Annotated in this window: 52 protein-coding genes (2 of these 52 only partly in view); 22 read left to right on the top strand and 30 right to left on the bottom strand. The window is 68.3% G+C overall.

Annotated elements, in window-relative coordinates:
• Positions 1-593 carry the 3' portion of a sigma 54-interacting transcriptional regulator gene (locus tag FBY21_RS21370; RefSeq protein WP_044407162.1) on the top strand. The gene continues 322 nt to the left of window position 1, outside the view, so the window shows 593 of its 915 coding nt (coding positions 323-915); its start codon lies beyond the left edge, outside the window; the stop codon is at positions 591-593.
• Positions 594-649: 56 nt separating this feature from the next.
• Here the strand turns inward: FBY21_RS21370 and FBY21_RS21375 are convergent, their stop codons facing one another.
• The 6 genes from FBY21_RS21375 to FBY21_RS21400 all read right to left on the bottom strand — a co-directional run bounded on the left by FBY21_RS21375 (position 650) and on the right by FBY21_RS21400 (position 6,116).
• Positions 650-1,015, bottom strand: a complete 366-nt coding sequence (locus FBY21_RS21375) for a nuclear transport factor 2 family protein (RefSeq protein ID WP_142013510.1) — start codon at positions 1,013-1,015, stop codon at positions 650-652.
• Positions 1,016-1,235: 220 nt separating this feature from the next.
• On the bottom strand, positions 1,236-2,426 hold the full coding sequence (locus FBY21_RS21380) for an MFS transporter (protein WP_142013512.1): 1,191 nt from the start codon (positions 2,424-2,426) through the stop codon (positions 1,236-1,238).
• A gap of 369 nt (positions 2,427-2,795) precedes the next feature.
• Positions 2,796-3,542, bottom strand: coding sequence for an L-cystine ABC transporter ATP-binding protein TcyN (gene tcyN / locus FBY21_RS21385; protein ID WP_044413919.1), 747 nt, complete (start codon positions 3,540-3,542; stop codon positions 2,796-2,798).
• Entirely contained in the window at positions 3,542-4,213 is a 672-nt protein-coding gene (gene tcyL, locus FBY21_RS21390) for a cystine ABC transporter permease (protein ID WP_074972348.1), read from the bottom strand. Before tcyL ends, tcyN begins: the two co-directional genes overlap by 1 nt.
• The gene (gene tcyJ, locus FBY21_RS21395; protein ID WP_142013515.1) at positions 4,210-5,001 is read right to left on the bottom strand and encodes a cystine ABC transporter substrate-binding protein; all 792 of its coding nucleotides are present in this window, start codon (positions 4,999-5,001) and stop codon (positions 4,210-4,212) included. The genes tcyL and tcyJ overlap by 4 nt, the downstream gene beginning before the upstream one ends.
• A 101-nt stretch (positions 5,002-5,102) precedes the next feature.
• A complete protein-coding gene (locus FBY21_RS21400) occupies positions 5,103-6,116 on the bottom strand; it encodes a D-cysteine desulfhydrase (RefSeq protein ID WP_142013518.1) in 1,014 nt (337 codons plus the stop codon).
• Positions 6,117-6,398: 282 nt separating this feature from the next.
• Here FBY21_RS21400 and FBY21_RS21405 point away from each other — a divergent pair, with 282 nt between their 5' ends.
• Positions 6,399-7,181 (top strand): MetQ/NlpA family ABC transporter substrate-binding protein, encoded by a 783-nt coding sequence (locus FBY21_RS21405; protein WP_044413907.1) that lies wholly within the window; start codon positions 6,399-6,401, stop codon positions 7,179-7,181.
• A gap of 208 nt (positions 7,182-7,389) precedes the next feature.
• Positions 7,390-8,580: a trans-sulfuration enzyme family protein gene (locus tag FBY21_RS21410; RefSeq protein ID WP_107331608.1), complete on the top strand. Its 1,191-nt coding sequence runs from the start codon at positions 7,390-7,392 to the stop codon at positions 8,578-8,580.
• Positions 8,581-8,604: 24 nt separating this feature from the next.
• Here the strand turns inward: FBY21_RS21410 and FBY21_RS21415 are convergent, their stop codons facing one another.
• From FBY21_RS21415 to tauA, 5 genes are all read right to left on the bottom strand, one after another.
• A complete protein-coding gene (locus FBY21_RS21415) occupies positions 8,605-9,000 on the bottom strand; it encodes a hypothetical protein (RefSeq protein ID WP_044413902.1) in 396 nt (131 codons plus the stop codon).
• A gap of 228 nt (positions 9,001-9,228) precedes the next feature.
• The gene (gene tauD / locus FBY21_RS21420) at positions 9,229-10,062 is read right to left on the bottom strand and encodes a taurine dioxygenase (protein WP_142013521.1); all 834 of its coding nucleotides are present in this window, start codon (positions 10,060-10,062) and stop codon (positions 9,229-9,231) included.
• Positions 10,063-10,074: 12 nt separating this feature from the next.
• The gene (gene tauC, locus FBY21_RS21425) at positions 10,075-10,905 is read right to left on the bottom strand and encodes a taurine ABC transporter permease TauC (protein WP_074972339.1); all 831 of its coding nucleotides are present in this window, start codon (positions 10,903-10,905) and stop codon (positions 10,075-10,077) included.
• On the bottom strand, positions 10,902-11,684 hold the full coding sequence (gene tauB, locus FBY21_RS21430) for a taurine ABC transporter ATP-binding subunit (protein ID WP_044413892.1): 783 nt from the start codon (positions 11,682-11,684) through the stop codon (positions 10,902-10,904). The genes tauC and tauB overlap by 4 nt, the downstream gene beginning before the upstream one ends.
• 129 nt (positions 11,685-11,813) lie before the next feature.
• A complete protein-coding gene (gene tauA, locus FBY21_RS21435; protein WP_142013523.1) occupies positions 11,814-12,794 on the bottom strand; it encodes a taurine ABC transporter substrate-binding protein in 981 nt (326 codons plus the stop codon).
• Between the two features lie 550 nt (positions 12,795-13,344).
• Between tauA and FBY21_RS21440 the strand changes: the two genes are divergently transcribed.
• The 8 genes from FBY21_RS21440 (at position 13,345) to FBY21_RS21475 (ending at position 20,404) form a co-directional block, all read left to right on the top strand.
• The gene (locus tag FBY21_RS21440) at positions 13,345-14,682 is read left to right on the top strand and encodes an OprD family porin (protein WP_142013526.1); all 1,338 of its coding nucleotides are present in this window, start codon (positions 13,345-13,347) and stop codon (positions 14,680-14,682) included.
• A gap of 301 nt (positions 14,683-14,983) precedes the next feature.
• Positions 14,984-15,622, top strand: a complete 639-nt coding sequence (locus FBY21_RS21445; RefSeq protein ID WP_044413884.1) for a peroxiredoxin — start codon at positions 14,984-14,986, stop codon at positions 15,620-15,622.
• A gap of 16 nt (positions 15,623-15,638) precedes the next feature.
• Positions 15,639-16,214, top strand: coding sequence for an NADPH-dependent FMN reductase (gene ssuE, locus FBY21_RS21450; protein WP_142013528.1), 576 nt, complete (start codon positions 15,639-15,641; stop codon positions 16,212-16,214).
• A gap of 103 nt (positions 16,215-16,317) precedes the next feature.
• Positions 16,318-17,283 (top strand): sulfonate ABC transporter substrate-binding protein, encoded by a 966-nt coding sequence (locus tag FBY21_RS21455; protein ID WP_044413879.1) that lies wholly within the window; start codon positions 16,318-16,320, stop codon positions 17,281-17,283.
• Between the two features lie 109 nt (positions 17,284-17,392).
• Positions 17,393-18,550 (top strand): FMNH2-dependent alkanesulfonate monooxygenase, encoded by a 1,158-nt coding sequence (ssuD, locus tag FBY21_RS21460; protein WP_142013531.1) that lies wholly within the window; start codon positions 17,393-17,395, stop codon positions 18,548-18,550.
• A gap of 10 nt (positions 18,551-18,560) precedes the next feature.
• Positions 18,561-19,346: an aliphatic sulfonate ABC transporter permease SsuC gene (gene ssuC / locus FBY21_RS21465; protein ID WP_142013533.1), complete on the top strand. Its 786-nt coding sequence runs from the start codon at positions 18,561-18,563 to the stop codon at positions 19,344-19,346.
• A complete protein-coding gene (ssuB, locus tag FBY21_RS21470; RefSeq protein ID WP_142013535.1) occupies positions 19,343-20,152 on the top strand; it encodes an aliphatic sulfonates ABC transporter ATP-binding protein in 810 nt (269 codons plus the stop codon). Before ssuC ends, ssuB begins: the two co-directional genes overlap by 4 nt.
• 36 nt (positions 20,153-20,188) lie before the next feature.
• Positions 20,189-20,404, top strand: a complete 216-nt coding sequence (locus tag FBY21_RS21475) for a molybdopterin-binding protein (protein WP_003455791.1) — start codon at positions 20,189-20,191, stop codon at positions 20,402-20,404.
• Between the two features lie 323 nt (positions 20,405-20,727).
• Here FBY21_RS21475 and aguA read toward each other — a convergent pair whose 3' ends face one another.
• From aguA to FBY21_RS21510, 7 genes are all read right to left on the bottom strand, one after another.
• Positions 20,728-21,834, bottom strand: coding sequence for an agmatine deiminase (gene aguA, locus FBY21_RS21480; RefSeq protein ID WP_142013538.1), 1,107 nt, complete (start codon positions 21,832-21,834; stop codon positions 20,728-20,730).
• Between the two features lie 61 nt (positions 21,835-21,895).
• Complete coding sequence (gene aguB / locus FBY21_RS21485; RefSeq protein WP_074972318.1) at positions 21,896-22,777, bottom strand: N-carbamoylputrescine amidase; 882 nt, start codon at positions 22,775-22,777, stop codon at positions 21,896-21,898.
• A gap of 187 nt (positions 22,778-22,964) precedes the next feature.
• A complete protein-coding gene (locus FBY21_RS21490; protein WP_142013541.1) occupies positions 22,965-23,609 on the bottom strand; it encodes a TetR/AcrR family transcriptional regulator in 645 nt (214 codons plus the stop codon).
• Between the two features lie 61 nt (positions 23,610-23,670).
• A complete protein-coding gene (locus tag FBY21_RS21495; RefSeq protein WP_044405257.1) occupies positions 23,671-24,126 on the bottom strand; it encodes an NfeD family protein in 456 nt (151 codons plus the stop codon).
• Between the two features lie 2 nt (positions 24,127-24,128).
• Positions 24,129-25,049 carry an SPFH domain-containing protein gene (locus tag FBY21_RS21500; RefSeq protein ID WP_044405260.1) on the bottom strand — a complete coding sequence of 307 codons (921 nt, stop codon included), beginning with the start codon at positions 25,047-25,049 and terminating at the stop codon, positions 24,129-24,131.
• A 123-nt stretch (positions 25,050-25,172) separates the two neighbouring features.
• Positions 25,173-26,957: a GspE/PulE family protein gene (locus FBY21_RS21505; protein ID WP_142013543.1), complete on the bottom strand. Its 1,785-nt coding sequence runs from the start codon at positions 26,955-26,957 to the stop codon at positions 25,173-25,175.
• A gap of 132 nt (positions 26,958-27,089) precedes the next feature.
• Positions 27,090-27,422, bottom strand: coding sequence for a hypothetical protein (locus FBY21_RS21510; RefSeq protein ID WP_142013545.1), 333 nt, complete (start codon positions 27,420-27,422; stop codon positions 27,090-27,092).
• 126 nt (positions 27,423-27,548) lie between these two features.
• On the opposite strand from FBY21_RS21510, the gene FBY21_RS21515 reads away from it, so the two are divergent.
• A complete protein-coding gene (locus FBY21_RS21515) occupies positions 27,549-28,019 on the top strand; it encodes an Lrp/AsnC family transcriptional regulator (RefSeq protein ID WP_044405265.1) in 471 nt (156 codons plus the stop codon).
• A 376-nt stretch (positions 28,020-28,395) separates the two neighbouring features.
• On the opposite strand, the gene argC is transcribed toward FBY21_RS21515, so the two are convergent.
• The 3 genes from argC to FBY21_RS21530 form a co-directional block, all read right to left on the bottom strand.
• Positions 28,396-29,343, bottom strand: a complete 948-nt coding sequence (argC, locus tag FBY21_RS21520; RefSeq protein ID WP_142013548.1) for an N-acetyl-gamma-glutamyl-phosphate reductase — start codon at positions 29,341-29,343, stop codon at positions 28,396-28,398.
• Between the two features lie 75 nt (positions 29,344-29,418).
• Positions 29,419-30,084 (bottom strand): DUF502 domain-containing protein, encoded by a 666-nt coding sequence (locus tag FBY21_RS21525; RefSeq protein WP_142013550.1) that lies wholly within the window; start codon positions 30,082-30,084, stop codon positions 29,419-29,421.
• 43 nt (positions 30,085-30,127) lie between these two features.
• Positions 30,128-31,495: an inorganic triphosphatase gene (locus FBY21_RS21530; protein ID WP_142013553.1), complete on the bottom strand. Its 1,368-nt coding sequence runs from the start codon at positions 31,493-31,495 to the stop codon at positions 30,128-30,130.
• 133 nt (positions 31,496-31,628) lie between these two features.
• Here FBY21_RS21530 and argE point away from each other — a divergent pair, with 133 nt between their 5' ends.
• Both argE and argA read left to right on the top strand, forming a co-directional pair.
• Positions 31,629-32,792 carry an acetylornithine deacetylase gene (gene argE, locus FBY21_RS21535; RefSeq protein WP_142013556.1) on the top strand — a complete coding sequence of 388 codons (1,164 nt, stop codon included), beginning with the start codon at positions 31,629-31,631 and terminating at the stop codon, positions 32,790-32,792.
• 252 nt (positions 32,793-33,044) lie between these two features.
• Entirely contained in the window at positions 33,045-34,343 is a 1,299-nt protein-coding gene (argA, locus tag FBY21_RS21545; protein ID WP_142013558.1) for an amino-acid N-acetyltransferase, read from the top strand.
• A 48-nt stretch (positions 34,344-34,391) separates the two neighbouring features.
• On the opposite strand, the gene FBY21_RS21550 is transcribed toward argA, so the two are convergent.
• The 4 genes from FBY21_RS21550 to hslO form a co-directional block, all read right to left on the bottom strand.
• On the bottom strand, positions 34,392-34,994 hold the full coding sequence (locus FBY21_RS21550) for a nitroreductase family protein (protein WP_044405281.1): 603 nt from the start codon (positions 34,992-34,994) through the stop codon (positions 34,392-34,394).
• A 102-nt stretch (positions 34,995-35,096) separates the two neighbouring features.
• The gene (locus FBY21_RS21555) at positions 35,097-37,034 is read right to left on the bottom strand and encodes an ATP-dependent DNA helicase RecQ (RefSeq protein WP_142013561.1); all 1,938 of its coding nucleotides are present in this window, start codon (positions 37,032-37,034) and stop codon (positions 35,097-35,099) included.
• Between the two features lie 271 nt (positions 37,035-37,305).
• Positions 37,306-38,850 carry a phosphoenolpyruvate carboxykinase gene (locus FBY21_RS21560; RefSeq protein WP_074972300.1) on the bottom strand — a complete coding sequence of 515 codons (1,545 nt, stop codon included), beginning with the start codon at positions 38,848-38,850 and terminating at the stop codon, positions 37,306-37,308.
• Positions 38,851-39,208: 358 nt separating this feature from the next.
• Positions 39,209-40,102 (bottom strand): Hsp33 family molecular chaperone HslO, encoded by an 894-nt coding sequence (hslO, locus tag FBY21_RS21570; RefSeq protein ID WP_044405288.1) that lies wholly within the window; start codon positions 40,100-40,102, stop codon positions 39,209-39,211.
• Positions 40,103-40,204: 102 nt separating this feature from the next.
• On the opposite strand from hslO, the gene FBY21_RS21575 reads away from it, so the two are divergent.
• Positions 40,205-40,996 carry a phosphatase PAP2 family protein gene (locus FBY21_RS21575; RefSeq protein ID WP_142013564.1) on the top strand — a complete coding sequence of 264 codons (792 nt, stop codon included), beginning with the start codon at positions 40,205-40,207 and terminating at the stop codon, positions 40,994-40,996.
• Position 40,997: 1 nt separating this feature from the next.
• Here the strand turns inward: FBY21_RS21575 and FBY21_RS21580 are convergent, their stop codons facing one another.
• Positions 40,998-41,393: an RNA-binding S4 domain-containing protein gene (locus FBY21_RS21580; protein ID WP_044405297.1), complete on the bottom strand. Its 396-nt coding sequence runs from the start codon at positions 41,391-41,393 to the stop codon at positions 40,998-41,000.
• 179 nt (positions 41,394-41,572) lie between these two features.
• On the opposite strand from FBY21_RS21580, the gene FBY21_RS21585 reads away from it, so the two are divergent.
• Together FBY21_RS21585 and rimK are read left to right on the top strand one after the other, a co-directional pair.
• Positions 41,573-41,983: an ATP-dependent zinc protease gene (locus tag FBY21_RS21585; RefSeq protein WP_232060879.1), complete on the top strand. Its 411-nt coding sequence runs from the start codon at positions 41,573-41,575 to the stop codon at positions 41,981-41,983.
• A complete protein-coding gene (gene rimK / locus FBY21_RS21590; RefSeq protein WP_044405301.1) occupies positions 41,980-42,885 on the top strand; it encodes a 30S ribosomal protein S6--L-glutamate ligase in 906 nt (301 codons plus the stop codon). The genes FBY21_RS21585 and rimK overlap by 4 nt, the downstream gene beginning before the upstream one ends.
• An 18-nt stretch (positions 42,886-42,903) precedes the next feature.
• Here rimK and FBY21_RS21595 read toward each other — a convergent pair whose 3' ends face one another.
• The 3 genes from FBY21_RS21595 to ompR form a co-directional block, all read right to left on the bottom strand.
• Complete coding sequence (locus FBY21_RS21595) at positions 42,904-46,680, bottom strand: EAL domain-containing protein (protein ID WP_142013566.1); 3,777 nt, start codon at positions 46,678-46,680, stop codon at positions 42,904-42,906.
• 164 nt (positions 46,681-46,844) lie between these two features.
• Entirely contained in the window at positions 46,845-48,158 is a 1,314-nt protein-coding gene (locus FBY21_RS21600) for an ATP-binding protein (RefSeq protein WP_044405305.1), read from the bottom strand.
• Positions 48,159-48,214: 56 nt separating this feature from the next.
• Positions 48,215-48,946 carry a two-component system response regulator OmpR gene (gene ompR / locus FBY21_RS21605; RefSeq protein ID WP_044405307.1) on the bottom strand — a complete coding sequence of 244 codons (732 nt, stop codon included), beginning with the start codon at positions 48,944-48,946 and terminating at the stop codon, positions 48,215-48,217.
• Between the two features lie 190 nt (positions 48,947-49,136).
• Here ompR and FBY21_RS21610 point away from each other — a divergent pair, with 190 nt between their 5' ends.
• The 4 genes from FBY21_RS21610 to rmf all read left to right on the top strand — a co-directional run bounded on the left by FBY21_RS21610 (position 49,137) and on the right by rmf (position 53,893).
• Positions 49,137-51,455: a Tex family protein gene (locus tag FBY21_RS21610; protein ID WP_107331703.1), complete on the top strand. Its 2,319-nt coding sequence runs from the start codon at positions 49,137-49,139 to the stop codon at positions 51,453-51,455.
• A gap of 4 nt (positions 51,456-51,459) precedes the next feature.
• Complete coding sequence (locus tag FBY21_RS21615; RefSeq protein ID WP_044405311.1) at positions 51,460-51,843, top strand: PaaI family thioesterase; 384 nt, start codon at positions 51,460-51,462, stop codon at positions 51,841-51,843.
• 123 nt (positions 51,844-51,966) lie between these two features.
• A complete protein-coding gene (gene gshA, locus FBY21_RS21620) occupies positions 51,967-53,553 on the top strand; it encodes a glutamate--cysteine ligase (RefSeq protein WP_142013569.1) in 1,587 nt (528 codons plus the stop codon).
• A gap of 124 nt (positions 53,554-53,677) precedes the next feature.
• Complete coding sequence (gene rmf / locus FBY21_RS21625) at positions 53,678-53,893, top strand: ribosome modulation factor (protein ID WP_044405314.1); 216 nt, start codon at positions 53,678-53,680, stop codon at positions 53,891-53,893.
• A 1-nt stretch (position 53,894) separates the two neighbouring features.
• Here the strand turns inward: rmf and FBY21_RS21630 are convergent, their stop codons facing one another.
• A complete protein-coding gene (locus tag FBY21_RS21630) occupies positions 53,895-54,293 on the bottom strand; it encodes a carboxymuconolactone decarboxylase family protein (protein WP_142013571.1) in 399 nt (132 codons plus the stop codon).
• Between the two features lie 78 nt (positions 54,294-54,371).
• Here FBY21_RS21630 and FBY21_RS21635 point away from each other — a divergent pair, with 78 nt between their 5' ends.
• On the top strand, positions 54,372-54,991 hold the 5' portion of the coding sequence (locus FBY21_RS21635) for a cyclase family protein (protein WP_142013574.1). Its footprint extends 187 nt past the window's final position; 620 of the gene's 807 nt are visible here — the first part of the coding sequence; it begins with the start codon at positions 54,372-54,374; its stop codon lies off the right edge, out of view.

Consider the following 54,991-nt stretch of genomic DNA (forward strand, 5'->3'; position numbering starts at 1 on the left):
CCAGCAGCCGCGCCGGCTGGTTCGGTTCGGCCAATGGCGGGACGCTCTACCTGGACGAGATCGGCGACCTGCCGCTGCCGCTCCAGGCGCGCCTGCTGGCGGCCCTGGAAAGCCGCGAGGTGACCCGCGTCGGCGCCCAGCAACCGACCCCGGTGGACGTGCGCCTGGTGGCCGCCACCAGCATCGACCTGGCCCAGGCAGTGCGTGCCGGCAAGTTCGACGAGCGGCTCTACCAGTACCTCAACGAAGGGCGCGTGGAACTGCCGCCGCTGCGCGAGCGCCCGGACGACATCCTGCCGCTGGCCGAGTACTTCCTCGGCATCTACGCCCAGCGCCTCGACCTGCCGCTGCCGCTGATCGGCGCCCAGGCCCAGGCGGCGCTGGAGGGCTACCCCTGGCCGGGCAACACCCGCGAGCTGGAGAACAGCATCCACTTCGCCCTGCTGGTGAGCGACGGCGAGGAGATCCTGCCGCACCACCTCAACCTGCCGCCCGCACCGAGTTATGCACAGCTCGCCCAGCAGCTGCGCCAGCTGGCGGCCAACGATGTGGACAACCTGCGCCAGCTGTTCGCCGAGGTGCTGGCGGGGTAGGGCGTCGAGGGGGCAAGGGGTGGGGCGACGCGATGTGACCCACCCGGAGGCAGGCCTTAGCCGTGCAGGTGGAACAGCTTGTGCACGATGCGCCAGCGGCCGTCGATCTTCAGCAGCGAGAGGTAATCGGTGAAGTCCAGGCCGGCGTAGACGTCGGTGACCTTGGCCAGGGCGGTGTCGCCTGTGAGGTCCAGGGACTCCAGCCGCCACACCGGCGCTTCGCCCTCGGCTACCACCGGCCCCTTGGCCTGCAGGCCGGCGATGAAGGCTTCCGGCGAGAGCCACTGCAGGTCCGGGCCGAAGTGCCCGACGATGCGGCTGTCGGGGTGGAAGGCGCTGCGCAACAGCGTCGCGTCCGCCCGCACCATGCCTTCCACGTAATCCCGTACCACCGCCTCGATGGCCTGGCGTTCCGCTTCCATGTCTGTGCTCCTGTCGCATGGGAAAGGCCAGAGCCTAGCCCGCCCGGGCCGATCCCGCAGCTCCCGGGGTTCCGTACCGCGAACCCTCCCGACCGCCATCACACGGGTGGGGCTCATACCGCCCATCACTCCGATGCACGGCGCGCGGCTCGGGGCTGGACGGTGGATCGGCGAAGCGCGATCCCTCCTACGGGTGCAGCGTCACCCCACGGGGCCTGGATCAATGGATCTGCCCGGTCGCCTGGAGGCGCTCGCGGGTGGCGCGCAGGCGCGGCAGGGGCAGGCACACCAGCAGGGTGGCGACCAGCACGGCCACGCCCATCAGCGGCAGGTTGGCCAGGCCCATCCCGGTGCTCAGCCACAGGCCGCCGACGAAGGCACCGCTGGCGTTGCCCAGGTTGAAGGCCGCGTGGCTGAGGGTGGCGGCGAGGCTGGCGGATTCGCCGGCCTGTTCCACCAGCAGCAACTGCAGCGGCGAGGAGATGGCGAAGCTCGCCACGCCCCAGAGGAACAAGCAGGCCAGCGCCAGCACCGGCACCTGGGCGAAGACGAACAGCCCCACCAGGCACAGGGCGCTCACCGCGAAGGCCCCGGGCAGGGCGAAGCGGAAGCCCTTGTCCGCCAGGCGCCCGCCCAGCAGGTTGCCGAGGGTCAGGCCGATGCCGAACAGCAGCAGGGCGAAATTGGCGTGCTCCGGGCTGAAGCCGGAGACATCGCGCAGCAACGGGCTGATGTAGGTGAACACGCCGAACAGCGCCACCGACGACAGGCTGCAAACCCCCAGCGCATGCAGCACCGGGCGCCGGAAGATGCCGTCCCAGGCACCGGCGGCATTGGGCTGCGGCCTGGCGGTGGCCGGCAGCCAGAGGAACTGCGCCAGCAGCGTCAGCAGGCCCAGGCCCGCCACCACCATGAAGGTCACCCGCCAGCTGGTGGCCTGGCCCAGCCAGGCGCCGGCCGGCACCCCGAGCACGTTGGCGATGGTCAGCCCGCTGAGCACCAGCGCCATGGCAGAGGCACGGCGATGGGGCGGCGCCAGCTCGGCGGCCAGCAGGGTGGCGCAGCCGAAGAAGCCGGCATGGCTGAAGGCGGTGAACATGCGCGCCGCCAGCAGCCATTCGTAGCTGGGGGCCAGGGCGCAGGCGAGGTTGCCCAGGGCGTAGGCGCCCATCAGCCACAGCAGCGCCTGGCGCCGTGGCAGGCGCCCCAGCAGCGGGCCCAGCAGCGGCGCGCCGATGACCACGCCCATGGCGTAGGCGCTGACCAGCAGGCCGGCGTCGGAGAGGCTCACGGAGAGGTCTTGGGCCACCTCGGGCAGCAGGCCCATGATGATGAATTCACTGCTGCCGACGACGAAGCCGCCAAGGGCCAGGGCGAGCAGGGGGAGGGAGAGGAGGGTCGAGGGATTCATGGCAAGAGGCAGGGCTTGTTGCGAGGGGGCGCGGATTCTACGCGCTTTCCCGCGTCATGACCCGGCAGTCTGGCGGATTCGGGCCCTGTCACCGACCAAGCGCCTGGTGGTCCGTTGTGGCTGTAGGGGGGACCGTACTTTATCGGTCCACCATCGGCGTCACCCTCCACTCCGCTGGTGGATGGGAAGAGCGCCATCCACCCTGCGGGGGGCGTTGGAACGAGCGGTTTGAGGGGGCGAATGGGCTACGGCTGTAGGGGCGAATTCATTCGCCCAAGGACCGCGCAGCGGTCCCATGGATTCCGCAGGGCGGGCCTGCGGCCCGCTTGGCGACTGAAGTCGCCCCTACAGGATCAAGAGCGATAGGCGTTAGCCCACCAGGAACTTGGCGAGGAATTGCCGGGTGCGTTCTTCCTTCGGGGCGCTGAACAGGGTCTTGGCGTCGCCCTGTTCGACGATCACGCCCTTGTCGATGAAGATCGCGCGGTTGGCCACGTCGCGGGCGAAGCTCATCTCGTGGGTGACGATGACCATGGTGCGTTTCTCCTCGGCCAGCCCGCGGATGGTGGTCAGCACCTCGCCCACCAGCTCGGGGTCGAGGGCGGAGGTGGGTTCGTCGAAGAGGATCACGTCCGGTTCCATCGCCAGGGCGCGGGCGATGGCCACCCGCTGTTGCTGGCCGCCGGAAAGGCGCTTGGGGTAGGCGTCTTCCTTGCCCGCCAGGCCGACCTTGGCCAGCAGCGCGCGGGCGCGTGCGATGGCGCGCTCGCGGGGTTCCTTCTTCACCACCACCGGGCCTTCGATGACGTTCTCCAGCGCGGTGCGGTGGGGGAAGAGGTTGAAGTTCTGGAACACGAAGCCGACGTGCTGGCGCAGCTGGCGGATCAGCCATTGCTGCTGCTTCAGGGGCTGGTTGGCGTCGATCTCGATCCGCCCCAGCTGGAGGGTGCCGCCGTCGGGCTCTTCCAGCAGGTTGAGGCAGCGCAGCAGGGTGGTCTTGCCCGAGCCGCTGGGGCCGATGATGGCGACCACTTCGCCCGGTTCGATGGTCAGGTCGATGCCCTTGAGCACCGCCTGGCCCTTGAAGGACTTGGTCAGGTTACGGACGGTGATCATCAGCTGTCCTGTTCGTGGCGGTTGACCCGGGCTTCGAGGCGCGCCTGGACGTGGGCCAGCAGGGTGGCCAGCACCCAGTACATCAGCGCGGCGGCCAGGTACATGGTGAAGATCTCGAAGGTGCGCGCGGTGATCAGCTGCGCCTGGCGGAACAGCTCCGGCACCTGGATGGTGGCGGCCAGGGCGGTGTCCTTGACCAGCGAGATGAAGCTGTTGCCCAGCGGCGGCAGGGCGGTGCGCGCGGCCTGGGGAAGGATGGCGCGCGTCAGCGCCTGGCTGCGGCTCATGCCGATGCTGGCGGCGGCTTCCCATTGCCCCTTGTCGATGGAGGCGATGGCGGCGCGGAGGATTTCCGAGGTGTAGGCGGCCATGTTCAGCGAGAAGCCGATCAGCGCCGCCAGCAGCGGGCTCAGCTCCAGGCCGAGCTGGGGCAGGCCGTAGTAGATGATGAACAGCTGCACCAGCAGCGGGGTGCCGCGGAAGAACGACACGTAGACCCGCGCCAGGCCGCGCACCGGGGCGATGGCGTAGAGGCGCGCCAGGGCCAGGGCGAAGCCCAGCAGCAGGCCGAAGAACATGCCGCCGAGGCTGAGGACCACGGTGTAGAGCGCGCCCTTCAACAGGAAGGGCGCGGAATCCAGCACCAGTTGCAGGCTGCCGTCTTCGATCATTGGGTCACGTCAGCCTTGAACCACTTCTCGGACAGGGCCTTGAGGGTGCCGTCGGCCTTGAGCTTGGCCAGGGCCTTGTCCAGCGCGGCGAGCAGCTCGGGGTTGCCCTTGCGCAGGGCGATGCCGGCCTCCTGGCGGGAGAAGGGCTCGCCGGCCACGGCCAGGCGGCCGCCGGTCTTGTCGACCATTTCGAAGGCGGCCAGGCGGTCCACCAGGATCACGTCGATGCGGCCGACGTTGAGGTCCTGGAACTTGGTGGGGTCGTCGTCGTAGGTGCGGATGTCGGCCTGCGGGACGTTCTCCTTCAGCCACTGCTCGTAGTTGGTGCCCAGGCCCACGCCGACCTTCTTGCCGGCCAGGTCGGCGGCGGTCTTGATCTCGCCTTCCTTGCCCTTGCGCACCAGGGCCTGGATGCCGGAGACGGTGTAGGGGGTGGTGAAGTCGTACTTCTTCTTGCGCTCTTCGGAGATGGTCACCTGGTTGATGGCTACGTCCAGGCGACGGGATTCCAGGGCGGCGAGGATGCCGTCCCACTTGGTCGGCTGGAACTCGGCCTTCACGCCCAGCTCCTTGGCCAGGGCTTGTGCCAGCTCGACTTCGAAGCCGGTGAGCTTGCCGCTCTCGTCCTGGTAGTTGAAGGGCGGGTAGGTGCCTTCCAGGCCGATCTTCAGGGCGCCTTTCTGCTGGATGTCCTTCAGGTCGGCGGCGGCGATGCCGGCCAGGCCGAGACCGAGGGCCAGTGCCAGGCTGGCGAAGAGGGCGGGACGACGGAGAGTTGCTGCGTGCATAAGGGGCCTCGCGGGGGCAGTTGGCGAATGGAGGGTCGCCACTCTAAGGGAGTTCCATATATTCGTTTAAATACATAAAAAACCACAAAATGCATTTCTGGTTATAAGTCGTGGTTCGCATCACCCGCTGGATGATAGGCGAACAGCGCCGGTGAGCCGCCGGTGTGCAGGAACAGCAGCGGACCGTCGCCGTCGAAGGCCTGGCGGGCGATGCCGTCCAGCAGACCGGCGAAGGCCTTGCCGGTGTAGACCGGGTCCAGCAGCAGCCCTTCACAGGCGGCGGCACGGCGTACGGCGGCGAGGGTGCCGGCATTGGCTTCGCCGTATCGCGGGGCGAAGTACTGGTCCCACAGCTCCACCTTCAGGCCGTTGGGCACCGGCACGCCCAGCAGCTCGGCGGTGCGCTGCAGCAGGCCTTCCACCTTGGGGCGCTGGGTGGCGTCGGGGCGCGACACGGTGACGCCCACCACGCGGGTGCCGGGCAGGGCGTGTTCCAGGGCCAGGGCGAGCCCGGCGTGGGTGCCGGCGCTGCCGGAGGCGAGCACCACGGCGGCGAAGCGCTCGCCGCTGGCCTGGATCTGCTCGGCCAGCTCCAGGCCGGCGCGCACGTAGCCCAGGGCGCCGAGGGCGTTGGAGCCGCCGATGGGCACCACGTAGGGGGTGCGGCCTTCGGCGCGCAGGCGCTCGGCGGCCTCGGCCAGCAGCTGGTCGGCGGTGTCGAGGTTGGGCACCTGCTGCACCTCGGTGCCGAACAGGTCCAGCAGCAGGCGGTTGCCGTTCTCCAGGTAGTTGCGGTCGGTGGTGCCGATGGGGTTTTCCAGCAGGGCCACGCAACCCAGGCCCAGGCGCGCAGCCAGGGCGGCGGTCTGGCGCACATGGTTGGACTGGATGGCGCCGGCGGTGACCAGCACGTCCGCGCCCTGGGCCAGGGCGTCCTGGGCGAGGTATTCGAGCTTGCGCACCTTGTTGCCGCCGAGGGCGAAGGGGGTCAGGTCGTCGCGCTTGACGTACAGGCCGCGCCCCAGTTCCCGGGACAGGCGCTCCAGCTTTTCCAGCGGGGTCGGTGCGGTGACCAGTTCCAGGCGGGGAAAGTGGGCGAGGGCAGTGGCGAGCATGGCGGGCATCCGGGGGTGTCTGGTACAGGCCGCCACTCTAGTGAGGCGGGCCGGGTCAGGCAATTCACGAGGGCGACATTCGATGTGGGCACGGGGACCGTGTCGGGTACGGGCTGGGGTGTCTTTTAATTCCATAAAAGAATATATGAATAAAAAATTAGTATTTGTTCGTTATAAAAAATCACCGTAACGTCCGCTCCAACCCGGCACCATCCAGGCCGGGACCCGAACCCCCGCTCATGGCTGACGATCCAGCCGGAGCCCCTGAGATCAAGGAACATCATGAAGAAGTCCCTGCTGTTGACCGCTCTGGCTGCCGCCCTTTCCGTCACCCTGGCCCACGCCGGCGAGAAGCTCGTGGTCGCCGCCACCCCGGTGCCCCACGCCGAGATCCTCGAACTGATCAAGCCGCAGCTGGCGAAGGAAGGGGTCGATCTGGAGGTGAAGGTGTTCACCGACTACGTGCAACCCAACGTGCAGGTGGAAGAGAAGCGCCTGGACGCCAACTACTTCCAGACCAAGCCCTACCTGGACAATTTCAACAGCGGCAAGGGCACCCACCTGGTGATCGTGCAGGGCGTGCACGTTGAGCCCTTCGGCGGTTACTCCAGCAAGTACAAATCCCTGAAGGACCTGCCGGACGGCGCCACCATCGCCATCCCCAACGAAGGCAGCAACAGCGGCCGCGCCCTGCTCCTGCTGCAGAAATCCGGCCTGCTGAAGCTGAAGGACCCGAGCAACGCCCTGGCGACCCCGAAGGACATCGCCGAGAACCCGCACCACTTCAAGTTCAAGGAACTGGAAGCGGCCCTGCTGCCGCGCGTGCTGAACCAGGTCGACCTGGCGCTGATCAACACCAACTACGCGCTGGAGGCCAAGCTCAACCCGTCCAAGGACGCGCTGGTGCTGGAAGACCGCAGCTCGCCCTACGTGAACTACCTGGTGGCCCGTCCTGACAACAAGGACAGTGACGCCATCAAGAAACTCTCCGCCGCGCTGACCAGCCCGGAAGTGAAGGCCTTCATCGAGCAGAAATACTCCGGCGCGGTCGTGCCGGCCTTCTGATCAACCGCAAGCCACGGTGGTGCGGCGAACGCCGCGCCTCTCCTCACGCCGACGAGTCTCGACTATCGTCGGCGTTCTTTTTTTATGTGGGAGCGGATTCATCCGCGAATGCGTGCCGCAGGCACGCGCTGCAAGGCCCGGGACCGCTGCGCGGTCCATCGCGAATGAATTCGCTCCCACGCGCTCGCCTGCCTTTGGAGAATTCCCCATGCCTGAATCCAGACCCGGCCTTTCCACCCGCGCGGTGCACAGCGGCAACGACGTCGACCAGCAGATGGTCACCCGCCCCAAGACGCTGCCCATCTACGAGTCCTCGGTGTTCGTCTACGACAACCTGGAGCAGGTGGACGACTTCCTCGCCGGCAACCCGGACAACTACATGTATACCCGCATCGCCAACCCCAACCAGGCGGCGCTGGAGCAGCTGGTGCGGGACCTGGAAGGCGGCGAGGCGGCGCTGTTCTCCGCTTCCGGCATGGCTTCGGTGAGTGCGGCGCTGCTGGGCCGGCTGAATGCCGGCGACCACCTGATCGCCAGCCGCGAGCTGTACGGCACCACCCAGAGCCTGATCGAGAAGGAGCTGGCGCGCTTCGGCATCACCGCCACCCTGGTGGAGATCAACGACCTGGCGGCGGTGGAGGCGGCCATCACCCCGGCCACGCGGCTGATCTACACCGAGACGGCCTCCAACCCGCTGGTGCGCATCAGCGACATCCCCGCCCTGGCCAAGCTGGCCAAGGCCCACGGGCTCAAGCTGCTGGTGGACAACACCTTCCTCTCGCCGGCGCTCTACAACCCGCTGGCCGCTGGCGCCGACCTGGTGCTGCACAGCACCACCAAGTACCTCAATGGCCACAGCGACGCCACCGGCGGCATCCTCGTCGGCGACGCCGAGTGGATCGCCCAGGCACGGCGCTTCCAGATCAATGCCGGCGGCAGTTCCAGCCCCTTCGAAGCCTGGCTGACCTTCCGTGGCGCCAAGACCCTGGCCCTGCGCATGAAGGCCCACTCCGCCAACGCCCAGGCCCTGGCCGAAGCGCTGGAGGCCCATCCGCAGGTGGCGAAGGTGTTCTACCCGGGGCTGCCCTCGCACCCGGACTTCGCGCTGGCCCAGCGGCTGTTCCCCAAGGGCGCCTCGGGCATGCTGAGCTTCACCCTCAAGGGTGGCCTGGCGGAGGTGGACGGCCTGATCCGCGGCCTGCAGCGCACCGCGTTCGCGCCCTCGCTGGCCGGCGTGGCCAGCAGCATCACCCACCCGGGCAAGACCAGCCACCGCGCCCTGTCGGCCGAGGCCCTGGCGGAGCTGGACATCCACGAGGGGACCATCCGCGTATCGGTGGGGATCGAGGACGCCGCCGACATCATCGGCGACTTCGTGCAGGCCCTGGACCGGCTCTGACCGGCCCCGGGCCCGGGGGAGGGCTCAGACGGCGACGGCGAAATGCCAGCGCACGTCCTGCTCGGCGAGGGCGCTGAGCACCCACTCGTAGTCCTGCAGGTCTTCGAGGAAGGCATCGGCGTTGGACAGCGAACGCGGCTGGCTCACCAGGTGCCCCTGCAGGGCACGCACGGTGCGCAGCCCGTCCTCGGGGCTGAACCACTGCTCGCAGGCGAGCTGGTCGTCCAGTTCGAGGCCTTCGAGCAGGTCGGCGAACTCGTTCGGATCCTGGCTGACGAAGTCCCACAGCGACTTCACCTTGAGCCGTTTGCAGAGGTCGTCGACCTCGACTTCGTCCACCTGGACGACGGTACTGCCGTGGACGAAATCATCGAGCCCGGCGACGGGTTTCTCAGGAACGATGTAGATGGCTGCACTCATGGCTGACGGGCCCTGACGGTGGTGGAACACACTGCTTTAGGGGCCCCAGCATAGCGACAGTTCCACCCGCGAAAGGGGTCAACAGCCAGCTTTGCAACGACGTTCACACCGGTTTCAGGAACTGCGTTGCGCCTTGGCAAAAGGCTGGCAGAAGGCCATTCGGACCCGTCCGAAGATCGGTGGACAAGCGGCTCGCCCCCGCTCCGTATCGGAGCGGGAGGGGACCGTTCAGAACGGCTTGTCGCCGAGGATGGTGGCGCGGTGCATCACGCGGCGGGCGGGGCGGTAGTCGTCGACGGCGAAGTGCTGGGTGATGCGGTTGTCCCAGAAGGCCACGTCGTTCTCCTGCCAGCGCCAGCGCAGGGTGAACTCCGGGCGGGTGGCGTGGGCGAAGAGGAAACGCAGCAGGGCGTCGCTTTCCGCCGCCGACAGCTCGTTGATGCGGGTGGTGAAGCCTTCGCTGACGAACAGGCCCTTGCGCCCGGTGACCGGGTGGGTGCGCACCACCGGGTGGCTCACCGGCGGGTGCTTGCGCTTGGCCGCTTCCAGCTTCTCGCGTTCCTCTGCCGTCAGGCTGAAGCGCTCCTCGGGGAAGGAGCGGGCCAGGTCGTGGGTGGCGGTGAGGCCTTCGAGCATCCGCTGCAGCGGCGCGGAGAGGGCTTCGAAGGCGGCGCTGCTGCTGGCCCAGAGGGTGTCGCCGCCCACCGGCGGCAGCAGCTTGGCGCTGAGCACGGCGCCCAGGGCCGGGGTTTCCATGAAGGTCACGTCGGTGTGCCAGAGGGCGTTGTCGCGCACGTCGGTGACGGCGGTGTCGAGCACCAGCACTTCCGGCTGCTCGGGGATGTTGGGGTAGATGGGGTGGATGTGCAGGTCGCCGAACTGGGCGGCGAAGCGTGCCTGCTGGGTGGGCGCCAGGGGCTGGGCGCGGAAGAACAGCACCTGGTGCTTGAGCAGGGCGGCCTCGATGCCATCGCGGTGTTCGGCACTCAGCGGCTCGCGCAGGTCGACGCCGCCGACCAGGGCGCCAAGGGCGGGGCTGAGGGGGGTGATGTGCAGGGGCATGACGGGCCTCGATCAGTGATTCTGCCCGTGCCAGGGCACGAGCTTGCGTTGCAGGGTGCGCAGGCCGAGTTCCAGGGCGAAGGCGACCAGGGCGATGACCAGGATGCCGAGCACCACGACGTCGGTGACCAGGAACTGCGCGGCCGACTGGACCATGAAGCCGAGGCCCTGGGTGGCGGCCACCAGTTCGGCGGCGACCAGGGTCGACCAGCCGACGCCGAGGCCGATGCGCACGCCGGTGAGGATGTCCGGCAGGGCGCTGGGCAGGACCACGTGGCGGATCAGCTGCGCCGGGGTGGCTCCGAGTGACTGCGCCGCGCGCAGGCGCGCCGGGTTGACGTTGCGCACGCCGGTGGCGGTGGCGATGGCAATGGGGGCGAAGATGGCGAGGAAGATCAGCAGCACCTTGGACAGCTCGCCGATGCCGCACCAGATGACGATCAGCGGCAGGTAGGCCAGCGGCGGGATCGGCCGGTAGAACTCGATCAGCGGGTCGAAGATGCCGTGGGCGATGCGGTTGCGGCCGATGGCGATGCCCAGCGGGATGGCGGTGAGCACGGCGGCCAGCAGGGCGGTGCCGATGCGCGCGAGGCTCGCCAGCAGGTGCGCCCAGAGGCTGGAATCCATGTAGCCCTGGGTGGCCAGCTGCCAGCCCTTGCGCAGCACCGCCTGGGGGCTGGGCAGGAACAGCGGCTCGATCAGGCCGGCGGTGGTCACCGCCCACCAGGCCAGCAGCAGGCCGACGAGGGTCAGGCTGCTGATGGCGAAGGTGGAGAGGCGCCAGGTGCGGGGTGCGGGGGCCGCTGCCTTGTTTTCCGGCAGGGGCAGGTCGAGGCTGCTCATGCGCTTCTCCTTTGCCGTTCGGCGAAGACCTGGGCGAGGACGTGTTCGCGGGTTTCGATGAAGGCCCGGTCGGACTTGATCGCCCGTGCACTCTCGCCGGCGGCGTAGCGGCGGCCGAAGTCGAGGGTCAGGCGCTCGCTGATGCGACCGGGGTTGGGTGACAGGAGGATCAGGTCGGTGGCGAGGAACACCGCTTCCTCGATGTCGTGGGTGATCAGGAACACCGGCTTGGCGGCGCGCTGCCAGACCTGCAGCAGCAGTTCCTGCATCTGTTCGCGGGTGAAGGCGTCGAGGGCGCCGAAGGGTTCGTCCATCAGCAGCACGCGCGGGTCGGCGGCCAGGGCCCGGGCGATGCCGACGCGCTGGCGCTGGCCCCCGGAGAGTTCCCAGATCTGGCGCTTCTCGAAGCCGGCGAGGTCGACCAGGGCGAGCATCTCGCGGGCCTTGGCTTCGCGCCGCGCACGGGGCACGCCGGCCAGTTCGAGGCCGAAGGCGACGTTGCCGAGGACGTTCTGCCAGGGCAGCAGGGCGTCGTCCTGGAACACCACGCCACGCTCGGCGGAGGGGCCCTGCACGGGCTTGCCGTCGAGGCTGATGCGACCGTCGCTGGGGGGCACGAAGCCGGCGATGAGGTTGAGCAGCGTGGTCTTGCCGCTGCCGGAAGGCCCCAGGGCGACCAGCAGCTGCTGTGGCCCGAGGGTGAGGGAGATGTCGGTCAGTACCGGCTCGGCCGTGCCGGGGTACTGTGCGCTGATGCGCTCCAGCTGGAGTAAGGCCATTTTCTTCGACGCTCTTCTGAATGTGTCGGATCGAGCGAGTTGGAGCGGGGCCAGTCGCAAACGACCGGGGCTGCTGCAGGTGAGCAAGCCCAGGTCGTTTTCAACAACGCCCCGCCGACGCGCCGCCGATCAGTTGGTGACGTACTTGGCGCTCACGTAGGGGGCGTAGTCCGGCAGCACCGCATCGACCTTGCCCTGCTCCTTGAGGAAGGTGGCGGTCTGGTTGATGGCCTGGGTGGTCGGCGCGCCGAGGGCGGTGGCCTGGTCGGCGGCCAGCGGGAAGACGTTGCCCTGCAGCAGCAGCGGGATGTCCTCGGCCTTGGCGCCGGAGAGCTTCACCACCTTGTCGATGTTGGCCTTGTCGGCCAGCCAGGCTTGCGGGTCCTTGCGGTAGTCGGCGTAGGCGTCGAGGGTCACCTTGGCGAAGGCGCGGACCGCCTCGGGGTGCTTCTCGGCGAAGTCCTTGCGCACGATCCAGGCGTCGAAGGTCGGGGCACCGAGCTTGCCCAGCTCACCGGAGCTGATCAGCACCTTGCCGTTGGCCTTGGCCACGCCGAGCGCCGGGTCCCAGACGTAGGTGGCGTCGATGTCGCCGCGCTGCCAGGCGGCGATGATGGCCGGCGGCGCGAGGTTGAGGATGGTCACCTTGCTCGGGTCGATCTTCCAGTGCTTGAGGGCGGCCAGCAGGCTGTAGTGGCCGGTGGAGACGAAGGGCACGGCGATCTTCTTGCCGACCAGGTCCTCGGGCTTGGTGATGCCGGCGCCGTTGCGGGCGACCAGGGCCTCGGCGTCGCCGATCTGGGTGGCGATGAGGAAGGTCTGGATCGGCAGCTGGCGGGTGGCCGCCGCCGCCAGGGGGCTGGAGCCGACGTAGCCGATCTGCACGTCACCGGAGGCGACGGCGGTGATGACTTCGGCGCCGCTGTCGAACTTGCGCCAGTCGATCTTGGAGGCGCTGGCCTTTTCATAGGCGCCGTCGGCCTGGGCGACTTTCGCCGGGTCGACGGTGGTCTGGTAGGCGACGGTGAAGTCGGCAGCGTGGGCGCTCAGGGCCAGACCGCCGACGGTCAGGGCCGCCAGCAGGCGGCGGGCGAAGGGGGAACGATTCATGGTGGTGCTCCTCACGGGCGGCTGGCCGGCGCGAGGCCGGGCCACGGGACTGGAATAGGGGGGGTAGTGCTGGGAGTCCGGTGGTCCGGTGAAGCGAAATCTAAATGATCTAAAAACAGCTCAATAAATACTATTTGGTTATTAGTTTATGAGCGGCCGTGAGGGTGCCGACGCCTTTGCAGGCCAGGAGAGGCGTGGGACTGCGAATTCCGTCCGCTGCCGAGTCATTGGGGATGGCGCCAGGCGACCAAAGTCGGTAATTTGCGCGCCCTTTCGAGTAACTGATGTGGCCCGTCCACGGGCAGCTCCCCGCCAGAGGGAGGCTATCAGGCGTTTTATTCGATTTAGTTACAACAACGTGACGATAAATTCTTTTTAAGAATTAAACCCCTTGTCCTAGATTGGCCGCCACCTGAGGCAGGCCCACTGCAAGGGGCGCTACGGGGATTTTCTGACCCACGGGTCATTCCACTTCGCTAGTCGTCTGTACATAGCGGCGTGTACGTCACCGACCAGAACAACCTAGAAACACGCACCACTGGAGCATTGCATGAACAAATCTACCCTGGCCCTGGCCATCGCTGGCGGCCTGCTGGCCCAACAGGCCGTTGCAGGCGGTTTCATCGAAGACAGCAAGGCCACCCTCGGCCTGCGCAACTTCTACATCAACCAGGACAACCGCGAAGGCACCAATAACCCTTCCAAGCAGGAAGAGTGGGGTCAGGGCTTCATCCTCAACTACACCTCCGGCTACACCGAAGGCACCGTGGGCTTCGGCGTCGACGCCCTGGGCCTGCTGGGTGTGCGCCTGGACTCCGGCAAGGGCACCCACTACAACAATGGCAGCAATGCCTATGGCGGCCTGGTGTTCCCGAGCGAAAGCAATGGCCGCGCTGTGGATAACTTCAGCAGCCTGGGCCTGACCGGCAAGGTCCGCTTCTCCAAGACCGAAGCGCGCATCGGTACCCTGCAACCGAAGCTGCCGGTGGTGACCTTCAACGACGGTCGCCTGCTGCCGCAGACCTTCGAAGGTGGCCAGGTCACCTCCAACGAGATCGACGGCCTGACCCTGACCGGTGGCCAGCTCGAGCACGCCAAGGGCCGTAACTCCAGCGACGCCCGTGGCCTGTCCATCGGTGGTGCCAACAGCTCCAGCAACTACCGGAACGGCCAGTTCAGCAACAAGTTCTACTTCGCCGGTGGCGACTACAAGGTCACCAAGGATCTCACCGCGCAGTACTACTACGGCAACCTGGAAGACTTCTACAAGCAGCACTTCCTGGGCCTGACCCACAACCTGCCGATCGGTCCGGGCAGCCTGAAGTCCGACCTGCGCTACTTCTACAACACCTCCGACGGCAAGAACTCCAGCGCCGCCGGCCGTGCCGATGGCTACGTGGCTTCGGGCTACTACGGCGGCAACCGCACCACCGGTGAAGTAGACAACCGCACCTGGAGCGCCATGTTCACCTACACCCTGGGCAGCCACGCCGCCAGCCTGGGCTACCAGCAGCTCTCCGGCGACAGCGCCTTCCCGTTCCTGAACCAGGGCGACGGTGCCACCGCCTACCTGATCACCGACCGTCAGATCGGCAAGTTCCTCAGCGCCGGCGAGCGCACCTGGGTGGCCGAGTACGGTTACGACTTCACCAAGGTCGGCGTACCGGGCCTGAAGGCCGTCGGCACCTACCTGAAGGGCTACAACATCGACACCGCCAACGGTGGCCAGGGCGAGTGGGAGCGTGACTTCCGCCTGGACTACACCCTGCAGGACGGCCCGCTGAAAGGCCTGGGCATCTCCTGGCGTAACGCTGCCCTGCGCAGCGACGTGACCCGCGACCAGGACGAGAATCGCCTGATCCTGAGCTACACCCTGACCCTGCTGTAAGCAGCGTCATCGAGCCCCGCTTCCGCCCCTGGCGGAGGCGGGGCTTTTTTGTGCCTGGGATTCGGGGATGGCGTTCGCCTGGCGTGCGGTACGGCGTCCCAACCGGTCCACGAAGCCAGGCAAGGCCGTCGTCCGGGGCACGGATTTGGCGAGCAGCGCGCGCCCCTGTGGGGAGGAAAGTGAGCCGATTCATATAGCTCTTAAAGTTATAAATAAATTGTCATTTATTCTTTTTAATTTTCAAAAACCTTGCGCATAGTGAGCTCCACGGAACGCCACCCCACGACAGAGGAGCCACACCATGACCATCCGACTCGGCGACATCGCCCCCGACTTCGAACAGGATTCCAGCGAAGGCCGCATCCGCTTCCATGAGTGGCTCGGTGGCAACTGGGGCATCCTTTTCTCCCACCCGGCGGACTTCACCCCGGTGTGCACCACCGAGCTGGGCCTGACCGCCAAGCTCAAGGACGAATTCGCCGCCCGCGGCGTCAAGGCCATCGCCCTGTCGGTGGACCCGGTGGACTCCCACATCCGCTGGATCGATGACATCAACGAGACCCAGAACACCGTGGTCAACTTTCCGATCATCGCCGACGCCGACCGCAAGGTGTCTGACCTCTACGACCTGATCCACCCCAACGCCAACGACACCCTCACCGTGCGTTCGCTGTTCATCATCGACCCGAACAAGAAGGTGCGGCTGATCATCACCTACCCGGCCAGCACCGGCCGCAACTTCAACGAGATCCTGCGGGTGATCGACTCCCTGCAGCTGACCGACAACCACAAGGTCGCCACCCCGGCCAACTGGCAGGACGGCGACGATGTGGTGATCGTCCCCTCGCTCAAGGACGAGGACGAGATCAAGCAGCGCTTCCCCCGCGGCTACAAGGCCGTACGCCCCTACCTGCGCCTGACCCCGCAGCCCAACCGCTGAGCCTGGAGGCACGACCATGGTGGTGGTGACCCTATCCGGCAGTCCCAGCCCGAATTCCCGCTCCGCCGCCCTGGTGGCGCGTGCGCGGCACTGGCTGGAGCGGCACGGGGTCGAGGTGACGGGGTTCGCCGTGCGCGACTTCCCCGCCGAGGACCTGCTGCACGCGCGCTTCGACAGCCCCCGCGTGCAGCACCTGATCGAACAGGTCGGCCAGGCCGACGGGCTGCTGGTGGCCACGCCGGTCTACAAGGCGTCGTTCGCCGGCGCCCTGAAGACCCTGCTGGACCTGCTGCCCGAGCGGGCCCTGGCCGGCAAGGTGGTGCTGCCCATCGCCACCGGCGGCAGCAAGGCCCACATGCTGGCGGTGGACTACGCCCTGCGTCCGGTCCTGGCGGCCCTCAAGGCCGAGGACGTGCAGCACGGCGTGTTCGCCGACGACGGCCAGGTGGCGTTCGAGAATGGCGGGGTGCAACTGGCCCCGTCCCTGGAACAGCGCCTGGACGAAGCTCTTGAACGGTTCCACCAGGCCCTGGCCCGCCAGCCGCGCCCGCTGGACCCGAACGCCCTGCGCCACGCGCGCTGGAGCGTCTGACACGAACAACCCGCTCCCTGTGGAGCAACCGAACCGGCCTTACTCTCCCGCCAACGAGGCGAGCAGGCGCACACAAGCACGAGCGAAGTACGAGGAGAGCGCCATGCGCACCATCACTTTGCGTCGGAGCCTGGCTGCGCTGTTCACCGCGGCCCTGGCATTCGGCGCCATCACACAGGCACAGGCCGAGACCCTGCGGATCGGCTACCAGAAGTACGGCACCCTGGTGCTGCTCAAGGCCAAGGGCTCCCTGGAGAAGCGCCTGGCCGCCCAGGGCATCGACGTCAAATGGACCGAGTTCCCCGGCGGCCCGCAGCTGCTGGAAGGCCTCAACGTCGGCTCCATCGACTTCGGCGTCACCGGCGAGACCCCGCCGGTGTTCGCCCAGGCTGCCGGTGCCGACCTGCTCTACGTCGCCTACGAACCGCCGGCGCCCACCAGCGAGGCGATCCTCGTGCCCAAGGGCTCGGCGATCCAGTCGGTGAAGGACCTGGCCGGCAAGAAGGTCGCCCTGAACAAGGGCTCCAACGTGCACTACCTGCTGGTCCGCGCCCTCGAAGAGGCGGGCCTGAAGTACAGCGACATCCAGCCCGTGTACCTGCCCCCGGCCGATGCCCGCGCCGCCTTCGAGCGTGGCAGCGTCGACGCCTGGGTGATCTGGGACCCCTTCCAGGCCGCCGCCGAGCAACAACTGCAGGCCCGCACCCTGCGCAACGGCAGCCAGCTTGTGGATAACCACCAGTTCTACCTGGCCACCCGTGACTACGCGACCCAGCACCCGCAGGTGATCAGCGCCCTGGTGGAAGAGGTCCGCGCCGTGGGCGAGGACTCCAAGGCCGACCCGGACAAGGTGACCGAGCAGGTCGCACCGCTGCTCGGCCTGCCCAGGGACATCACCGCCATCGCGGTGAAGCGCCAGGGTTATGGCGCGCAGTTCCTCAGCCCCGAGGTGGTCACGGCGCAGCAGAAGATCGCCGACACCTTCACCGACCTGAAGCTGATCCCGAAAAAACTCAGCATCAAGGACGTGATCTGGACGCCGCCCGCCAAGGTCGCCCAGCAACCCTGACCCACGCCTGGCCCCGCGCCCGGACGGCGCGGGGAAGGCCCTGCTACCGCACACGAACCATCATCGCGCGGCTACGCCACGCCGGCGCGCTCACCCTGGAGTTATTGCGATGAGTCTCAACCTCTTCTGGTTCCTGCCGACCCACGGCGACGGCCACTACCTCGGCACATCCGAGGGCGCCCGTGCCGTCGACCACGGCTACCTGCAGCAGATCGCCCAGGCGGCCGACCGCCTCGGTTTCGGCGGCGTGCTGATCCCCACCGGCCGTTCCTGCGAGGACTCCTGGCTGGTCGCCGCCTCGCTGATCCCGGTGACCCAGCGCCTGAAGTTCCTCGTCGCCCTGCGCCCGGGGATCATTTCGCCCACCGTTGCCGCGCGCCAGGCCGCCACCCTCGACCGCCTCTCCGGTGGCCGGGCCCTGTTCAACCTGGTGACCGGGGGCGACCCGGACGAGCTGGCCGGCGACGGCCTGCACCTGAACCATGAGGCGCGTTACGAGGCGTCCGTCGAATTCACCCGCATCTGGCGCCGCGTGCTGGAGGGCGAGACCGTCGACTACGACGGCAAGCACATCCAGGTGAAGGGCGCCAAGCTGTTCTACCCGCCGTTGCAGCAACCGCGCCCGCCTCTGTACTTCGGCGGTTCCTCCGAGGCCGCCCAGGACCTGGCCGCCGAGCAGGTGGAGCTGTACCTGACCTGGGGCGAGCCACCGGCCGCCGTGAAGGAGAAGATCGAACAGGTGCGCGCGAAAGCCGCCAAGCTCGGCCGCAGCGTACGCTTCGGCATCCGCCTGCACGTGATCGTGCGCGAGACCAATGAAGAAGCCTGGGCTGCCGCCGACCGCCTGATCGCCCACCTCGACGACGCCACCATCGCCAAGGCCCAGGCGGCCTTCGCCCGCTTCGATTCCGTCGGCCAGCAACGCATGGCTGCCCTGCACAACGGCAAGCGCGACCAGCTGGAAGTCAGCCCCAACCTCTGGGCCGGCGTCGGCCTGGTGCGTGGTGGTGCCGGTACCGCACTGGTGGGCGATGGCCCCACCGTGGCCGCACGGGTCAAGGAATACGCCGACCTCGGCATCGATACCTTCATTTTCTCCGGCTACCCGCACCTGGAAGAGTCCTACCGCGTGGCGGAACTGCTGTTCCCCCACCTGGACGTGGCGCGCCCGCAGGCGAGCGATGGCCTGGCCTTCGTCAGCCCCTTCGGCGAGATGGTGGCCAACGAGGCGCTGCCCGAGCGTCGCCTCAAGGTCTCGCAGAGCTGAGGGCGCCGAGATGAACGTCCAATCAATCCTCCAGCGCCTCGCGCCCTGGGCCTTGCCGGTGGCGTTGCTGGTCGCCTGGCAGGTCGCCGTCGAGACCGGCCTGCTTTCCACCCGCATCCTCCCGGCACCCAGTGCCGTGGTGACCGCCGGCTGGCACCTGGTGGCCAGCGGTGATCTCTGGACCCACCTGGCCATCAGCGGCTGGCGCGCCGGCATCGGCTTCGCCATCGGCGGCAGCATCGGCCTGCTGCTGGGCTTCATCACCGGGCTCTCCGCCTGGGGCGAGCGGCTGCTGGACAGCTCGGTGCAGATGATCCGCAACGTGCCGCACCTGGCGCTGATCCCGCTGGTGATCCTGTGGTTCGGCATCGATGAGTCGGCGAAGATCTTCCTCGTCGCCCTCGGCACCCTGTTCCCCATCTACCTCAACACCTACCACGGCATCCGTAACGTCGACCCGGCGCTGGTGGAGATGGCGCGCAGCTACGGCCTCTCCGGCTTCGGCCTGTTCCGCCAGGTGATCCTGCCCGGCGCGCTGCCCTCGATCCTGGTGGGGGTGCGCTTCGCCCTCGGCTTCATGTGGCTGACGCTGATCGTCGCCGAGACCATCTCCGCCAATGCCGGCATCGGCTACCTGGCGATGAACGCCCGTGAGTTCCTGCAGACCGACGTGGTGGTGCTGGCGATCGTGCTCTATGCCGTCCTCGGCAAGCTGGCCGACCTCGCCGCCCGTGGCCTGGAGCGCGCCTGGCTGCGCTGGCACCCCGCCTACCAGCCCAAGGGAGGTGCGGCATGAATGCGTTGTCCACGCCGCAGCACCTCAAGCGCGGCATTCCCCTGGTGGTGCAGGGCATCGGCAAATCCTTCGGTGAGCGGGAGGTGCTCAAGGGCATCGACCTGCGCATCCCCGCCGGCCAGTTCGTCGCCGTGGTCGGCCGCAGCGGCTGCGGCAAGAGCACCCTGCTGCGCCTGCTGGCCGGGCTCGACCAGCCCAGCCGGGGCGAGCTGCTGGCCGGTTCGGCCCCCCTGGCCGAGGCCCGCGAGGACACCCGGCTGATGTTCCAGGACGCGCGCCTGCTGCCCTGGAAACGGGTGATCGACAACGTCGGTCTGGGCCTCTCCGGCGACTGGCGGCCCAAGGCCCTGGACGCCCTGGAAGCGGTGGGCCTGGCCGACCGCGCCCGGGAATGGCCGGCGGCGCTGTCCGGCGGCCAGAAGCAGCGCGTGGCCCTGGCCCGTGCGCTGATCCACCAGCCGCGCCTGCTGCTGCTGGACGAACCGCTGGGCGCGCTGGACGCGCTGACCCGCATCGAGATGCAGCAACTGATCGAGCGGCTCTGGCAGCAACACGGCTTCACCGTGCTGCTGGTGACCCACGACGTGAACGAGGCGGTGGCCATCGCCGACCGGGTGATCCTGATCGAGGACGGCGCCATCGGCCTCGACCTCACGGTCGACCTGCCTCGGCCGCGTACCCGTGGCTCGGCCCGGCTGGCGGCGCTGGAGGCCCAGGTCCTCGAACGCGTGCTGTCGCAGCCGGCGCCGCCGCCGGAACCCGAACCTGTTTCACCCCTGCCCACGCAGTTGCGCTGGGCACTCTGATCTTCATCCCACGACCCCGAGCAAAGGAAAAACGCCATGACCATCAAAGCCATCAACGTCCGCAACCAGTTCAAGGGCACCATCAAGGAAATCATCGAGGGCCCGGTGCTGTCGGAGATCGACGTGCAGACCGCCGCCGGCATCGTCACCTCGGTGATCACCACCCGCTCCGTGCGCGAGCTGGAGCTGGGCATCGGCTCCGAGGTGATCGCCTTCGTGAAGTCCACCGAGGTGTCCATCGCCAAGCTGTGAGGCAGCGGGGTGTGATCGTGGGGGGAAGCGGGAATCGCTGCGCGATCCTTCGCGAATGAATTCGTTCCCACATGACCGTGCCTTGTACCGACATGAAGAGCCCCCGCGTTTGCGGGGGCTCGTTCGTTGGGGACCGCTGCGCGGTCCTTGGGCGAATGAATTCGCCCCTACAAATCGATCCGTGTGGGAACGCATTCGTGATGACGCACGGTGCGCCCCCGGGGTGTAGGGGATTGCCCGACGAAACCGCTCCCATAGGGAAGTGCCTTGTGCCGGAATGAAAAAGCCCCGCGTTCGCGGGGCTTCGTTCATCCAGCGGTGGCTCAGCGCTTCTGCGGTGCCGGCTGCTGCTGGGTGATGCAGTGGATGTTGCCGCCGCCGAGGAGGATCTCGCGGCCGGGCACCATCACCACGTCGTGCTGCGGGAACAGGCGCTTGAGGATGGCTTCGGCCTCGGCGTCCTTCGGGTCGTCGAACTTCGGCGCGACGATGCCGCCGTTGACGATCAGGAAGTTGACGTAGGAACCCGCCAGGCGGATCGACGGGTCGCGCTCCTGGGTGCCTTCCACCAGGTCGACGCCGGCGCATTCTTCCTCGGTGGCGTGGATCGGGCCGGGGATCGGCATCTTGTGCACCACCAGCTGGCGGCCCTTGGCGTCGCGGGCCTGCTCCAGCACCTTCATCGCGGCCTGGCAGCGCGGGTAGTTGGGGTTGGCCGGGTCGTCGGTCCAGGCCAGCAGCACTTCGCCCGGGCGCACGTAGCAGCAGAAGTTATCCACATGGCCGTCGGTCTCGTCGTTGTAGAGGCCATCCGGCAGCCAGATGATGGTGTCCACCGCCAGGTGGTCGCGCAGCACCGCTTCGATCTCCTCGCGGTTCAGGTGCGGGTTGCGGTTGCGGTTGAGCAGGCATTCCTCGGTGGTGATCAGGGTGCCTTCTCCATCGACGTGGATGGAGCCGCCTTCCAGCACGAAGCCTTCGGTGCGGTAGCGTGCGCAGCCTTCGATCTCGAGGATCTTGCGGGCCACCTGGTCGTCACGCTGCCAGGGGAAGTAGAGGCCGCCGTCGAAACCGCCCCAGGCGTTGAACGCCCAGTCCACGCCGCGCACTTCGCCCTGGTCGTCGATGACGAAGGTGGGGCCGGTGTCACGCACCCAGGCGTCGTCGGTGGTGATCTCCACCACGCGGATGTTGGCGTCGTCCAGGCGCGCGCGGGCGTTCTCGTACTGGGCGGCGGAGGCGCACACGGTCACCGGCTCGAAGCGGGCGATGGCCTTGGCCACGGCGGTGAAGGCGGCCTGGGCGGGCTTGCCGCCGAGGCGCCAGTTGTCCGGGCGCTCGGGCCAGACCATCCAGGTGCGGGTGTGGGGCGCCCACTCGGCGGGCATGTGGAAGCCATCGGCGCGGGGCGTGCGGATCGGGGTGCTCATGGGGCGGTCCTTGGTGGAGGGCGCAGGCCGTTGATGAGGCCGGCCTGCGGCGCCGGGTCGGTCATTCGGAGAGGGTTTCGCCGTCGAGGGTCGCGATCGGCCAGTACAGGTTAGGACGGCGGTCGCGGAACACGCCCCAGGCGGTGCGTACCTTCTCCAGTTCGTCGAGGTCGAAGCGGTGGACAAGGATACCTTCTTCGACCTCGTCGAGTTCAGCCACCTTGCGGCCGAACTGATCGGCAATGAAGGACGAGCCGTAGAAGGTGATGTCGTAGCCGTCCTGCTCTTCGCGGCCGATGCGGTTGGAGGCGATCAGCGGCATGACGTTGGCGCCGGCATGGCCCTGTTGCACGCGCTGCCAGTGGTCGCGGGAGGTGATGGTGGCGTCGTGGGGTTCGCTGCCGATGGCGGTGGGGTAGAACAGCAGTTCGGCGCCCATCAGCGCCATGCTGCGGGCGCATTCGGGGAACCACTGGTCCCAGCAGATGCCGACGCCGATGCGGGCGTAGGCGGTGTCCCAGACCTTGAAGCCGGTGTCGCCGGGGTTGAAGTAATACTTCTCGTGGTAGCCGGGGCCGTCCGGGATGTGGCTCTTGCGGTAGACGCCGAGGTTGCTGCCGTCGGCGTCGAGGATGGCGATGCTGTTGAAGCGGGCACGGCCGGCGCGTTCGAAGAAGCTGATGGGCAGCACCACCTTGAGTTCGGCGGCGAGCCGGCTGAAGTGGGCGATGGCGGCGTTCTCCTCCACCGGGGTGGCCAGCTGGGCGTAGTCGGCGTTGGGCTTCTGGCAGAAGTAGGGCGTCTCGAACAGTTCCTGGATCAGGATGATCTGCGCGCCCTGGGCGGCGGCCTGGCGCACCAGCTTCTCGGCGTTGGCGATATTCGCGGCACGATCCCAGGAGCAGGCCATCTGGGTGGCGGCGACGGTAACGATGCGGGACATGGAACACCTCGTCGAACGGTTGCGGACCGGTGCCGGATATTCATCGGCATTCCGGGGGATTCCGTGCGATCGGTCGCGGTCCAGTCGCGCGGATGGCACCGTTATATTCGATAAAAATCCGTTTTGAAAGGGATTTTTAGCATTCACTCAGCGTGAGGAGGCTTTTAGTTCGATAACTATCGGCTTTTCAGGCGTCCTGGATGGCGTCGCGCTTGGGCAGGCAGTGCGGCAGGTAGAGCCCCAGGTAGGCGTCGAACACGCGCATGCCTTCCTCGGCCAGGCGGGGGGTGATGTGGCCGTGCTGCTGCACGGAACGCGCGTAGACGCGGTCGCCCAGCTCCATGGCCAGGGAGAAGACGTTCAGGTCCTCGGGCAGGGCGGGCAGCGGGAAGTGGCGCTCGAACACGGCGTGCATCAGGTGGCCCAGCTCGATGTCCAGCTGGCGGTCGGCCTGGGTCACTTCGGTGAGCCCGTGCTGGGCGAGGATCAGCTGGCGGGCGGCGGCGTCGGCATCGTAGATCGCCAGCATGCGCTCCTCGACGATCCGCGACAGGTCGCGCCAGCTGCGCAGTGCGGTGTGGTCCACCGGTTGTTGCAGGCTGGCGCGGAAGGCGGCGTGGACGTCGGCGGTCAACGCTTCGAGGATCGCCGGGACGCTGGAGAAGAAGTGGTAGACGGAGGAGGGCGGCATCTCCGCCCGCTCGGCGACGCTGTAGATCGACAGGTTGGCCACGCCCTGTTCGGCGAGCAGGCACCGGGCGGCGTCGAGGATGGCGGCGATGCGCAACTGGCTGCTGGCGCGGGGCTTGCGGGCGGTGGCAGGGCGGGACATCGGCGGCTCCTCGGCGGTGAGGCGCTATTGGACGCCAGCCGCCGGGGCCGGGGCAAGGGGCTCAGTCCGCCGGGGCGGGCTCGACTTTCAGCAGCACGCCGTCCTGGCCGACCACGCGGACGTGGCTGCCGGCCGGCAGGTCCGGGCCGACCACCAGCCACACCGAGTCGCCGGCGCGGATCTTGCCGCGCCCGCCCTCGATGGCCTGCAACAGGGTGAACTGCCGGCCCAGCAGCTCCTGGCCGCGGCGGTTCAGGCCCGGTTGGTCGGAGGCGCGCACGGCCACCTGCTGGCGCCGCCACCAGTAGGCGGCGGTGGCCACGGCGAGCAGGCCGAAGAGCACGAACTGCGCCTGCCAGGGCAGGTCCGGCACGAAGAACACCAGGGCACCGACCCCGGCGGCGGCCAGGCCGATCCACAGCAGGTAGCCGCCGGCGCCGAAGACTTCGAGGATCAGCAGCAGGGTGCCGAGGGCCAGCCAGTCCCAGAAGGCGAGGTTCTGCAGGTACGCCAGCATGTTCAGCCCTTCTTGTCGCCGAAGGTGGCCTTGACGATCTCGCCGATGCCGCCGACCGAGCCGATCACCTGGCTGGCTTCCAGCGGCATGAGGATCACCTTGCTGTTGTTGGCGCTGGCCAGGTTGCCGAGGGCTTCGACGTACTTCTGGGCGACGAAGTAGTTCACCGCCTGGACGTTGCCGGTGGCGATGGCGTTGGACACCACGCGGGTGGCCTCGGCTTCGGCGGCGGCGGCCCGTTCGCGGGCTTCGGCTTCGAGGAAGGCGGCGGCGCGCTGGCCTTCGGCGCGGAGGATCTCGGCCTGCTTCTGGCCTTCGGCGGTGAGGATGGCGGCGGAGCGGGAGCCTTCCGCTTCGAGGATCTGAGCGCGCTTCAGGCGCTCGGCCTTCATCTGGCTGGCCATGGCTTCGACCAGGTCGTTGGGCGGGCTGATGTCCTTGATCTCGATGCGGGTGACCTTCACGCCCCAGGGCGCGGTGGCTTCATCCACGGTGTGCAGCAGGCGTTCGTTGATGGCGTCGCGCTGGCTGAGCATGGCGTCCAGCTCCATGGAGCCGAGCACGGTGCGGATGTTGGTCATCACCAGGTTGCGGATGGCGTGTTCGAGGTTGTTCACCTCGTAGGCGGCCTGGGCGGTGTTGACCACCTGGAAGAAGCACACGGCGTCGATCTGCACCATGGCGTTGTCGGCGCTGATGGCTTCCTGCGGGGGGATGTCCAGCACGCTTTCCATGACGTTGACCCGGCGGCCGATGCGGTCCACCACCGGGACGATGATGTTCAGGCCGGGCTTGAGGGTGGTGGTGTAGCGGCCGAAGCGCTCGACGGTCCACTCGAAGCCCTGGGGCACGATCTTGAACCCCATGAAGACGATGGCCACCGCGAGGGCGACGAAGAGGATGACGACGGTACTGATGCCCATGCTGTACTCCTTGGCAGTGTGTCGGGCGGGGCGTTGCGCCCCGTGGTCCAGGTCGGTTGGCCCGGCACCTTTGCACAGCTCAGTGTGGCCTGCAAATACGCGGGGCGCCGCCGAGTCCCGTGGTTATTTCTGTTCGCTCTGGGGGGTGACGCGCAGCACTTCCTCCACCGTGGTCTGGCCGGCGGCGATCTTCTGCGCGCCGGACAGGCGCAGGCTGCGCATGCCGTCCTTGAAGGCCTGGCGGCGCAGGGCGACGAGGTCGGTGTCGGCGGTGATCAGGCTCTTCACGCCGTCGCTCAGCAGCATGATCTCGTAGACCCCGGCACGGCCGCGGTAGCCGGTGTCGCGGCATTCCAGGCAGCCCACGGCGCGGTGCGCGCCGGTGGGCAGCGGGGCGCTCCAGGGGCGGGTGAGGTTCTGCCAGTCCTCTTCCTCCAGCTCCATGGGCGCCTTGCAGTGCGGGCACAGGGTGCGCACCAGGCGCTGGGCCATGACCCCGAGCAGGGTCGCGCGCAGCAGGTAGTAGGGCACGCCCAGCTCCAGCAGGCGGGTGATGGCGCTGGGGGCGTCGTTGGTGTGCAGGGTGGAGAGCACCAGGTGGCCGGTGAGGGCGGCCTGGATGGCCATCTCGGCGGTCTCCAGGTCGCGGATCTCGCCGACCATGATGATGTCCGGGTCCTGGCGCATCAGCGCGCGCACGCCGCTGGCGAAGCTGAGGTCGATGTTGTGCTGCACCTGCATCTGGTTGAAGGCGCCTTCGATCATCTCGATGGGGTCTTCGATGGTGCAGACGTTCACCTCGCTGGTGGCCAGCTGCTTGAGCGTGGTGTAGAGCGTGGTGGTCTTGCCCGAGCCGGTGGGGCCGGTGACCAGGATGATGCCGTTGGGCTGGTGGGTCATGCTCTGCCAGCGCTTCAGGTCGTCCTGGGAGAAGCCCAGCTGGTCGAAGCTCTTGAGCAGCACCTCGGGGTCGAAGATCCGCATCACCATCTTCTCGCCGAAGGCGGTGGGCAGGGTCGACAGGCGCAGCTCCACCTCGCCGCCGTCCGGGGTCTTGGTCTTGACCCGGCCGTCCTGGGGCTTGCGCTTCTCGGCCACGTTCATCCGCCCGAGGCTCTTCAGGCGGCTGACGATGGCCATCGTGACCTGGGGCGGGAACTGGTAGACGTTGTGCAGCACGCCGTCGATGCGGAAGCGCACGGTGCCCTGCTCGCGGCGCGGCTCGATGTGGATGTCGCTGGCGCGCTGCTGGTAGGCGTACTGGAACAGCCAGTCGACGATGTTGACGATGTGGGCGTCGTTGGCGTCCGGCTCCTGGTCGCTGGCGCCGAGCTTGAGCAGCTGCTCGAAGTTGCCCACGCCGCTGATCTTCTGGTCCACGGCGGTGGCGCCACTGACCGACTTGGCCAGGCGGTAGAACTCGGTGGTGAAGCGTTGCAGGTCGGCGGGGTTGGCCACCACGCGCCTGATGGGGCGCTTGAGCACGTGGGTGAGGTTGCTCTCCCAGCTGTGCACGAAGGGCTGGGCGCTGGCGATGGTGACGCTCTCGCTGTCCACCGCCACGGCGAGGATCTTGTGGCGCTGGGCGAAGGCGTAGGACATCAGCGGGGTGACGACGGCGACGTCGATCTTCAGCGGGTCGATGCGCAGGTAGGGCTGGCCGCAATAGTCGGCCAGCCACTGGGTGAGGGTCTCCAGCTCCAGCTTGCGGCCGGGGCGCTTGAGGTCGTCCACCTGCTGGCTGGCGAGGAACTCCAGCGGGTGCTGCTGGTTGTTCACCGCGCTGCGGCGGATGGCCAGGCATTGCTCGGCGGTGTCCTGGGCGATCCGGCCCTGGTTCACCAGCTCCCGGAGCAGGTCATTGAGATCCAGCCAGCGATCCTGGGCGGCCGATGCGAAAGCCGACATGCGTTCTCCTTGGTCGTGCAGTCCCGACGGGAAAGCGTAGTCAATGCGCCTTCCCCGCAGGGTGCCAAGGATGCCCGAAACCACCCTCCCAGGGCCAAGCTGTTTGCGTGACCCGGTCGGCAGCCTGACCGATCAGCCAGTAACCTGCAGCTCCACGCCGAGGATGCCGACCTGGCTGCGCAGGCGCCGGGCGATGACCTCGGCGCGGTGCAGCGGCAGGTCGGTGAGGACCACGTCGATGCGCAGGTCGTCGTCCAGGTGGCGGGCCTCCACCCGCAGCGGCAGCACCTGCAACTGGGCGAAATGGCCGAGCAGGCGCAGCAGCAGGTCCGGTTCGGCGGCGGCGTGCACGGCGAAGCGCAGCGGGCGAGGGGCCTCGTGGGGCTTCCAGGGGTCGCTGCGCGTCCCTTCGGTGGACGGGGTTGCGGGCAGCGGCTGGCAGGCGGCGGATTCGCGTTCGAACATGGCGGGGGCTCCGGTTGGGATGGGCACAGTTTCCCAGCCGAAGCGGCAAAATATCTGCCTATCTCGCGGGCTTATCGGGTTCTTTGCACATAGAATTTCCCCGTATTGCCTGATGAGGGGAAAAACATGCCTTTGGAACTGGACGCCTACGACCGCCGCATCCTCGACCTGTTGCAGGAAGATGCGGGGCTTTCCACCGCCGAGATCGCCGAGCGCGTCGGGTTGTCCCAGTCGCCGTGCTGGCGACGCATCCAGCGGCTCAAGGAGGAGGGGGTGATCCGTCGCCAGGTCACCCTGCTGGACCGGCGAAAGATCGGCCTCAACGCGCAGATCTTCGCCCAGGTGAAGCTCAACGCCCATGGCCGCTCAAACCTCACCGAGTTCGCCGAGGCCATGCGCGGCTTCCCGGAAGTGCTGGAGTGCCATGTGCTGATGGGGGCGGTGGATTTCATGCTGCGCATCGTCACCCGGGACATCGAGGCCTATGAGCGCTTCTTCTTCGAGAAGCTGTCCATGGTGCCGGGCATCCAGGAGGTGAACTCCATCGTCGCCCTCTCGGAGATCAAGTCCACCACCTGCTTGCCGGTGGAGGGGTAGTGCTGGAACCTTCATGGGCACCCTTGTAGGGGCGACTTCAGTCGCCAAGCGGGCCGTAGGTCCGCCCCTTGAGGTCACGACGGGACCGCTGCGCGGCCCTTTCGCGAATGAATTCGCTCCTGCCGGGCGGGCCCACGGTGCACGGGACGGGACTGCTGCGCAGTCCTTGGGCGAATGAATTCGCCCCTACGGGAGCCGCCCATGAGCCGATGTGCGTAGGGCGGGCCGCGCTTCATCGGTCCACCTGGCGTGTAGCCCGGGCTTCAGCCCGGGAGCAGGACGGACCATCCCCGGGCTGAAGCCCGGGCTACTGGATGTAAACCCCGCAGGCACAAAAAAGGCCGGCAGAGGCCGGCCTTTCTCGTTGTGCAGCGGGTCAGGCGTTGAGGCCGGTGGCCTCGTCGGCGCCGATGTGCACGTTCATGCACTGCACGGCGGCGCCGGCGGCGCCCTTGCCGAGGTTGTCCAGGCGGGCGACCAGGTTCAGGCGGTCGGCGGAGCCGAAGACGAAGAGGTCGACGCGGTTGGTGTCGTTGCAGCCCTGGACGTCGAAGAAGCCGCCGTCGAGGTTGCCGTCGTCACCGGCCGGCATCACCCGCACGAACTGCTCGCCGGCGTAGTGCTGGCGGTAGATCTCGGCGATCTCGGCAGCGCTGGCCTTGCGCGCGAGGCGCTCGGTGTAGAGCGGCACGGTCACGGCCAGGCCCTTGAGGAAGGGGCCGACGATGGGGTTGAACACCGGTGCCTGGGCCAGGCGAGCCTGGACGCGCATTTCCGGCAGGTGCTTGTGCTCCAGGCCCAGGGCGTAGGGGCGCGGGCTCATCAGCTTGGCGTCATTGCCGGCTTCGTACTGGGCGATCATGCCCTTGCCGCCGCCGCTGTAGCCGGTGAGGGAGAAGGCCGAGAGCGGGTAGTCGGCGGGCAGCAGGCCGGCGTCGATCAGCGGGCGCACGGCGAGGATGAAGGCGCTGGCGTGGCAGCCGGGGACGGCGATGCGCTTGCTGGTGCGGATATTCTCGCGCTGGCCGGCGGCCAGTTCCGGCAGGCCGTAGGCCCAGCTGTCGTCGGTACGGAAGGCGGTGCTGGCGTCGATGATGCAGGTGTTCGGGTTGGTCACCAGGGACACCGCCTCGCGGGAGGCGACGTCGGGCAGGCAGAGGAAGGCGACGTCGGCGGCGTTGAGGAAGCGCGCACGTTCGGCCGGGTCCTTGCGCTTGTCATCGGCGATGCGCAGCAGCTCCACGTCGGAACGGCCGGACAGGTAGTCGAGCAACCGGAGGCCGGTGGTGCCTTCCTGACCATCTACGAACACTTTGAAAACCATGGCGGACTCACTCGGTAAAGACGAAGGAACCCCAGCCGGGGCTGATGGGGCGTGCATTGTAACCAGGCCCGCAGGTCACGGCGATGGGCGTTCCTCGGTGGCCTTGCGGGCGGCGCCCGGGGGCGTCAGGCCCATGGAGACATAGACGCTGGTGAGGGCGTCGACGCCCATGTCGGCGGGGCGTACCCAGTCCACCGGGACGTAGAGCAGCCCGCCGCCCACCGGGATCGGCGCGGTGGGCACGAGGATGGCGCAGTAGGCGCGGCCTTCCAGCTCGATGGGCTCGGAGCTGGGCTGCAGCGCCAGCACGGCGGCGCCGTCGCCGCCGAAGAAGCACCACACCGGCTGCATGGTGGTGATGTCGGCGTTCTTGTCCTTGTCGAGCATGCCGACGAAGCGGTCGGCGACGTTGTAGACGTTGCCGATCAGCGGGGTGCGGCGCAGGGTCTGGTCGAACAGCCAGGCCAGCGGCCGGCGCAGGCCCAGCTGCACGGCGAGGCCCAGGGGGTAGAGGCTGCCCAGCAGCACCAGGGTGCCGACGAACCAGGCCAGGACCGGATTGCTGGCGAACGGCTGGCCGAGGGCGGCGAGCAGTTGGCCGATGAGGGTGGAGGGGCCCACCAGGCGGTTCAGCAGGCTGACGATCCAGGCCAGCAGCGCCAGGGTCAGGACCAGCGGCAGCAAGGCCAGCAGGCCGGTGAACCAGGTGGTGATCAGGGAGCGGAGGCTGTGCTTGAACATGCGGGGGCTCCAGGCCCGCCACCCGGGGTGGCGGGCCGGCGGGTCACTTCAGCAGGTGTTTCCAGGCCTTCAGGGTCAGCAGGTGCTGGGCCTGGGCGCTGCGGGCCTCACGGCTGGCGTCGTCCAGGGGCTGGGAGGCCAGTTCGGCGAGCTTGCTCAGTTCGCCGAAGCAGCGGTCCACCTCGGGCACCTCCACCAGCACGCCACGGGCCAGGCGCAGCCAGACCAGCAGGCGCTCGATGCGCGGCAGCTGCTCGGCCAGGTCTTCCGGCTGGCGGCGGTAGCGGTCCAGTTGCAGGGCGACGGCTTCCTCGGCCAGCAGGCGCGGCAGCCAGCGGCCGATGGCTGCCTGGCCCTGGCGCTCGCCGCGGGCGTTGCGGCCCTGGGTCCAGCTGCGGCCCAGCAGCCAGCGCGAGGCTTTCAGGGAGAACAGGCCCCAGCGGGTGCCGGCCAGTTCCTCGGCGAAGCGCGCCGGGGCGGCCTGGCGCACGCTTTCGTCGTTCTGGCCGGCGTTGACCACCGGGCGCCAGTCGCCGATCAACGCATCCAGCGCCTGGCGCAGCTCATGGCTGGTGGGGCGCGGGGCGGCCTGGCCGAGGCTGCCCAGCAGGGCGCGCAGGTCGACCAGTTGCTGCAGCCAGTCGGCCAGCAGCTTCCAGTGGCCGTTGAAGCGGTACTGCTCGGCCAGGCGCTGGCTGTTGCCCAGCAGGGTCCAGCCGAGGGCGGGGATGGTGTCGTCCAGCGGCTGTTCGAAGGCGAGTTCAGGGGCGGGCAGGCTGACGCTGTAGCTCTGGGCGTCATACAGGCGGTAGCCGCGCTCGGCCTTGCTGATGTCGCAGGGCATCAGCGGCAGGTCGGCGGCCAGGGCCTCGGCCAGCTCCAGCAGGGCCTCGGGCTCGCCCTGGCGCAGCTCCAGCTCCAGCTCGCAGATTTCTTCCGCCTGGTCGCCGGCGATGACCTTGCCCAGGTCCAGGGCAGCTTCGATCACCACCTTGGCCTTGCCACGGCCCCAGGCCACTTCGGCGCGCTGGCGCACGAAGTCGGTGGTGAACAGCGGGGCCAGGGTCTTCTTGTCCAGCTCGGCAAGGCTGGCGGGCCAGCACTCGTCGCTGAGCTTCTTGGTGTCAAGCTTGGCCTTGGGCAGGTACCAGTCCCACTCGTTGCGCTCGGACAGCCCGGCCACGCTCTGGCCACGGGTCTTCAGGGTCTGGATGAACTGGTCGCCGTCGCGGCGCATGCGCAGCGCTACGCGGGCCTGGGCCAGGTCGCGGGCGGGGGTGTCGTAGTACTGGTTGAACAGTTCGCGGGTCTCCCAGCCACCCTTGATGCGCTTCTTCAGCAGCGGGTGGTCGCGGAGGGCGTCGAGGGTCTCGCGGCTGGCGCGGAGCTTGATTTCGGTTTCTTTCTGCATGGCCGGACTTTCTGGTGCAGCGCGGGATGGCTGTCGAGGGCGTGAAGTCTACAGCAGCGCGGCGGGGCCTGCCGGGTGGTTTCGCCAGCGGTGACGCCTGCCTATGATGGGCGCTCGTCGGTGGAGAACCCCCATGCGCCTTCCAGACCTGAAGACCCAGTTCGCTGCGTTGATCGCCGCGCCCTCGGTCAGTTGCACCCAGCCCCATTGGGACCAGTCCAACCTGCCGGTCATCGAGCTGCTGGCCGCCTGGCTGGGCGAGCTGGGCTTCACCTGCGAGATCCAGACCGTGGCGCCGGGCAAGGCCAACCTGCTGGCCACCCTGGGCAGCGGCCCCGGCGGCCTGGTGCTGGCCGGGCACAGCGACACCGTGCCCTTCGACGCGGCGCTGTGGAAAACCGACCCGCTAGCCCTCACCGAGGTGGGCGATCGCTGGTACGGCCTGGGCAGCTGCGACATGAAGGGCTTCTTCCCGCTGGTGATCGAAGCGGTGCGCGAGCTGGACGGGCAGGTGCCACGCCAGCCGCTGATCGTTCTCGCCACCTGCGACGAGGAAAGCTCCATGTCCGGCGCCCGCGCCCTGGCGGCGGCCGGTCGGCCCCTGGCGCGGGCGGCGGTGATCGGCGAGCCCAGCGGGTTGAAGCCGGTCCGCCTGCACAAGGGCGTGATGATGGAGCGCATCGACATCCTCGGGCAGAGCGGCCACTCCTCCGACCCGGCTTTGGGCCGCAACGCCCTGGAGGCCATGCACGAGGGCATCGGCGAGCTGCTGGCGCTGCGCCGCGAATGGCAGGCGCGCTTCCACAATCCGCTGTTCAATGTGGCGGGGCCGACCCTCAACCTGGGCTGCATCCACGGCGGCGACAACCCCAACCGCATCTGCGGCCAGTGCAGCCTGGAGTTCGACCTGCGGCCCCTGCCGGGCATGGATCCCGAGGTGCTGCGCGAGGCCATCGGCCAGCGCCTGCGCCCGGTGGCCGAGCGCCACGGCGTGTCCCTCGACTACCGGCCGCTCTACCCGGCGGTGCCGCCGTTCGAGGAGCCGGCCGACAGCGAGCTGGTGCAACTCGCCGAACGTCTAACCGGGCATGCCGCAGAAGCGGTGGCCTTTGGCACCGAAGCACCGTATCTTCAGCACCTCGGCTGCCAGACCCTGGTGCTGGGCCCTGGCGACATCGCCTGCGCGCACCAGCCCGACGAGCACCTCGAACTGTCACGGATCGCACCTACGGTGGCGCTGTTGCGTCAGTTGATCCGCCATTACTGCATCACCCCAACCCAACCAGGGCACCTCTGAAAACGTAGGCGAGGCCGTCAGCGCAAGGCAAAAACAGGCGAAAAAGCGCAGTTTACGTACGGTAAATGAGCATTTTGAGCCGGTTTTTAACGCCGCGATGACAACGCAGGTAGTTTTCAGAGGTGCCCGCCAGATGACTCCCCAGGAGGGCTTCCGTTGATGTTGCTGCGACGACGATAAACGCAACGCCACCTGCTCCGTTTCCGGAGTAGCACCGTTCATTTCGCCCCCGTCACAGGCATTCGGAATCCCATGCACGACTACGTCAACTGGCTGCGCCATGCTTCGCCCTACATCAACGCCCACCGGGACTGCACCTTCGTGGTGATGCTGCCCGGCGAGGGGGTTGCCCACCCGAATTTCGGCAACATCGTCCACGACCTGGTGCTGCTGCACAGCCTGGGCGTGCGCCTGGTGCTGGTGCACGGTTCGCGCCCGCAGATCGAGGCACGCCTGGCCGCGCGCGGGCTGACCCCGCACTTCCACCGCGACCTGCGCATCACCGACGGCCCCACCCTGGAATGCGTGATCGACGCCGTGGGCCAGCTGCGCATCGCCATCGAGGCGCGGCTGTCCATGGACATCGCCGCCTCGCCGATGCAGGGCTCGCGGCTGCGGGTCACCGGCGGCAACTTCGTCACCGCGCGGCCCATCGGCGTCGTCGACGGGGTCGACTACCACCACACCGGCGAGGTGCGCCGGGTCGACCGCAAGGGCATCGGCCGCCAGCTGGACGAGCGCTCCATCGTGCTGCTCTCGCCGCTGGGCTATTCCCCCACCGGGGAGATCTTCAACCTGGCCTGCGAGGACGTGGCGACCCGTGCCGCCATCGACCTGGGCGCGGACAAGCTGGTGCTGTTCGGCGCCGAACGCGGGCTGATCGACGAACACGGCCGACTGGTGCGCGAGCTGCGCCCGCAGCAGGTGCCGCAGCACCTGGCGCGGCTGGGCAACGGCTACCAGGCCGAGTTGCTGGACGCGGCCGCCCAGGCCTGCCGCAGCGGGGTCAAGCGCAGCCACCTGGTGAGCTACGCCGAGGACGGTTCGCTGCTCACCGAGCTGTTCACCCGTGACGGCGGCGGCACCCTGGTGGACCAGGAGCAGTTCGAGTCCCTGCGCGAGGCCACCATCGACGACGTGGGCGGGCTGATCGAGCTGATCACCCCGCTGGAGGAGCAGGGCATCCTGGTGCGCCGTTCGCGGGACGTGCTGGAGCGGGAGATCGGCCAGTTCAGCATCGTCGAGCGTGATGGCCACATCATCGCCTGCGCGGCGCTCTACCCGATCGCCGATTCCGAGGCGGGGGAGCTGGCGTGCCTGGCGGTGAACCCGGAGTACCGCCATGGCGGTCGCGGGGACGAGCTGCTGGAGCGCATCGAGGAACGGGCCCGGGCCCTGGGCCTGAAGACCCTGTTCGTCCTCACCACCCGTACCGCCCACTGGTTCCGCGAGCGCGGCTTCCAGCCCAGCGGCGTTGAGCGCCTGCCGGCGGCGCGGGCCTCGCTGTACAACTACCAGCGCAATTCCAAGATCTTCGAGAAGGCGCTGTAACGACGCGGGCTGCGCACCTGGGGTGCGCAGCCCGGTGTGGGGCGGGGATCAGAAGCGGTCGCGGATCACGGCTTCGTCGAAGGCCAGCTTGCCGATGCGCGGCTTGGCTTCGACGGCTTGCTTGCCGACGGCGACCATCAGGCCGATGACGTGGTTCTCCGGCAGGTTGATCAGCTTGGCCACGGCGTCGAAGTCGAAACCGTCCATGGGGCAGCTGTCCAGGCCACGGCCGCGCGCGGCCAGCATCAGGGTCTGGGCCACCAGGCCGCAGCTGCGCATGGTTTCGTCACGCTGCACCTGGGGCTTGCCGCGGTAGTAGTTGTCGATGGCGCCGGCCATGAATTCCTGCACCGGTTGCGGCGCGTCGGCCCAGACGCGGGCGGCGTCCTGTTCCCAGGCGTCGAGGCGGGCGCAGATCACCACCAGCATCGAGGCTTCGGTCACCTGGGCCTGGTTCCACGCTACTTCGCGGATCTGCTGGCGCAGGGCGGGGTCGCTGACTTCCACCAGGCGCACGTGCTGCAGGTTGAAGGCGGTGGGGGCGAGCAGGGCCAGCTTCAGCAGTTCGTCCTTCTCTTCGCGGCTCAGGCTGTGCTGGGTGTCGTAGCCCTTGATGGCGCGGCGGGTACGGATGGCTTCGTCGATGTGCATGGTCGGCTCCTGGTCAGGCGCAACGGTGGAAAGGGTGCGCCATCCTAAGCAGGCCGGTGAACGCCGACCAGTGAGGAATGGCGATAAAACACATCGAATTCATCACCTCCGGGTATCGGCCAGTTGCTGGCGCACCTCGGCGTAGGGGTAGGCCTCCAGGGCGCCGAAGGCGGGCAGGCTGCGGGCCTTGAGGCGGGTGAACACCGGGGTGGCGATGCCGCAGAGCAGGCGGGTCAGGCAGTCGACGCTGGGGGCGCGGCCCTTGGCCTCGCGGTAGCGCTCGATGAAGGCCTGGCAGCGGCCTTCCAGATCCTGCCCGGCGAGGGGCGCCAGCGGTGCCGGCGGCGGCAGCACCGCCACCCGGCCGGCGCACACGGAGCAGTGGCCGCAGGCGGCCGGGGCGGCCTGGTCGCCGAAGTAGCGGGCCAGCCGGGCGCTGAGGCAGGTGTCGCTGGCGAACAGCGCGAGCATGGCCTGGATGCGGGCGATCTCGCTGTCCTCCTGCTGGCGGAAGTAGCGGTGGAGCTCATCGGCCAGGGCCTCGGCGTCGAAGTCGGGCTGGCGCAGGGCGTAGACCTCGGTCATCTGCTTGCTCTCCAGCTCGATCCAGCCGCGCTCCTGGAAGAAGTCCAGGGCCTTCACGACCCGCGCGCGCTCGGCGGTGTGGTCGCGGTAGAGCCGGTCGAAGTCCACGGTGCACCAGATGCGCGCGCGGGTGGAGGTGTCCACCAGGGCCTGGACGAACTGCCGGCGCTCGCCCTCGAAGCGCGCCAGCAGCGCCTCGGGCTCGATCAGGTACTTGAAGCGGTATTCGGCGAAGTAGGCGAACAGCGGGGCGATCAGGCCGCGCAGCTCCAGCTGCACCAGCAGGGTCTTCAGCGGCAGCGGGCGGATGTTGCTCTGCTCGGAGAGGGCGCCGGCCATCAGCTCCCAGCGCCCGTCGGGGCCGGTGGCGCTGCGCAGTTCCTGCAGCACCTCGGCGATGCCGTCGCGCTCGGGGGTGTCGCCGTAGACGAAGTTCTCCAGCACGTTGAGGCCGTCGCGGTTGGCCAGCACCAGGCATTCCGAGGGTTGGCCGTCGCGGCCTGCGCGGCCGATCTCCTGGCTGTAGTTCTCCACCGACTTGGGCAGGTCGTAGTGCACCACCAGGCGGATGTCGGCCTTGTCGATGCCCATGCCGAAGGCGATGGTGGCGACCATCAGGTTCACCTCGCCGTTCATGAAGCGCCGCTGCAGGCCTTCGCGCACGCTGTGGTCGAGGCCGGCGTGGTAGGCGCAGGCGTCGATGCCCTGGCGGGTGAGGTGGGCGGCCAGCTCTTCGGCGCTCTTCTGCTGGGTGACGTAGACGATGCCGGGCTTGCCGGGCCGGGCCCGCAGCCAGTCCACCAGGTAGCGGCGGCGCTGCTCGCCGGCCACGGGCTCCACCTGCAGGTGCAGGTTGGGCCGGTAGAAGCCGGTGGTGACCACGTCGGCGGAGTCGATGGCGAACTTGCGCTGCATGTCGGCGATCACCGCCGGGGTGGCCGTGGCGGTGAGCAGCAGCACTTGGGGGATGCCGAACTCGCGCTGGTAGTCCGGCAGCTTGAGGTAGTCGGGGCGGAAGTTGTGGCCCCACTCGGAGATGCAGTGGGCTTCGTCCACCACCAGCAGGGAGATCGGCACCTGCTGGATGAAGTGGCGGAAGCGTTCGTTCTTCAGCCGTTCCACCGAGATCATCAGGATCTTCAACTCGCCGCTGCGGGCGCGGGCCATGACCTCGGCAGCCTCCTCGCGGCTCTGGGCCGAGTCGATGCTGGCGGCGGCGATGCCGTGGGCGTGGAGGAAGGCCAGCTGGTCCTGCATCAGCGCCAGCAGCGGCGACACCACCAGTGTCAGGTGCGGCAGGTGCAGCGCGGGCAGTTGGTAGCAGAGGGACTTGCCGGAGCCGGTGGGGAAGATCGCCGCGGCCGAGCGGCCGGCCAGCACGGCGCTGACGGCGGCTTCCTGGCCGGGGCGGAAGCGGTCGTAGCCGAAGACGCGGGCGAGGGTGGCGAGGGGCATGGCGTCACTCCGTTGTGTGGGGCTGTCGATCATGGCCCGAAGTGCAACACAGCGGCGCCGTTGCAGGGTAGGGCAGGGCACCGACCGGTCTGTCAGTAGGATGGAGCGGGTGTTGTTCCGCGAGGAGCAAGCTCCATCGTTGTCTGCCCCCGGGAGCGCGGTTGGTGGATGAGAAGAGCGTCATCCACCCTACGCCAGTGGCGGGCTGCAGCACGGGGCGGTGCCCAATGAAAAAGCCGCCCGTAGGCGGCTTCTTCGTACAACGGGTCCCTTACAGCTTGGGACCGGCGTTGCGGATGGCGTCGGAGACGTCGAACTTCTTGAAGTTCTCGACGAATTTCTCGGCCAGGGCCTTGGCGGCCGCGTCGTAGGCGGCTTTGTCAGCCCAGGTGTTGCGCGGGTTGAGCAGCTCGGTCTCGACGCCCGGAACGGCCTTCGGCACGTCCAGGTTGATGATGTCCAGGTGCTCGGTCTCGGCACCGACCAGCGCGCCGCTCTGGATGGCTGCGATCACGCCACGGGTGGTGGGGATGCTGAAGCGCTTGCCGACGCCGTAGCCACCGCCGGTCCAGCCGGTGTTGACCAGGTACACCTTGGAGCCGAAGCCCTGGATGCGCTTGATCAGCAGTTCGGCGTACTCACCGGCCGGGCGCGGGAAGAAGGGGGCGCCGAAGCAGGTGGAGAAGGTGGACTTGATGCCGCCGCCGGAACCCATTTCGGTGGAGCCGACCAGGGCGGTGTAGCCGGACAGGAAGTGGTAGGCCGCCTGTTCGTTGTTGAGGATGGAGACGGGCGGCAGTACGCCGGTCAGGTCGCAGGTCAGGAAGATGACCGCGTTCGGCTCGCCGGCACGGTTGGCTTCGACGCGCTTCTCCACCAGGTGCAGCGGGTAGGCGGCACGGGTGTTCTGGGTCAGGCTGTCGTCGCTGTAGTCGGGCAGGCGGGTTTCCGGGTTGAGCACGACGTTTTCCAGCACGGCGCCGAACTGGATGGCTTTCCAGATCACCGGCTCGTTCTTCTCGGACAGGTCGATGCACTTGGCGTAGCAGCCGCCTTCGACGTTGAACACGGTGCCCACGCCCCAGCCGTGCTCGTCGTCACCGATCAGGTAACGGCTCGGGTCGGCGGAGAGGGTGGTCTTGCCGGTGCCGGACAGGCCGAAGAACAGGGTGGTGTCGCCGTCTTCGCCGACGTTGGCGGCGCAGTGCATCGGCAGCACGTCTTTTTCCGGCAGCAGGAAGTTCTGCACGGAGAACATGGCTTTCTTCATCTCACCGGCGTAGCGCATGCCGGCGATCAGGACTTTCTGCTGGGCGAAGTTGAGGATCACGCAACCATCGGAGTTGGTGCCGTCACGCTCGGGCTCGCAGACGAAGTTCGGGGCGTTGATGATCTGCCATTCCTGGCGGCCCTGCGGGTTGTACTGCTCGGGGTTGATGAACAGGCAGCGGCCGAACAGGTTGTGCCAGGCGGTCTCGGTGGTCATCTTGACGGCCAGGTAGTGCGCGGGGTCGGCACCGACGTGCACGTGGGAGACGAAACGCTCGCGTTCGGTCACATAGGCTTCGACACGGGCCCACAGTGCATCGAACTTGTCCGCCGGGAAGGGACGGTTGATGGCGCCCCAGGCGATCTTGGCGTCGGTGCTCGGCTCCTGGACGATGAAGCGGTCAGCCGGAGAACGGCCGGTGCGATGGCCGGTCTGCACGACCAGCGAACCGTTGGCGGCCAGTTCACCTTCGCCACGGCGGATGGCTTCTTCGACCAGTTGCGCGGCGCTGATGTCGGTGTACACGGCTTTAGTGGCTTGCGTCATGTGGTTCCCCGTCGGCCAGAGGCCGAGTCCTCCAATGCGAAATGTAGTGAGCCTTGCGACCCGCTACAGCGAAAAAAGTGCGCCGGATTATGCCAGAGGAAACCGGGCGATTGCGAGATGACTGGATGTAAGGCACGTCCTGCCTGGGTTCCAGGCGAAATCAGGGGGTGCTGGAGGGGTTCTCCGTGACCACTCATCGGGGGCCGAAAGACCGCTACAAGACTTGAATCGCACCTGCCGGTCACGTTCCGGACCGCAGCTGCTGAAGCGACGATGCAGCGGGGGCCCCGGCGACATATCCACAGGGGCGCCCTCGCTACAAATGGGTAGCAGCCTTACGAATTCCGCCGAACGGTGCTCAGTGGCGGGTTTCCGACGGCGCGCGGCTGCCGCCACCGGCGAACAGCTGGGCCACGTCGGCGGCGTCGAAGCGGTAGCGCTGGTTGCAGAACTGGCAGTCGATCACCACGGCACCGCCCTGTTCCTCCACCAGGGCCTCGGCGTCGGCCTGGCCGAGGCTGACCAGGGCATTGGCCGAGCGCTCCCGCGAGCAGCTGCAGTGGAAGCGCAGCGGGCGGGGGTCGAACAGGCGCACGGTCTCTTCGTGGAACAGGCGGTGCAGGACGGTTTCGTTGTCCAGGCCCAGCAGTTCCTCGGCGGTGAGGGTGTCGGCCAGGGTGGTCAGGTGCTGCCAGCTGGCGGCACGGGCTTCCGGGTCCTTCAGGCGGTCGGCGGGCAGGGCCTGCAGCAGCAGGCCACGGGCGTTGCGGCCGTCGGCGTTGAGCCAGAAGCGGGTCGGCAGCTGTTCGGAGTTGGCGAAGTAGGTGGACAGGCACTCGGCCAGGTTGGCGCCTTCGAGGGTGACGATGCCCTGGTAGCGCTGGCCCTGACGGGGGTCGACGGTGAGGGTCAGCACGCCTTCGGGCATCAGCTGCCGCAGGTCGGCGTCGGCGCCGATCTGCTCGGCGTGGTAGCGGGCGATGCCGCGGATCTCGCGCTCGCTGGAGCACTCCACCATCAGCAGCGGCACGGCGCCGCTGGAGCGCGCCTGCAGCACCAGCAGGCCGTCGAACTTCAGGGTGCCCACCAGCAGCGCGGCGGCGGCGAGCATCTCGCCCAGCAGCTGGGCCACCGGTTCCGGGTAGGGGTGCTTGGCCAGGACGTGGGTGTAGCTCTCGCCCAGGGAGACCATTTCACCGCGTACGTCGGTGTCGTCGAAGATAAAACGCTGGGAATTGTCGGAAATAGGCATGGGGGCAACCACAAGAGGGTGACAGATCGGTGACAGCGCACTATAAAGCGCGCCATTCCGCTGCCCGCGATAGATGAGGATGGGAATTTTATGGAGAAACCAATGCGCGTCCAAGCCTCCTGGCGATGGCCGGCCCTGCTCGGGCTGCACCTGCTGGCGGCCCTGGTACTGGCCAGCTGGCTGTGGCCGACCACCCGTGAACTCTGGGACCTGGCCGACGATGCCGCCTACCGGGCGCTGAACGGCTCCCTCGAAGGCCGCCCGGTGTGGATGGCGCTCTGGGCCTTCGCCAGCACCCGCCTGTTCGACATCCTCGCCGGCGGCTTGATGCTGGCGCTGCTGATCCGCCAGGACTGGACCTTCCGTCGCCATGAGCTGCGCCCGGCGCTGTTCACCTTCATCGCCCTGCTGGCCATGCTGCTGGTGGTGCGCTCGCTGTTCACCAAGATCGGCGTGCACTTCGGCTGGCAGCACGCGAGCCCTTCGGTGGTGCTCGGCGGTATCCAGCTGAGCGACCAGTTCCCGCTGCTGGAAAGCGTGTTCGAGGTGAAGGACCGTTCCAGCCGCAGCTTCCCGGGGGACCATGCTTCGGTGCTGATGCTCTGGGGCCTGTTCATGGCGATCTTCGCTCGTGGCTGGAAGCGCGTGACCGTGCTGGTCATCGCCACGGTGCTGATGCTGCCGCGCCTGGTGGCCGGTGCCCACTGGCTGACGGACGATGTGGTCGGTGGCCTGGTGATCACCCTGATGGTCATCGCCTGGGGCTTCTGCACCCCGGCCGGCAGCCACCTGGCGCACCTGCTGCAGTGGCTGGCCAGCCCGGCGCTGCGCCTGGGCGGCTACATCCCGCTGGTGAACCGCCTGGCGCTGCTGGATACCAAGCGCCTGCGCTGACCTACTCGGCGGCGCCGCGCAGGGAATGGATCTGCCGGCGCTGCTTCTTGGTGGGCCGTCCGTCGGTCTGCACCCCCAGGGCCCCGGCCTTGCGCAGGGCGGCCGCTTCTTCACGACGGGCGATGCTGTCCGCCGTCTCTTCGTACAGCGCCTGGGCCTCGGGCGCGCCCCGGCGCACCACCGACAGGGCACGAACCACCACGGTACGTTCGTCGAAGCCGGTGCGGATCACGTACTCGTCGCCGACCCGTGGCTCCTTGCCCGGCTTGCAGCGCTCGCCCCGGTGATGGACCTTGCCGCCCTCGATGGCCTCCTTGGCCAGGGCGCGGGTCTTGTAGAAGCGCGCGGCCCAGAGCCACTTGTCCAGGCGCACCTTGTCGTCGTCTTTCTCGCGCATCGTTGCTTTCCCTCCGGGGCACCCTGCGGGCGCCCGCACATCGTCGGCCGGTGGCGGATGCAGTTGTCACACGGCCCATCTAGAATGCCGGCAACTCTACCGGAATCCCCGCCGTGAAGACCTTCGATCACCTCTCCGTGGTCGGCCTGCGTGAATGGATCGCCCTGCCGGAGCTTGGCATGGTCGGTCTGCGAGCGAAGGTCGACACCGGGGCGAGCACCTCCAGCCTGCATGCCAGCGACATCGTGCCCTTCGAGCGCGATGGCGAGCGCTGGGTGCGCTTCACCGCGCACCTGGGCACCCTGGTGCAGCGGCGCCACCGCTGCGAGGCGCGGCTGGTCTCGGTGCGCACGATCAAGAGTTCCAACGGCCAGGCCCAGAGCCGCTACGTCATCAGCACCACCGTGGTGCTGGGCGATCGCGCCTGGCCCATCGAGTTCACCCTCGCCTGCCGCAAGGCCATGCGCTACCGCGTGCTCATCGGCTCCAAGGCCCTGGTGGACGGGCAACTGGTGGTCAACCCCGCCCTCAGCTACGTACAGGACAAGCCGACCCTGCCGGCGTTCGATTCCCTCCCAGGTGCCCAATGAAGATTGCCGTGCTGTCGCGCAACCCGCGTCTGTATTCGACCCGTCGTCTGGTGGAGGCCGGCCAGCAGCGCGGTCACGAGATGGTGGTCATCGACACCCTGCGGGCCTACATGAACATCGCCAGCCACAAGCCGCAGATCCACTACCGCGGCCGTGCACTGGAGGGCTTCGACGCGGTGATCCCGCGCATCGGCGCCTCGGTCACCTTCTACGGCTGCGCGGTGCTGCGGCAGTTCGAGATGATGGGGGTCTACCCGCTCAACGAGTCCGTCGCCATCTCCCGCTCGCGGGACAAGCTGCGCTCCCTGCAACTGCTCTCGCGCAAGGGCATCGGTCTGCCGGTGACCGGCTTCGCCCACTCGCCGGACGACATCCCCGACCTGATCCGCATGGTCAACGGCGCCCCCCTGGTGATCAAGGTGCTGGAAGGCACCCAGGGCATAGGCGTGGTTCTGTGCGAGACGGAGAAGGCCGCCGAATCGGTGATCGAGGCCTTCATGGGGTTGAAGCAGAACATCATGGTGCAGGAGTACATCCGCGAAGCCGGCGGCGCCGACATCCGCTGCTTCGTGGTGGGCGACAAGGTGATCGCCGCGATGATGCGCCAGGCCAAGCCCGGCGAGTTCCGCTCCAACCTGCACCGGGGCGGCACCGCCAGCCTGATCAAGATCACCCCCGAGGAACGCATGACCGCGATCCGCGCGGCCAAGGTCATGGGCCTGTCGGTGGCCGGGGTGGACATCCTGCGCTCCAACCACGGCCCGCTGGTGATGGAGGTGAACTCCTCGCCGGGCCTGGAGGGCATCGAGACCACCACCGGCAAGGACGTCGCCGGCATCATCATCGAGCACCTGGAAAAGCACGCCGGCCCCAACCTCACCCGTACCAAGGGCAAGGGCTGAGGCCCGTCCAGCCGTTCCTCAGGCCGAGTCGGCCAGGGCGCGCTCGCGGCGCTGCAGCCAGGCCAGGAAGGCCGGCCCGTCCAGCGGCTCGCTGATATGGAAGCCCTGGCCCAGGGCACAGCCCAGCCGGCGCAGGGACTGGTACTGGGCGTCCGCCTCGATGCCTTCGGCGACGCATTCCAGGCCCAGGTTGCGGCCGATGGCGAGGATGGTCTCCACCAGTGCCGCGTCGCTGCCCTCTTGCTCCAGCCCCTCGACGAAGCTGCGGTCGATCTTCAGCCGGTCCAGCGGCAGGCGCTTGAGGTAGATCAGCGAGGAGTAGCCGGTGCCGAAGTCGTCGATGGCGAAGCGCACCCCCAGCTGCTTCAGCTCCAGCATGGCGGCGATGCAGCGTTCCACGTCCTCCATCAGGCTGCCCTCGGTGATCTCCAGCTCCAGCGCATGGGCCGGTACGCCGTGACGTTGCAGGCAGTCGCGGACCCGCTCGACGAAGTCCGGCTGGCGCAGGTCGCGGGGGCTGATGTTGATCGCCAGCACCAGGGCGGGCCGGTGCGGCAGCCACTGGGCGAGGTTGGCGCAGGCCTGGTCCAGCACCCAGTTGCCCAGTTCGAGGATCAGCCCGGTCTCTTCCGCCAGGGGGATGAACTGCGCCGGTGACACCACGCCGCGGCTGGGCGTGCGCCAGCGCAGCAGCGCCTCGGCGCCCACCACCTGGCCGCCGGCCAGCTCCAGCTGCGGCTGGAACTCCAGGAACAGCTGGCCCCGCGCCAGGGCCTGGCGCAGGTCGCTCTGCAGTTGCAGGCGCTGGTCGATGGCGGCCTGCATGGCCGGGGCGAAGAAGTGCAGCGCATTGCGCCCGCCCTGCTTGGCCCGGTACATGGCGGTGTCGGCCTGCTTGAGCACGTCGGCGGCGCCCTGGCCGTCGAAGGGATGCAGGGCGATGCCGATGCTGGCGCTGACCGCCAGCTCGTGCTCGCCCACGCGGTAGCTGCCACGCAGGCTCTGCAGCAGCTTGGCGCCCACCTCGGCGGCGTGGTCGGCAGCGCCGTCGGCCTCCGGTGCCAGGGCCTCCAGCAGCACCACGAACTCGTCGCCGCCCAGCCGCGCCAGGGTGTCCTCGGCACGCAGGCAACCGGCCAGGCGCGCGGTCACTTCCCGCAGCAGGGCGTCGCCCACCGGGTGGCCGAGGCTGTCGTTGACGGTCTTGAAGTGGTCCAGGTCGATGAACAGCAACGCACCGAAGCGGCCGTCGCGGACCTCGCGGGCCATGGCGTGCTGCAGACGGTCCAGCAGCAGGCGGCGGTTGGGCAGGCCGGTGAGTTCGTCGCTGTAGGCCAGGCGCTCGATCTCGCGCTGGTAGCGCTGGCGCTCGGAGATGTCGGTGATGCTCAGGCGGATCAACTGCCGGTCGCGGCCCGGCAGGCGCACCAGACGCACCTCGCAGGGGCGCACGCGCCCGGCGAAGTCGCGCATCAGCCACTCGAACAGCGGCGTTTCGCCGGCCAGGGCGGCGCGGGCGTGGGCGCGGCCGACCTCCTGGGAGCTGCGCCCGTCGGCCTGGTAGGGCGGGCTGAAGCTGTCGGGCATGCGCCCGAGCAACTGCTCGCGGGGCAGGCCATAGAGCCGTGCGGCGTTCTCGTTGGCATCGGTGATGCCGCGTTCCAGGTCGAACACCAGGATGGCCTCGGGGGCGTGTTCCACCAGCACGCGATAGCGGTCCTCGGCCTCGCGCCGGGCGCTGACGTCCTCCACCAGGATCAGCAGGGCGTACAGCCGGCCCTCGGCGTCGCGCACGCCACGGACGTTGACGCGGGTGTCCACCGCGCTGCCGTCCGGGCGCAGGAAGCGCTTGTCCAGTTCGTAGCCGTCGCGCAGGCCCTGGCGCAGCTCCACCAGCAGCTCGCTTTCCTGGGGGCGGTCGTCCGGGTGGGTGATGCTCATCCAGTCGTGGCCCTGCAGCTGCTCGCGGGAGCGTCCGAGGATGCTGCACAGCTTGAAGTTCACTTCCTGCCAGCCCTGTTCCGGCGAGCACAGGGCCATGCCCATCAGCGGGGCTTCGAAGAACAGGTGCAGGTGCTCGTCGCGCTCGCGCTGGCGGCGTTCGGTGCGTTTCTGCTCGGTGAGGTCCTGCACCGCACCGTAGATGCGCATCACCTGGTCGCCGTCGCTCTCGGCCAGGCCCTTGAAGCGCAGGGTGCGCGCGATGCCCTTGGCGCTGGTGATGCGCAGCTCCAGGTCGAAGGGGGTGCCGGTCTCCTGCACCCGCTGCAGGGTGGCTTCGGCCTGCTGGCGGCTGGCGGCGTCGAAGAACTCCAGCACCCGTTCGAAGCTGGGGGCGCCGTCGGCGGGGTCGAGGTCGAAGATGCGGAAGGTGCCCTCGCTCCAGAACAGCGTGCGTGCCGGCAGCTGCAGCACCCAGCCGCCGAGGTCGGCGATGGCTTCGGTCTGGCTCAGCAGGTGGGTCTGGCGCAGCAGTTCCTCGCGGCGCATGGCTAGCTCCTCGGCCAGCAGCTCGCGGGTGCTGACGTCGTGCTGCAGGGCGACGAAGTGGCTGATGCCCTCGCCGTCGCGCATCGGCGCCAGGGTCACCTCGTTCCAGAACAGGCTGCCGTCCTTGCGGTAGTTGCGCAGGATCGCCTGGGTCGGCTTGCCCTGCTCGATGGCGGCGCGCAGGTGCCGCAGGGCGGGCTGGTTGCGGTCGTGCCCGACGAGGAAGCGGCAGTTGCGGCCGAGGGCATCTTCGCGGCTGTAGCCAGTGATGCGCTCGAAGGCGCTGTTGCAGTAGATCAGCGGGAAGTCGGGGTCACGGGCATCGGCGATGGTGACGCCCAGCGGAGTCGCCTCCATGGCCAGGTTGGTCATGGCCAGCTCGCGCTGCATCTCGGCGCGGCGCCGCAGGTTCAGGCGCAGGTCGCTGAGGCTGCGCCCCACCAGCAGGGCGGAGACCATCAGCAGCAACACGCTGAACTGCAGCTCGATGCGCCGCGTCTCCAGCCACTGGCTGGCCTCGCCGAGCTCGCGCAGGGCCGGCAGCGCCAGCACGCTGATGGTGGTGACCACCGCGCCCCAGAGTGCGCCGCTGAAGCCCCAGCCCAGGGCCAGGCCGAGGATCGCCAGGCCGATCACCGGCAGGGTCATGGGCAGCGGCATCACCGCCATCAGCAGTGGCAAGGCCACCGCCGGCAGCAGCAGGGCGGGCCAGGGCGGCAGGCGGCGGATGGCCTCCGGCAGCGGCTCGTAGACGCCGAGCGCCCAGCCGTTGCGGCGCAGCCAGGGGGTGCCGTAGACCAGCAGCGGCAGGCTCAATACCAGGGTGGTGAGGCTGTCGCCCAGCCACATCTGCAGGCTGGCCAGCAGCCAGGCCTGGCGGGTGATGACGCCGGTGGCCAGCAGGCTGCCCTGGACGCCGAGGCTGACCAGGGTCACCGGCACCAGCACGCCCAGCAGCATGAAGCGCAGCAGGCTGGCGAAGTCCGGCAGGCCGGCCTCGGCCTGGTGCCGGCGCAACAGCAGCCAGGCGACGCCGATGGCGAGGGTTTCGGGCAGGGCGTAAAACGGTGCCAGGTGCCAGTCCAGCCCCCACAGCGGGATGCTCGCCACGGCGTTGAGGTAGACGCTGGCCAGTACCCGGGGGCCCCACCAGAGGGTCAGCACCAGGCCGAGGGCGAATGGCAGGTACCAGAGCGCGACACCGCCCGAAATCTGGGTGCCCAGCGACATCCAGGTGGCCAGGTGCAGCAGGGGCAAGGGCACCCACCAGGTCCATCGGGGCGCAAGGGCGTGGGCGTCGGGCATGGGGGCCTCTTGTCGACGCAGGGCTGGGCAGGGTTCAGGGCGCCTAGAGTACGTGGATCAGGGCAAAGTGACACTATCGAAATGAGCGCCGTTGCGGCGCGTCGACAGAAGGCAGGCGGGCCCCGGGCCGGCCAGGCGACCCGGGGCTTGCAGGAGGGATGGACTCAGGCCGCGTCGCGCGGCAGCAGCAGCCCCAGGGGCAGGCAGACGCGGGCTTCCAGGCCGCCGCCGGAGCGGTTGCGCAGCTCGACGCTGCCGCCGTGCTGGGCGGCGATGCGCTTGACGATGGCCAGCCCCAGGCCGGTGCCCTTGCCACCCCGGGCGCGGTCGCCGCGGATGAAGGGGTTGAAGATGTCGCCCAGCTCGGCCGGGTCGATGCCCTGGCCGCGGTCCAGCACGCTCAGCACCACGTAGGGCGCAGCGTGGTCGCCGGCCACGTAGGCCGCCACTTCCACGCCGTTGTTGCCGTAGCGCAGGGCGTTCTCGATGAGGTTGGCGAGCAGGCGCTTCATCGACACCCGGCGCAGCGGTACCGGCGGCACCGGCTCCAGGCACAGGCGCACCTGTTCCTCCTGCTGGTTGTAGGGCGCCACCACTTCGCGCACCAGTTCGCCCAGGTCCATTTCCTCCACGCGTTCGTCGCGGCCATCGCGGATGAAGGCGAGGAACTGGTCGAGGATGGCGTCCATGTCCTCGATGTCGCGGACCATGTCCTCGGTCAGCTCCGAGTCGGCGCTCATCAGCTCCAGGGACAGCCGCAGGCGGGTCAGCGGCGTGCGCAGGTCATGGGAGACGCCGGCCAGCATCAGCTCGCGCTCGCGGGCGGCCTGCTCGACGTCTTCGGCCATCTGGTTGAAGGCGCGGTACACCTCGGTCATCTCGCTGGGCGTGTCGCTCACCGGCAGGCGCACGCTGCGGCCCTGGCCGAGATGGCGGGCGGCGAACACCAGGCGCTTGAGCGGGGCGTTGAGCTGGCGCACGAAGATCCAGGCGGCGGCGGTGGACAGCAGGCCGATGCCGAGGAACCAGCCGAGCACGCTCCAGATGCGCTGGCCGCGCAGCGGGTGCGGGTAGAGCGGGATGCGCACCCAGTCCGGGCCGAGGCTGGGAGCATGGACCCAGAGCGCCGGCGGGCTCTTGGCGCGCAGGCGGACTTCGGTCTGCGGGCCCAGTTCGGTCTGCATCTGCCGTTCGAAAATCTCGCTGTAGGGCCAGTGCTGTTCCGTCTGTGGCACGTCCTCCTGGCTCACCCGGGCCAGGCCGGCGGCGCGGGCCAGCTGGTCGCGCTCGCCCTCGCTGGCGGCCCAGTAGGCGCGCAGGGTCAGCGCCGCGCCGTGGCTGTACTGGCGGTCCACCAGCACGTCCTCGTTCATCATCAGGTACACCAGGGTCAGCGCCTTGGAGAACAGCACGACGATGAGCACCAGCCAGAGGGTGCGGGAGAAGAAGCTCTGCGGGAACCAGTAGGGCGCTTTCATGGGCGGGCGGGTGCCGGGGGCGGACGTGCCGCGCGGGGGGCGCGCGGCGGGAAGGTTCACTTGTTGCCGTCCGGCACGAAGACGTAGCCGACGCCCCAGACGGTCTGGATGTAGCGCGGCTTGGACGGGTCGGGCTCGATCAGCCGGCGCAGGCGCGAGATCTGCACGTCGATGGAGCGCTCCAGGGCGTCCCACTCACGGCCACGGGCCAGGTTCATCAGCTTGTCGCGGGTCAGCGGTTCGCGGGCGTGCTGGACCAGGGCCTTGAGCACGGCGAATTCGCCGGTGGTGAGCATGTGCACGTCATCGCCGCGCTTGAGCTCGCGGGTGGCCAGGGACAGCTCGTACTCGCCGAAGCTGACCACCTCGTCCTCGCTGGACGGCGCGCCCGGCACCTGGGGCGCCTGGCGGCGCAGCACGGCCTTGACCCGGGCCAGCAGCTCGCGCGGGTTGAAGGGCTTGGCCAGGTAGTCGTCGGCGCCCAGCTCCAGGCCCTGGATGCGGCTGGATTCGTCGCCCTTGGCGGTGAGCATGATGATCGGCACCTGGTTGTTCGAGGCGCGCAGGCGGCGGCAGGCGGAGAGGCCGTCCTCGCCGGGCAGCATCAGGTCCAGCACCAGCAGGTGGAAGAGCTCGCGGGCCAGCAGGCGGTCCATCTGCTCGACGTTTTCCACCGCGCGCACGCGGTAGCCCTGTTCCTCGAAGAAGCGTTCGAGCAGACGGCGCAGGCGCGCGTCGTCGTCGACGATCAGGATCTTTTCACCCTCGGCGTTGGGGATGCTGCTCATGGTCACTCCAGATTCTTCGGCGCGGCATTATCGCTCAGGCCACCGGTGCGGCGGCCCGTCCATTGTTAGCAGATTTTTCCCCCAACGGTTCCCTGGCCGGCGCGGGCCGGTGTTTATAATGCGCCGCTCTTTTGCCCGGTCGGGCCTTGCCGGCCGGTTCTTCCGTTGCTTACAGGTGTGTTTTTTCTCAATGGACAGCATCAACAACCGTATCGCTGAAGAGCTGGGTGTACGCCCGCAGCAAGTCGCCGCCGCCGTTGCCCTGCTCGACGAGGGCTCCACCGTGCCCTTCATCGCCCGTTACCGGAAGGAAGTCACCGGCAGCCTGGACGACACCCAGCTGCGCACCCTGGAAGAGCGCCTGCGCTACCTGCGCGAGATGGAGGACCGCCGTGGCGCGATCCTCGCCAGCATCGAGGAGCAGGGCAAGCTGACTCCGGAACTGGCCCGCGAGATCAAGCTGGCCGACACCAAGACCCGCCTCGAAGACCTCTACCTCCCCTACAAGCAGAAGCGCCGCACCAAGGGCCAGATCGCCCTGGAAGCCGGCCTGGGCGAGCTGGCCGATGCGCTGTTCGCCGACCCGAGCCTGGCCCCGGAGGCCGAGGCCGCGCGCTTCATCGATGCCGAGAAGGGCTTCGCCGACACCAAGGCCGTGCTGGAAGGCGCCAAGTACATCCTCATGGAGCGCTTCGCCGAGGACGCCACCCTGCTGGCCAGCCTGCGCAGCTACCTCAAGGACAACGCCACCCTGTCCGCCCGCCTGGTGGCCGGCAAGGAGCAGGAAGGCGCCAAGTTCAGCGACTACTTCGAGCACGACGAAGCCCTCAAGGGCGTGCCGTCCCACCGTGCCCTGGCGATCTTCCGCGGGCGCAACGAGGGCGTGCTGAGCATCGCCCTGAAGGTGGGCGAGGAGCTGCCGGGCACCATGCACCCCTGCGAGGTGATGATCGGCGAGCGCTTCGGCGTGAAGGACCAGGGCCGCGCCGCCGACAAGTGGCTGGGCGAGGTGGTGCGCTGGACCTGGAAGGTCAAGCTCTACACCCACCTGGAGACCGACCTGCTGGGCGAGCTGCGCGAAGCCGCCGAGACCGAGGCGATCAACGTCTTCGCCCGCAACCTGCATGACCTGCTGCTGGCCGCCCCGGCCGGCCCGCGCTGCACCCTGGGCCTGGACCCGGGCCTGCGCACCGGCTGCAAGGTGGCCGTGGTGGATGCCACCGGCAAGCTGCTGGACACCGCCACCGTCTACCCCCACGTGCCCCACAACAAGTGGGACGAGACCCTGGCCACCCTCGGCAAGCTCTGCGCCAAGCACGGCGTCGAGCTGATCGCCATCGGCAACGGCACCGCCAGCCGCGAGACCGACAAGCTGGCCGGCGAGCTGGTGCGCAAGCTGCCGGGCCTGAAGCTCACCAAGATCATGGTCAGCGAGGCCGGCGCCTCGGTGTACTCCGCCTCGGAGCTGGCGGCCAAGGAATTCCCCGAGCTGGACGTGTCCCTGCGTGGCGCCGTCTCCATCGCCCGCCGCCTGCAGGACCCGCTGGCCGAGCTGGTGAAGATCGACCCGAAATCCATCGGCGTCGGCCAGTACCAGCACGACGTCTCCCAGCTGCAGCTGGCGCGCAGCCTGGACGCCGTGGTCGAGGACTGCGTGAACGCCGTCGGCGTGGACGTGAACACCGCCTCCGCCGCCCTGCTGGCGCGCATCTCCGGCCTCAACAGCACCCTGGCGCAGAACATCGTCACCTACCGTGACGCCAACGGCGCGTTCAAGACCCGCGACGAACTGAAGAAGGTGAGCCGCCTCGGCGAGAAGACCTTCGAGCAGGCCGCCGGCTTCCTCCGCGTGATGAACGGCGACAACCCGCTGGACGCCTCGGGCGTGCACCCGGAGACCTACCCGCTGGTGCAGCGCATCGCCGCCGACACCGGCCGCGACATCCGCACCCTGATCGGCGACTCGGGCTTCCTCAAGCGCCTGGACCCGGCCAAGTTCACCGACGAGACCTTCGGCCTGCCCACCGTCACCGACATCCTCAAGGAACTGGACAAGCCCGGCCGCGACCCGCGTCCCGAGTTCAAGACCGCCGAGTTCCAGGACGGCGTCGAGAGCCTCAAGGACCTCAAGCCCGGCATGGTGCTGGAAGGCGTGGTGACCAACGTCACCAACTTCGGCGCCTTCGTCGACATCGGCGTCCACCAGGACGGCCTGGTGCACATCTCCGCGCTGTCGGAGAAGTTCGTCAAGGACCCGTACGAGGTGGTCAAGGCCGGCGACATCGTCAAGGTCAAGGTCATGGAGGTGGACATCCCGCGCAACCGTGTCGGCCTGTCCATGCGCATGAGCGACACCCCCGGCGAGAAGGTCGAGGGCCCGCGCGGCGGCGGTCGTCCGCAGGGCGGCCAGCGCCCTGATCGCGGTGCCCCGCGCCAGCAGCAGGCGGCCCCGGCGAACAACGCCATGGCCTCGCTGTTCGCCAACGCCAAGCAGATCAAGAAGAAGTAAGGCCATGGCACTCGATGACCCGCAGACCGCCAGCGCCTTCAGCCGGCTGCTCGGCATCGAAGCGGTGAGCCTCGGCGACGGTGTCGCCGAGGCCCGCCTGCCCATGGGCGAGCACCTGCGCAACCGGGGCCAGGTGATGCACGGCGGGGCGATCTTCACCCTGCTGGACATCGCCATGGGCCTGGCCTGCACCAGCGTCCACGGCTTCGACCGGCGCAGCGCCACCATCGAATGCAAGATCAACTACATCCGCCCCGTGGCCGACGGCGAGATCACCTGCCGGGCCCGCGTGCTGCACGCCGGCTCGCGCACCCTGGTGGTCGAGGCCGACGTGCTCCAGGGCGACAAGCTGGTCGCCAAGGGACAAGGCACCTTCGCCCAGCTGTAAGCGCCAGGACGGCGACGCTCTATTCTGGACGAAGCGACAACGCAGTCATGTCCGCCCCTTGTAGACCGATCAGTCCACCCTCATATTGGGGCGACTGTCCACTGGGACCCACAGGATTCCAAATTGAGCGACCTTCTCTCCCGCCGCCTGGCGCTGCTTGGCGAGCGAGCCAACCTGTCCCTGCTGACCCAGTGCCTGCACGGCATCGAGCGTGAATGCCTGCGCGTCGACCCGCGTGGCCAGCTGGCCCTGACCGACCACCCGGTTGCCCTGGGCTCGGCCCTGACCCACGGGCAGATCACCACCGACTACTCCGAGTCGCTGCTCGAATTCATCACCCCCACCGAGCACGACCCCGCCGCCACCCTCGACGACCTCGACCGCATCCACCGCTTCACCTACCAGAAGCTGGACGGCGAATACCTGTGGAGCGCCTCCATGCCCGGCCGCTTGCCGAGCGAGGAAGCCATCCCCATCGCCCACTACGGCACCTCGCCCATCGGCCGGCTGAAGTACGTCTACCGGCGTGGCCTGGCCGTGCGCTACGGCAAGACCATGCAGTGCATCGCCGGCATCCACTACAACTTCTCCCTGCCCGAGGCGCTGTGGCCGCTGCTCAAGGCGGCCGAGGGCGATACCCAGAGCGAGCGCGACTACCAGTCGGCGCGCTACATCGCCATGATCCGCAACTTCCGCCGCTACAGCTGGCTGCTGATGTACCTGTTCGGCGCCGCCCCGGCACTGGACGAGAACTTCCTGCGCGGCCGTCCCCACGACCTCGACCGCCTCGACGCCGACACCCTCTACCTGCCCTGGGCCACCAGCCTGCGCATGAGCGACCTGGGCTACCAGAACAACGCCCAGGCCGGCCTGACGCCCTGCTACAACAGCCTCGACAGCTACCTGTCGAGCCTGCGCCAGGCCGTCTCCACGCCGTACCCGCCCTATGCCGAGATCGGCACCAAGCAGAACGGCGAGTGGGTGCAGCTGAACACCAACGTCATCCAGATCGAGAACGAGTACTACTCCTCGATCCGCCCCAAGCGCGTCACCTACACCGGCGAACGCCCGATCCAGGCCCTGATGGCCCGTGGCGTGCAGTACGTCGAAGTGCGCTGCCTGGACATCAACCCCTTCCTGCCGCTGGGCATCGACCTCACCGAGTCGCGCTTCCTCGACGCCTTCCTGCTCTACTGCGCCCTGGCCGACAGCCCGCCGATGGCCGGCGACGAGTGCCGCGCCTGCACCGACAACTTCCAGCGGGTGGTCAAGGAAGGCCGCCGGCCGGGCCTGCGCCTGCAGCGCCCCGACGGCGAGATCGGCCTGGTGGAGTGGGCCGGCGAACTGCTGGACCGCATCGCCCAGACCGCCGCGCTGCTGGACCGCGCCCAGGGCGGTGAGGCCCACGCCCAGGCCCTGGCCGAACAGCGTCGCAAGGTCGAGGACCCGTCCCTGACGCCGTCGGCCCAGGTGCTGGCGGAGCTGCGCGAGCGGGGCGAGAGCTTCAGCCAGTTCGCCCTGCGCCAGAGCGAGGCCCATGCCCGCGCGTTCCACGAGCGCCCGCTGGACGCTGCCGACGTGGAGCGCTTCGAGGCCATGGCCCGCTCGTCGCTGGAGGAGCAGGCACGCCTGGAGGCCGAGCCCGAGGGGGACTTCGACACCTTCGTCGCCGCCTACCAGGCCAGCATCCTCGGGCTGCTGAGCAACTGAGGCAAACGGAGCGAGCGCCGCGTCACAAAACCGACAAGCTGGGGCTCCAGGTGGGACAAGTGGCCATCCATGCCGGAAAGCCGACGGCTAGCATGGTGCCTGAACCCTTCTGCGAGCCTGCGTCATGGCGCCGCCCGATCACGATCAAGAGCCCGCTCCACCGCTGTGGAGCCTGGAAGACCTGAACAAGGCCTACCAGCAGGGCTACATGGCCGGTCTCACCGGCCAGCCCATCGACCCGCAACCCTACGCGGCGGACGTCCTCGCAGCGGCCTGGGAGGCCGGCTGGGACGACGGCCATGACCAGTACGAACTGCAGCGGCCGCCGCGCATCGCCTGAGTCACTCCTCGAACGCCGCGTCCAGCGGCACCCGGTAGCCGATGGCCAGCCGGTTGGTCTCGTTGGCCATTGCCACCACCGCCTGCAGCTCGCCGAACATCGCCTCGCTCATGCCCGCCTTGCGCGCCGCCGCCGTGTGCGAGCCCACGCAGTAGCCGCAGTTGTTGGTCACGCTCACCGCGATGTAGATCAGCTCCCTGGTCAGCGGGTCCAGCTCGCCGTCCGCCACCATCACCTCCTTCAGGCTTTCCCAGGTACGGCGCAGGGTCTGCGGGTGCCGGGCGAGGGCCTTCCAGAAGTTGTTCACCTGGTCCACCTGGCGGGTGGCCATGATGTCGTCGTAGACCGCACGGACTTCAGGCGAGGCATTTGCATATTCGATCAAGTGCTTAGACGACATGGTGTTTCTCCTTTTAGGTTATTAGGCAACGCAGTATAGGCAGCCGCCCGTACCGTCATACCACCCAGGAGCATGGTCATGTCGAAACACCGTCTGGGCCGTCTGGCCTTCACCCTTCCCCTGTTGCTGCCGTTGCTGGCCCAGGCCGCCCAACCCGGGCTCTGGGACACCTACGCCACGCTGAAGAGCAAGACCTGGGTCGACCTGACCCACCCCTACGACGAACAGGTCCCGCACTGGAAGGGCTTCGACAACGCCCAACGCAAGACCCTCTACACCGTCGACAAGGACGGCTTCCAGGTGGACCTCTACACCCACGTCGGCCAATGGGGCACCCACGTCGACCCGCCCGTGCACTTCCACAAGGGCCTGCGCAGCATCGACCAGATCGACGTGAAGGAGCAGTTGCTGCCCCTGGTGGTGCTGGACATCCACCAGCAGGCGGCGAAGAACCCCGACTACGTGCTGACCCTGGCCGACGTGAAGGCTTGGGAGGCCAAGCACGGCCCGGTGCCCGAAGGCGCCTTCGTCGCCCTGCGCAGCGACTGGTCCAAGCGCTGGCCGAGCCAGGAGAAGATCCAGAACGCCGACGCCCAGGGCGTGGCCCACTACCCGGGCTGGAGCAAGGAGGCCCTGGTCTACCTCTACGAGACCCGCAAGATCACCGCCTCCGGCCACGAGACCACCGACACCGACCC

This window comes from Pseudomonas sp. SLBN-26, from assembly GCF_006715895.1.
GTDB lineage: Bacteria > Pseudomonadota > Gammaproteobacteria > Pseudomonadales > Pseudomonadaceae > Metapseudomonas > Metapseudomonas otitidis.

What these genes read in the sequence shown, in the direction of transcription:
- FBY21_RS21600 (WP_044405305.1), bottom strand. Translation starts at nt 48,158, where the DNA reads ATGAAAGCGCCCTACTGGTTCCCGCAGAGCTTCTTCTCCCGCACCCTC.
- ssuC (WP_142013533.1), top strand. Translation starts at nt 18,561, where the DNA reads ATGAACGTCCAATCAATCCTCCAGCGCCTCGCGCCCTGGGCCTTGCCG.
- tcyL (WP_074972348.1), bottom strand. Translation starts at nt 4,213, where the DNA reads ATGATCGAAGACGGCAGCCTGCAACTGGTGCTGGATTCCGCGCCCTTC.
- FBY21_RS21560 (WP_074972300.1), bottom strand. Translation starts at nt 38,850, where the DNA reads ATGACGCAAGCCACTAAAGCCGTGTACACCGACATCAGCGCCGCGCAA.
- FBY21_RS21615 (WP_044405311.1), top strand. Translation starts at nt 51,460, where the DNA reads ATGGCACTCGATGACCCGCAGACCGCCAGCGCCTTCAGCCGGCTGCTC.
- hslO (WP_044405288.1), bottom strand. Translation starts at nt 40,102, where the DNA reads ATGCCTATTTCCGACAATTCCCAGCGTTTTATCTTCGACGACACCGAC.
- FBY21_RS21595 (WP_142013566.1), bottom strand. Translation starts at nt 46,680, where the DNA reads ATGCCCGACGCCCACGCCCTTGCGCCCCGATGGACCTGGTGGGTGCCC.
- ssuE (WP_142013528.1), top strand. Translation starts at nt 15,639, where the DNA reads ATGGTGGTGGTGACCCTATCCGGCAGTCCCAGCCCGAATTCCCGCTCC.
- FBY21_RS21500 (WP_044405260.1), bottom strand. Translation starts at nt 25,049, where the DNA reads ATGGGCATCAGTACCGTCGTCATCCTCTTCGTCGCCCTCGCGGTGGCC.
- FBY21_RS21515 (WP_044405265.1), top strand. Translation starts at nt 27,549, where the DNA reads ATGCCTTTGGAACTGGACGCCTACGACCGCCGCATCCTCGACCTGTTG.
- ompR (WP_044405307.1), bottom strand. Translation starts at nt 48,946, where the DNA reads ATGAGCAGCATCCCCAACGCCGAGGGTGAAAAGATCCTGATCGTCGAC.
- FBY21_RS21530 (WP_142013553.1), bottom strand. Translation starts at nt 31,495, where the DNA reads ATGCAGAAAGAAACCGAAATCAAGCTCCGCGCCAGCCGCGAGACCCTC.
- tcyJ (WP_142013515.1), bottom strand. Translation starts at nt 5,001, where the DNA reads ATGCACGCAGCAACTCTCCGTCGTCCCGCCCTCTTCGCCAGCCTGGCA.
- ssuB (WP_142013535.1), top strand. Translation starts at nt 19,343, where the DNA reads ATGAATGCGTTGTCCACGCCGCAGCACCTCAAGCGCGGCATTCCCCTG.
- FBY21_RS21410 (WP_107331608.1), top strand. Translation starts at nt 7,390, where the DNA reads ATGCCTGAATCCAGACCCGGCCTTTCCACCCGCGCGGTGCACAGCGGC.
- FBY21_RS21495 (WP_044405257.1), bottom strand. Translation starts at nt 24,126, where the DNA reads ATGCTGGCGTACCTGCAGAACCTCGCCTTCTGGGACTGGCTGGCCCTC.
- FBY21_RS21630 (WP_142013571.1), bottom strand. Translation starts at nt 54,293, where the DNA reads ATGTCGTCTAAGCACTTGATCGAATATGCAAATGCCTCGCCTGAAGTC.
- ssuD (WP_142013531.1), top strand. Translation starts at nt 17,393, where the DNA reads ATGAGTCTCAACCTCTTCTGGTTCCTGCCGACCCACGGCGACGGCCAC.
- FBY21_RS21525 (WP_142013550.1), bottom strand. Translation starts at nt 30,084, where the DNA reads ATGTTCAAGCACAGCCTCCGCTCCCTGATCACCACCTGGTTCACCGGC.
- FBY21_RS21400 (WP_142013518.1), bottom strand. Translation starts at nt 6,116, where the DNA reads ATGCTCGCCACTGCCCTCGCCCACTTTCCCCGCCTGGAACTGGTCACC.
- FBY21_RS21550 (WP_044405281.1), bottom strand. Translation starts at nt 34,994, where the DNA reads ATGCACATCGACGAAGCCATCCGTACCCGCCGCGCCATCAAGGGCTAC.
- argC (WP_142013548.1), bottom strand. Translation starts at nt 29,343, where the DNA reads ATGGTTTTCAAAGTGTTCGTAGATGGTCAGGAAGGCACCACCGGCCTC.
- FBY21_RS21490 (WP_142013541.1), bottom strand. Translation starts at nt 23,609, where the DNA reads ATGTCCCGCCCTGCCACCGCCCGCAAGCCCCGCGCCAGCAGCCAGTTG.
- FBY21_RS21375 (WP_142013510.1), bottom strand. Translation starts at nt 1,015, where the DNA reads ATGGAAGCGGAACGCCAGGCCATCGAGGCGGTGGTACGGGATTACGTG.
- FBY21_RS21580 (WP_044405297.1), bottom strand. Translation starts at nt 41,393, where the DNA reads ATGCGCGAGAAAGACGACGACAAGGTGCGCCTGGACAAGTGGCTCTGG.
- FBY21_RS21510 (WP_142013545.1), bottom strand. Translation starts at nt 27,422, where the DNA reads ATGTTCGAACGCGAATCCGCCGCCTGCCAGCCGCTGCCCGCAACCCCG.
- FBY21_RS21380 (WP_142013512.1), bottom strand. Translation starts at nt 2,426, where the DNA reads ATGAATCCCTCGACCCTCCTCTCCCTCCCCCTGCTCGCCCTGGCCCTT.
- tauD (WP_142013521.1), bottom strand. Translation starts at nt 10,062, where the DNA reads ATGCCCCTGCACATCACCCCCCTCAGCCCCGCCCTTGGCGCCCTGGTC.
- aguB (WP_074972318.1), bottom strand. Translation starts at nt 22,777, where the DNA reads ATGTCCCGCATCGTTACCGTCGCCGCCACCCAGATGGCCTGCTCCTGG.
- rmf (WP_044405314.1), top strand. Translation starts at nt 53,678, where the DNA reads ATGGCGCCGCCCGATCACGATCAAGAGCCCGCTCCACCGCTGTGGAGC.
- tauA (WP_142013523.1), bottom strand. Translation starts at nt 12,794, where the DNA reads ATGAATCGTTCCCCCTTCGCCCGCCGCCTGCTGGCGGCCCTGACCGTC.
- FBY21_RS21585 (WP_232060879.1), top strand. Translation starts at nt 41,573, where the DNA reads ATGGTCGGTCTGCGAGCGAAGGTCGACACCGGGGCGAGCACCTCCAGC.
- FBY21_RS21440 (WP_142013526.1), top strand. Translation starts at nt 13,345, where the DNA reads ATGAACAAATCTACCCTGGCCCTGGCCATCGCTGGCGGCCTGCTGGCC.
- FBY21_RS21445 (WP_044413884.1), top strand. Translation starts at nt 14,984, where the DNA reads ATGACCATCCGACTCGGCGACATCGCCCCCGACTTCGAACAGGATTCC.
- FBY21_RS21575 (WP_142013564.1), top strand. Translation starts at nt 40,205, where the DNA reads ATGCGCGTCCAAGCCTCCTGGCGATGGCCGGCCCTGCTCGGGCTGCAC.
- aguA (WP_142013538.1), bottom strand. Translation starts at nt 21,834, where the DNA reads ATGAGCACCCCGATCCGCACGCCCCGCGCCGATGGCTTCCACATGCCC.
- FBY21_RS21455 (WP_044413879.1), top strand. Translation starts at nt 16,318, where the DNA reads ATGCGCACCATCACTTTGCGTCGGAGCCTGGCTGCGCTGTTCACCGCG.
- FBY21_RS21505 (WP_142013543.1), bottom strand. Translation starts at nt 26,957, where the DNA reads ATGTCGGCTTTCGCATCGGCCGCCCAGGATCGCTGGCTGGATCTCAAT.
- FBY21_RS21555 (WP_142013561.1), bottom strand. Translation starts at nt 37,034, where the DNA reads ATGCCCCTCGCCACCCTCGCCCGCGTCTTCGGCTACGACCGCTTCCGC.
- tcyN (WP_044413919.1), bottom strand. Translation starts at nt 3,542, where the DNA reads ATGATCACCGTCCGTAACCTGACCAAGTCCTTCAAGGGCCAGGCGGTG.
- tauC (WP_074972339.1), bottom strand. Translation starts at nt 10,905, where the DNA reads ATGAGCAGCCTCGACCTGCCCCTGCCGGAAAACAAGGCAGCGGCCCCC.
- tauB (WP_044413892.1), bottom strand. Translation starts at nt 11,684, where the DNA reads ATGGCCTTACTCCAGCTGGAGCGCATCAGCGCACAGTACCCCGGCACG.
- rimK (WP_044405301.1), top strand. Translation starts at nt 41,980, where the DNA reads ATGAAGATTGCCGTGCTGTCGCGCAACCCGCGTCTGTATTCGACCCGT.
- FBY21_RS21475 (WP_003455791.1), top strand. Translation starts at nt 20,189, where the DNA reads ATGACCATCAAAGCCATCAACGTCCGCAACCAGTTCAAGGGCACCATC.
- FBY21_RS21415 (WP_044413902.1), bottom strand. Translation starts at nt 9,000, where the DNA reads ATGAGTGCAGCCATCTACATCGTTCCTGAGAAACCCGTCGCCGGGCTC.
- FBY21_RS21610 (WP_107331703.1), top strand. Translation starts at nt 49,137, where the DNA reads ATGGACAGCATCAACAACCGTATCGCTGAAGAGCTGGGTGTACGCCCG.
- argE (WP_142013556.1), top strand. Translation starts at nt 31,629, where the DNA reads ATGCGCCTTCCAGACCTGAAGACCCAGTTCGCTGCGTTGATCGCCGCG.
- FBY21_RS21405 (WP_044413907.1), top strand. Translation starts at nt 6,399, where the DNA reads ATGAAGAAGTCCCTGCTGTTGACCGCTCTGGCTGCCGCCCTTTCCGTC.
- argA (WP_142013558.1), top strand. Translation starts at nt 33,045, where the DNA reads ATGCACGACTACGTCAACTGGCTGCGCCATGCTTCGCCCTACATCAAC.